We start from the raw sequence: 57,038 nt of genomic DNA, 5'->3' as shown, positions 1-57,038 counted from the left end.
TCGTAGTCGAGCAGTCGCAGGTCGCGCATCGGCCGGCGCAGGTGGCCCTTGTGCACGATCCGGACGAAGGCCGGCTCCCCGGCCGCGGCCATCCGCCGGATCCCCTCGACGTGGTCGACGATGCGCTTGCGGATGGTCCGGATCAGCCGGTGCCGGTCCCGCGGGATCAGCCCGTACGCGTCGGCGAAGAGCCGCAGCCGGCGCGGCCGGTCCGGGTGCTTCCAGCCGAGCGTGATGGAGTCCCGGTCGGAGAAGATCGGCACCCAGGTCCAGGCCGCGTACGCCACGTCGTAGATCCGGGCGCCGGGCGAGGCCAGGTCGAAGTCGATCAGGCCGAGCGTGCCGTCCGGCCGCCAGATCACGTTGTGCGGGGCGGCGTCGTGGTGGCAGATCACCTCGGTGTCCGGCGGCGGCGGACCGAACGAGCGCCACACGGCGCCGGGCGGCGGGGTGAAGCCGTACTGGGCGTCGTGGAACATCCGCAGCATGGTCGCCACGGTGACCAGGGCCTCGTCGGTGACCCAGTGCGGGGCCAGCGGGTACTCCCCGCACTCCCCCTCCAGGTACGACAGGACCTCACGGTTCCGCTCGTCCATGCCGAGCGCGCGGGGTGCGCCGGTGAAGCCCACGTACTCCAGGTGACGCAGCAGGGCGTGCACGGAGGGCGTCCAGGGGCCGGCGTTGCGCCGGACCGTGTCGCCCACCCGGACCACGGTGCTCACGTTCCCGCCGTGCAGCGGGATCTCCTGCGAAGTCACGTACGGTCTCCCGAGGCGCGGCGACGGGTGGCTGGGGTCGCGCCACCCCGCGTAGGCGCGATCGTCAGTCGTCACGTCGAGGCTACGCGTCCCGGGCGAGCGGCTCGGTGCCGAGCAGCGCGTCGACGAACTGTGCGGGGTCGAACGGGGCCAGGTCGTCCGGGCCCTCGCCGAGGCCGACCAGCTTGACCGGGATGCCGAGCTTGCGCTGCACGGCGATCACGATGCCGCCCTTGGCGGTCCCGTCGAGCTTGGTCAGCACCACGCCGGTCACGTTGACCACCTCGGTGAATACCCGCGCCTGTTCCAGGCCGTTCTGGCCGGTGGTGGCGTCGAGCACGAGCAGGGTCTCGTCGATCGGGCCGTGCTTCTCCACCACCCGTTTGACCTTGCCCAGCTCGTCCATCAGACCGATCTTGTTCTGCAGCCGGCCGGCGGTGTCGACGAGCACGGCGTCGACCCCGGTGTCGATGCCCCGCTTGACCGCGTCGAAGGCGACGCTGGCCGGGTCGGCGGCCTCCGGGCCACGGACGGTCTCCGCGCCGACCCGGCCACCCCAGGTCTCCAGCTGGTCGGCGGCGGCGGCCCGGAAGGTGTCGGCGGCGCCGAGCAGCACGGTCCGGCCGTCGGCGATGAGCACCCGGGCGATCTTGCCGCAGGTGGTGGTCTTGCCGGCGCCGTTGACCCCGACGACCAGCACGACCGCCGGCACGCCCTCCTTCGGGACGGTCCGCAGCGACCGGTCCAGGGTGGGGTCGAGGGCGTTGACCAGTTCGGCGGCGAGCAGGGCGCGCAGCTCACCGACGGACCGGGTGCCGAGCACCCGGGTCTGCTCGCGGAGCCGGTCGACGATCTCCCGGGTCGAGTCGATGCCGACGTCCGCGGTGATCAGGCTGTCCTCGATCTCCTCCCAGGTGTCCTCGTCCAGGTGGTCCCGGCTGAGCAGGCCGAGCAGGCCCTTGCCGAAGACGCTCTGCGAGCGGGACAGCCGGGAGCGCAGCCGGACCAGCCGGCCGGCGGTGGGCTCGGGGACCTCGATGGTGGGTGGCGGCGCTTCGACCACCGGCGGCGGCTCGACCAGCACTCCGGTGGCGAGGTCCGACTCCGGGGCCGTCACCGGCGGGCCGGCCAGGTCCTCCTCGGCCCGGGTGTCGACCTCCGTCCTCGGCAGCGGCGGCTCCGGGCGTCGGCGCAGCCGGGGCACCACGAGGCTGAGGCCGCCGACGATCAGCGCCACGAGCAGGGCGAGGGCGACGAGGAGGTATTCCTTCATGCCCGAAATCCTGTCAGATGCCGGCGACGGCGTCCCAATCACCGCCGCCGGACGCGAGCGAGCTGCGGGTACGCTCGCCGCTGGAAGGCGTACCGCAACCGCCGGCCGGGTAGGGAAAGGTTCAAACGATCTTGTCGGAGGTGCGTCGTGCCCAGCTCCCGCCTGCTCATCGGCCCACTCCTGCGCCGGGTCGTCGGCACGCGGGCCACCGTCTGGGTGGAGACCAGCGGGCCGGCCGTGGTGACGGTCCGCACAGCCGACGGGGCCCGGGGCAGCGCGGCGACCTTCACGGCGTACGACCACCACTACGCGCTCGTGGTGGTGGAGGGGCTGACCCCGGCGAGCACCACCAGCTATGAGGTGCTGATCGACGACGAGCTCGCCTGGCCGGTGCCGGAGAGCGGCTTCCCGGCCAGCGTGATCCGGACCCGGGCGGCGGACGACCGGGAGCAGCCGGTCCGGCTGCTGTTCGGTTCGTGCCGGGAGACCACCCAGCACTCGACGGCCCGCCGGCTGCCGCCGGACGCGCTCGACGCGTACGCCCGGCGGATGATGGCCGACCCGGACCCGGCCACCTGGCCCGACCTGCTGGTGCTCCTCGGCGACCAGGTCTACGCCGACGTCACCTCGCCGACGGTGCGCAAGCTGCTCCGGCGGCGCCGGCGCCGGCCGAAGGACGCCCCGGCGACCCAGGTGGTGAGCTTCGACGAGTACACGAAGCTCTACCTGGAGTCGTGGCGCGATCCGGAGATCCGCTGGCTGCTCTCCACCGTGCCCAGCGTGATGATCTTCGACGACCACGAGGTGATCGACGACTGGAACACCTCGGCCTCGTGGCGGGCGGACATGCGCCGGCAGCCGTGGTGGGCCGAGCGGATCCGCAGCGGCCTCGCCTCCTACTGGGTCTACCAGCACCTGGGCAACCTGAGCCCGGACGAGATCGCCGCCGACCCGGTCTACGCCAAGGTGACGGCCGCCGAGGACGCCACGGGCGTGCTGCACGAGTTCGGCGAGCGGGTCGACACCGAGGCCGACGTGGCGCACGACACCGAGCGCTGGCGGGCCGTGCAGTACCAGTGGAGCTACGCCCTCGACCTGGGCCGGACCCGGCTGGTGATGCTGGACAACCGGTCCAGCCGGGTGCTGGAGGCGGGCAACCGGGCGATGCTGCCGGCGGGCGAGTGGTCCTGGTTCCTGGACCGGGCGCACGGCGTCTACGACCACCTCGTGGTCGGCGCCTCCCTGCCCTGGCTGCTGCCGCCCGGCATCCACCACGTGGAGGCGTGGAACGAGAAGCTGGCCGACTCCGGCCGCCCCTGGGTGGCGAGGGTCTCCGAGCGGCTGCGCCGGGGGTGGGACCTGGAGCACTGGGCGTCGTTCCGGCGCTCCTTCGACGCCCTCGGCGAACTCTTCGCCCGGCTGGGCAGCGGCCGGGCCGCCCGCCCCGGGGCGCGGGTGGGCGCCGGCCCGGCGTACCCGGCGCCGGCGTCGATCAGCGTGCTCTCCGGCGACGTGCACCACTCGTACGTGGCCCGGGCCCGCTTCGCCGACCGGGGCGTACGCACCCCGGTGCACCAGCTCACCTGCTCGCCGATCCACAACCAGGTGCCGGCCGCGATGCGCCCGCTGATGCGGCTGGGCTGGAACCCGGGTCCGGCCGCGGCCACCCGGGCCCTGGCCCGCTCGGCGGGGGTACGCAAGCCGAGTGTGCGCTGGAAGAAGCTGGCCGGCCCGTACTTCGGCAACGCGGTGGCCACGCTGACCCACCAGGGCCGGTCGGCCGACGTGGTGATCGAGGGCACCACCAGCGACGGGGACCTGCGCACGGTGGCGCGGCAGCGGCTCGCGGAGGGCTGAGTACGCTCTGCGGCGTGGAGGAGCACCGGCCCGAGACCCTGCGCGCGGTGGAGCACGAGCTGACCGCGCTGTTGCGCCGTGGGCGGGCGCTGTCCTGGGAGATCGCCCGGGAGGTCCACCCGAACCTGGAGCCGAACGCGTACGGCCTGCTGCTCTGGCTGCGCCGGTCGGGTTCGATCCGGCTGACCGACCTGGCCGTGCGGCTCGGCATCGGTAAGGGCACGCTGAGCCGGCAGATCAACGGCCTGGAGTCGCTGGGGCTGGTGCGCCGCGACCCGGACCCGACCGACCGGCGGGCGGCCCAGCTCAGCCTCACCGAGGAGGGCACCCGGCGGTTCGACTCGGCCCGGGCGGCCCGACTCGGACAGATCCGCCGTTCGCTGCAATCGTGGCCGGAACGGGACGTCGAGGACTTCGCCCGGCTGATGCACCGGTTCAACGAGACCTTCTGAGCAGCTCAGCGCCGGAATAAGACGTTCGCCACGCGCGGTTGTTGCTTCAGGCAACCAAGCCATACGGTTGCCCGAGTCAACCATTTGCCGTCTTCTCTCCGGAGGCATTCCACGATGACGCAGGCGACAGCGCCCACCCGGGCGACCGCCGTCGGCATGTCCCACCGGCAGATCCTGGAGGCCCTCTCCGGCCTGCTGCTGGGCATGTTCGTCGCGATCCTCTCCTCCACGGTCGTCTCCAACGCGCTGCCGCGGATCATCACCGACCTGCACGGCAGCCAGTCGGCGTACACCTGGGTGGTCACCTCGACGCTGCTGGCGACCACCGCCACCACCCCGATCTGGGGCAAGCTCGCGGACCTGACCAGCAAGAAGGTCCTGGTCCAGCTCGCCCTGGTGGTCTTCGTGCTGGGCTCGGTGCTCGCCGGGCAGGCCCAGTCCACCGGCGAGCTGATCGCCTGCCGCGTGGTGCAGGGCGTCGGCGCGGGCGGTCTCACCGCGCTGGCCCAGGTGATCATGGCGACGATGATCGCCCCGCGCGAGCGCGGCCGGTACAGCGGCTACCTCGGCGCCGTGATGGCCGTGGGCACCATCGGCGGCCCGCTGATCGGTGGCGTCATCGTCGACACCGACTGGCTCGGCTGGCGCTGGTGCTTCTACGTGGGCGTGCCGTTCGCCGTCCTCGCCCTGATCGTGCTCCAGAAGACCCTGCACCTGCCCGTGGTCAAGCGGGCGGTGAAGATCGACTGGTGGGGGGCCACCCTGATCACCGCGGCCGTCTCGATGCTGCTGATCTGGGTCACCCTGGCCGGTGACCGGTACGCCTGGCTCTCCTGGCAGAGCGGCGTCCTGGTGGTCGGCGCGGTGCTGCTCGGCGCCCTCGCCGTCCGGGTGGAGAGCCGGGCCAGCGAGCCGATGATCCCGCCGCGCCTGTTCCGCAACCGCACCATCACCCTCGCCGTGGTCGCCAGCATCGCGGTCGGCGTGGGCATGTTCGGCGCCTCGGTCTTCCTGGGCCAGTACTTCCAGATCAGCCGCGGCGAGAGCCCCACCATGTCCGGCCTGATGACCCTGCCGATGATCGGCGGCCTGCTGATCGCCTCGACCGTGGTCGGCCGGATCATCACCAACACCGGCCGCTGGAAGCGCTACCTGGTCGCCGGCTCGGCCCTGCTCACGGCCGGCTTCGCGCTGATGGGCACGATGCGCGCGGACACGCCGTACTGGCGGCTCGCCGTGTTCATGGCGCTGATCGGCCTCGGCCTGGGCATGACCATGCAGAACCTGGTCCTCGCGGTGCAGAACACCGTCGGCCCGCACGAGCTCGGCGCGGCCAGCTCGGTAGTGGCGTTCTTCCGCAGCCTCGGCGGCGCGATCGGCGTCAGCGCGCTCGGCGCGATCCTCGGCCACAAGGTCAAGGACTACCTGGCGGACGGGCTGGCCGGTCTCGGCATCCCGGCGTCCAGCTCGGGCAGCGGCGGTACCCTGCCGAACGTGCACACCCTGCCCGCCCCGATCCGCGCGGTCGTCGAGGCCGCGTACGGGCACGGCGCCGGGGACATCTTCCTAGCCGCCGCCCCGTTCGGGCTGATCGCCCTGATCGCGGTGCTGTTCATCAAGGAGGTACCGCTGCGGCGGCACAACGGCGACCCGGCGGCCACCGAGGTCGAGCGGGCGTCCACCGACGCCCCGGTGCTCCCCACGGGCGTACGGGGCTGACCCGATGAACGCACCCGAGCGCGAGAGGTACGGCCCGGAGGCCCGGCTGCTGCCGTTCGAACGCGGCACGGACGGGCCCCGGGTGGTGCTGGTCGGCGTCGACGGCAGCCGCACCTCGCTGCGCGCCGCCGCGTACGCGGCCGGGCTGGCCCGCCGGCAGGGCGCCGCCCTGGTGGTCGTCTTCGTCAGCTCGCCCCCGCCGTACACCGCGATCATCTCCGGGGTGGTGGCCGGGGCGGTCCAGCAGACCCAGGACGAGCTGGCCGCGGAGTTGCGCGAGGAGTGCCGGCGCGGCGCCGAGGAGCTGGGCCTGCCGGTGACCTTCCTGTGCCGGCGCGGGGACGCCTACGCGGAGCTGGCCCGGGCCGCCGACGAGCACCGGGCCGACCTCGTGGTGGTCGGCTCGTCCGAGCAGGCCGGCCACCGGCTGGTCGGCTCGGTGGCCACCCGGCTGGTCCGCACCGGCCGCTGGCCCGTCGTCGTGGTGCCCTGAGACCGGGGCGGGGACCCCGTTAACGCCTCGCGTGGACCAGGTCCCCCTCCTACCATCCCGGGATGACCTGGAGAGCACCCGAGATCGACCGCCGCCACGAGCCGTTCGTCGCCGACGAGCGCACCATACTGCAAGGCTGGCTCGACAACCACCGCGACACCCTGCTGCTCAAGTGCGCCGGCCTGACCGCCGAGCAGCTGCGGACGGCCAGCGTGCCGCCGTCCGGGCTGACCCTGCTCGGCCTGGTCCGGCACATGGCCGACGTCGAGCGGTGGTGGTTCCGGATCCGGTCCGCCGGCGAGGAGATCCCCGGCCTGTACGACGACGACGAGGACCCGGACGCCGATCTGAACGCCGTCGCGGACGCCGACCCGGAGGAGACCTTCGCCACCTACCGGGCCGAGGTCGCCGCAGCCGACCGCGCGGCCGCCGACCTGTCGCTGGAGCACACCTTCCGGCACTCCCGCCGCGACGGCAGCACCAACGAGATCAGCCTCCGCTGGGTCTACGTCCACATGATCGAGGAGTACGCCCGGCACAACGGCCACGCCGACCTGATCCGCGAGCGGATCGACGGCGTCACCGGCTCCTGAGGGCCCCTGATCGACCCCGGTTGCGGCAGCTCGCGGTCACCCCTGGACGGGGTACCCCGGTTTGCCGCAACCGGCGAACCAACCGGCAACCGGCGGGCCGGCCGCGACCGCCGAACCAGCCGACAACCGGCGCGACCGGCGAACCATCCGCACCGGGCACGACCGGCGGGCCCGCCTCAGGCGGCCGGGGCCAGCACGGCGCGCAGGTAGCGCAGGTCGCCCGGGCCGCTCCAGCGGTGCGCGGAGAGCCCAGCCACCCGGGCGCCGGCCACGGCCCGGTCCTCGTCGTCGACGAAGAGCACCCGCGCCGGCGGGGTCGCCAGCGCCACGCACGCCGCCTGGAAGTACTCCTTCGCCGGCTTGTGCACCCCGAGGGTCGAGGAGTTGACCACCACGTCCAGCTCGTCGGCGAGGCCCAGCGCGGCGAGGTCGGCGTCGAGCAGGTCGGTGGCGTTGGTGCCCAGCCCGACCCGGACGCCGGCCGCCCGCACCTCGCGGATGAACGCCAGCACCGCCGGGTCGACCTCGCCGCGGTAGCGCTGCCACTGCTGGACCGCCGCCCGGGCCCGTTCCGGGTCGCCGAGCGTCGGGGTCAGCGCGTCGGCCACGCTCGCCATCCACTGGTCGTGGCTGACCTTGCCGGTGAGCACCGGCTGGAGCAGCCCCCAGGACATGGCGATCTCACCGAGGACCCCCTCGGTCAGGCCGTACTCCCGCTCGACCCCGGCCGCGACCGTCGGGTCCCAGCGCCGCAGCACGCCGTCGAAGTCGATGAGGAGCGCCGTCGCGCGTTCCCGACTCACTCGTCGTTCTCCTGCCCGTCGTTCTCGGCCCGGTTGAGCCGCTGACTGATCACCTGGGTCACGCCGCTGCGCATGGTCACGCCGTAGAGCGCGTCGGCGATCTCCATGGTCCGCTTCTGGTGCGTGATCACGATGAGCTGGCTCTTCTCCCGCAGCTGGGCCAGCAGCGTGATCAGGCGTCCCAGGTTGACGTCGTCGAGGGCCGCCTCCACCTCGTCCATGATGTAGAACGGGCTGGGCCGGGCGCGGAAGATCGCCACCAGCATGGCCACCGCGGTCAGCGACCGCTCGCCGCCGGAGAGCAGCGACAGCCGCTTGATCTTCTTGCCCGGGGGTCGGGCCTCGACCTCGACGCCGGTGGTGAGCAGGTCCTCCGGGTCGGTGAGCACCAGCCGCCCCTCACCCCCGGGGAAGAGCACGGTGAAGACCTGCTCGAACTCGCGGGCGGTGTCTTCGAACGCGCTGGCGAAGACCTCCAGGATCCGGTCGTCGACGTCCTTGACGACGGTGAGCAGGTCCCGCCGGGTGGCCTTCAGGTCCTCCAACTGCTCGGAGAGGAACTTGTAGCGCTCCTCCAGGGCGGCGAACTCCTCCAGCGCGAGCGGGTTGACCTTGCCCAGCAGGGCCAGCTCCCGTTCCGCCTTGGCGGCCCGCTTCTCCTGCACCGGCCGCTCGTAGCGGACCGGTTCGGGCGCCGGCGCGCCCTCCTTCTCGGCCAGCGCCAGCTCGGCCTGGGTGGGCGGGACGAGCTGGTCCGGGCCGTACTCGGCGACCAGCGTCTCCACGTCCAGGCCGAAGTCCTCGGCGGCCTTGGCCTCCAGCTGCTCGATGCGCAGCCACTGCTCGGCGCGGGCCACCTCGTCCCGGTGCACCTGGCTGGTCAGCCGCTCCAGTTCGGCGCCGAGCCGCTTGGCCGCGCCGCGTACCTCGGAGAGCTCGGCCTCACGGGCGGCGCGCTCGCGGGCCACGGCGTCCCGGTGCTCCTCGGCCCGGGCCAGCGAGACGGTGAGCCGGGCCAGCGCCTCGCGGGCGCCGCCGACCACCGCCTGGGCGATCTCCGCGCCCCGGGTGCGGGCGGCGCGCCGGGCGGCCGCGCGCTCCCGCGCGGCCCGCTCGGCGTTCGCCTGCCGCGCGAGGGAGTCGGCCCGGCCGGCGATCGAGGAGACCCGCTCCTCGGCGGTACGCACGGCGAGCCGGACCTCCATCTCGTTCTGCCGGGCCTGCGGCACCATGGCGGCGAGCTGGTCGCGTTCCTCGGTGGACGGCTCGGCGTCGAGCGGGGTGGCCTCGGCCAGCCGAAGCCGCTCCTCCAGCTCGGCGAGGGCCTGAAGGTCGCGTTCCCGGGCCGCCTCGGCGCGGGCCCGGGACTCACCGAGCCGGTCGGTCTCCGCCTTGGCCGACCGGGCGGCCGCGCCCAGCTCGGCGAGCCGGCGGGCGGCGGCGTTGCGGTGGCTCTCCGCCTCCCGTTTGGCGGCGGCGGCGTGCTGCACGGCCTCCTTCGCGACGGCCACCTCGGCGCGCGCCTCGACCAGCTGTTCGCGCAGCTCCGCGCTGCTCCGCTCGGCGGCGGCCCGGTTCGTCCGTGCCTCCTCGACGGCCGCCTGCACCTCGATGAAGCTGGGTGCCTTGGCCGACCCGCCGGCCGCCGCGTACGCGCCGACCACGTCGCCGTCCGGGGTGACCGCGCGCAGCTCCGGATTGCCGGCGACCAGCTCGGCCGCGGCGGCCAGGTCGGGCACCAGCACCACGTCGCGCAGCGCCCGGTGCACCGCCGGACGGATCGGCGCCGCGCACTCCACCAGGTCCGGCGCCCACTGGGCGCCGTCGGGCAGCTTCGGGCGCAGCGCGTCGGCCGGACCCGCCATGCCGGGCCCGGCAGGGCTGCCGACCAGCAGTCCGGCCCGGCCGGCGTCAGAGATCTTGAGCAGCCGCATCGCCTCGACGGCCTCGTCGACCCCGGAGACCGCGACCGCGTCGGCGAGCCCGCCGAGCGCTGCGGCCAGCGCCGGCTCGTGGCCGGGCGCGACGGTGAGCAGCCCGGCGAGGCTGCCCAGCAGGCCCGGGACCTGGTCGGCCTTCGCCAGCAGGGCTCCGGCGCCGTCCTTGCGGCGCAGGCCGAGCGCGAGCGCCTCCTCGCGGGCCTTCCAGGTGGCCGCGTCCTTCTCGGCGGCCCGCTCGGCGTCGGAGAGGCTACGGACGGCGGCCTGCGCCTGCTCGTGCACGGCGACGGCCTCGGCGTGCCGGGCGTCCAGGTCGGCGTTGTCCCGGTCCGCCTCGGTGGACTGCTCGGCGACCGCATCCAGGTCGGCCTGCGCCCGCTCGGACCGGGCCAGCGCGTCGGCGTGCGCGGCGGCGAGCCGCTCGATCTCCTCACCGGCGCTGGTGGTCCGGGCCCGGGCCGAGTTGACCTGGCCGGTCAGCCGGGCCAGCCCTTCCCGCCGGTCGGCGATGGCCTTGGCGGCGGCGACCAGTTCCCGCTCGGCGGCGGCGAGCTGCCGTTCCAGCTCCTGGCGGTGCTCGACCGCCTCGGCCAGCCGGATCTGGTCCTCGGTGAGCGCCGCGCGCAGCTCCTCCTCCTGCTCGCGGACCCGCCGGGACTCGGCCTCCAGCTGCTCCGGGTCGCGGCCGGGGCGCTCGTCGTCCCCGCTGGCGCTGAGGTGACGCAGCCGTTCCCGGGCGAGCTGCTCGATCGAGCGGAACCGCTCCTGGAGCGCGGAGAGCTTGTACCAGGTGTCCTGCGCGGCGGCGAGCAGCGGCGCGTCCTCGGCTAGGGCGGCCTCCAGCTCGCCGAGGCGGCCCTGCACCTCGCCGTGCTCCGCCTCGATCTGCTCCCGCCGCTCGCGCAACGCCGTCTCGTCGGCGATCTCCTTGTCCAGCGTGGTACGCAGCGTGTGCAGGTCGTCGGCGAGCAGCCGCAGCCGGGCGTCGCGCAGGTTGGCCTGGATGGCGGCGGCGCGGCGGGCCACCTCGGCCTGCCGGCCCAGCGGCTTGAGCTGCCGGCGCAGCTCGGCGGTGAGGTCGGTGAGCCGGTTGAGGTTGGTCTGCATCGCGTCGAGCTTCCGCAGCGCCTTCTCCTTGCGCTTGCGGTGCTTGAGGACGCCGGCCGCCTCCTCGATGAACGCCCGCCGGTCCTCCGGCTTGGCGTGCAGCATGCCGTCGAGCCGGCCCTGCCCGACGATGATGTGCATCTCCCGGCCGATGCCGGAGTCCGAGAGCAGCTCCTGGATGTCCAGCAGCCGGCAGGAGTCGCCGTTGATCTCATACTCGCTCTCGCCGGAGCGGAACATCCGGCGGGTGATGGAGACCTCGGTGTACTCGATCGGCAGCGCGCCGTCGGTGTTGTCGATGGTGAGGGTGACCTCGGCCCGGCCCAACGGCGCCCGTCCGGCGGTGCCGGCGAAGATGACGTCCTCCATCTTGCCGCCGCGCAGCGCCTTGGCGCCCTGCTCGCCGAGCACCCAGGCGATCGCGTCGACGACGTTGGACTTGCCGGAGCCGTTCGGGCCCACCACGCAGGTGATCCCGGGCTCCAGCTTCAACGTCGTGGCGGAGGCGAAGGACTTGAAGCCCTTCACCGTCAGGCTCTTGAGATGCACCTTCTCGATCCTCGTCCGGTGGCCGCCGAACCGTCGCCGGCTGCGCGGACCTGGTGAACCCGCAGACTAACCCGTGGTCGGGGACACCTCGCTACGCGACCCACCCCACGCCGGGAGTGTCCGGATTCCGGCCGGCCGGCGGGGTGGCCGCCGGAAACTGCATGATCATAATTGCCGGGGCGCAATTCCAGGGCGTCCGCGGGATCGGGGAAGACGGCTCACAAAACAAAAAGCCGCGCACAAAGCTGCGCGCCGGCACTGGGTGTCGGCGCGCGTTTTCGCAGTGGTGCTATTCAGTTTTTCCGACGTTCGGAGATCAGGTCAGCGCCGGCTCGGCCAGTCGGAGGAGGTCGTCCGCCTCCGCCGCCGCCGCCGCGAGCCGATCGTTGTCGGCACGCAGACGCGTGATCTCGAACTCCAGTGCCTGAACCCTGGCACGCAGTCGGGTGACCTCGTCGAGCAGGCGCCGGTCGGGCGCTGCACCTACGTGGCCGTAGAGGGCCTTCGCCATGCTGACTCCTTGATATGCGCTGCCGGAATGGCCGGCCAACGCGCGCCCATGGTGTTCGCGGCTGCCATCCCGGCTATATCCGGGCATGGCTGGGCGCGACTGGCGACACCTCTATATTGGGCCGCACCCCCCTCTCTCGTCAAGTTCGCGAACGCCGTAGATCATCTCCACGTCGGCCGGTTCACTCCCGGGAGGGCTGCCAGAAGGCGCGGACACGCTCTGTCCGGACGACTTAACTGTACGCGCGGAAATGTGGGAACGCTTCAGCCTTGCGGTCCGCTTCCCCTTAACTCTCTCTTAGCCAGGTTGCCGCAGCTCATGGCGCGCCCGTAGCGTCGGCCGGGCCCGCAAGCTACCCGTGGAGGGGACAGGCGTGTACCGCAGGACCGACCCGACCGAACCGGATGGCGTCTCCCGACGCCCCGAGCCGCCGACCCCGGACGGGCCGGCGTGGCTCACGGACCGGCCCGAGCCACGGTCGTCCTACCTCTTCGGCGACGAGCCGGAGCAGCCCGGCCCGTACCCGTCCGACGCACCGACCGGGGACTGGCCCGCCGGCGCGTGGCACGCGCGAGCCGACCGGCGTCCGGCCGAACCGGCCGCCGACACCGAGTGGACCGGGTACGCCCCGACCTCCGACCGGACCGGCTTCACCGCGCCGGTCACCCGCGGCGGCTTCGACCCGGCCACCGAGCCCACCGCCCGCCAACCGGTCGTCGAGCCCGCCGATCACCACTGGACCGCCGAGCCCGACGGCTACCACCCGGACGGTTCACGGACGGGCGAGCACCCCGCCGCGCCCGTCGACCGGGCCTGGCGCGCCGACCAGGAGCCGGCCGCCGGCTGGCGGCCGGTGACGGACCCGCCGCCGGAGGAGGGCGGCCGGCACCGGCAGCGCCGGGGCCTGCCCCGCCCCCTGATCATCGGCGGGGCCGCCGCGGCGGCCACCCTCGTGGTGAGCCTCGGGGTGAGCGCCCTGCTGCTGCCCGGCGGCGGCGAGCGGACCGCCCCGACCGCCCAGGACGTGCCGGCCATCGCCCCGGCCGACCCGGGCGCACCGGAGAACACCGACGTCGCGCCCACCGATCCGGCCTCCCCCGCCGCCGCCCCGAGCAGCGCGCAGCCGAGCCCGACCCGGACCGCCACCCCGACGCCCAGCCGGACCACGGCCGCGTCCCGGCAGCTGGCGCGTACGCCCGCGGCGCGTACCACCGCTCCGCGGGCCGCCGTGGCGCCCGGAATCAGCGCCGAACTGCGGGAGGTCGTCGACCTGGTCAACCAGGAGCGGGCCAAGGCCGGTTGCAAGGCGCTGAGCATCGACGACAAGCTGATGCTGGCCGCCCAGCGGCACAGCCAGGACCAGGCCGACCACAAGACGATGACGCACGACGGCAGCGACGGCAGCGACCTGCGCGTCCGACTCAAGCGGGTCGGCTACGTCTACAGCCAGGCGGCGGAGAACGTGGCGTGGAACCAGCAGAGTCCCGCAGCGGTGATGACCGCCTGGATGAACAGCACCGACCACCGGAAGAACATCCTGAACTGCGCGTACACCGAGATCGGCGTGGGCGTGGCGCGCAGCAACGGGCCGTACTGGACGCAGGACTTCGGCACCCCGGCCTGAGCGGCGCGACGTGACCGGGTCCGCGCTCGTTGACCGGGTGAGGTACGCCAGGGTCGGCTGACCGTTCCGCCGGGCCCGGCACCACCGGGTCGGCCGGCGTACCGGCAGGGGCGGCGGGGTGCCGCCCCGGACCCGGGAGCTGTCGATGCGGATCCGGCCGGCCTGGCCCACAGCGCGTGTCCACGCGCTACCCGGCGGGCTGCGCCGTGGGCTGGCGGCGGCATTCGCAATGCTGCTGCTCGGCCCCCTGCCCGGCTGCCGCGAGCCGGTGGTGCCGCCCGGCGCGCCCACCCCGTGGCCGGCCGCGCTGGCCCGGACCTGGCAGTGGCAGTGGCAGCTCAGCGGCCCGCTGGACGTCACCGTCGAGGCGGACGTCTTCCTGCTCGACCCGGTGCGTACCACCTCCGCCGAGACGGCCGCGTTGCGCGCGCGGGACCGCCGGCTGGTCTGCCAGGTGCGGGTGGGCTCGTCCGCGGCCACCGACCCGGACGCCAGCCGCCTCCCGGCCGGGGTGCGCGGCGCCGAGGTGCCGGGCCGGCCGGGCACCCGCTGGCTGGACGTACGCCGGTGGGACACGGTGAGCCCGGTGCTGGCCGACCGGTTCCGGCTGTGCCGGGGCAAGGGCTTCGGCGCGGTCGCGTTCGACGACGCCGACGGGTACCTGCACCGGACCGGCTTCCCGCTCGCCTTCGACGACCAGTTGCTGTTCAACCGGCGGCTGGCCCGGCTGGCCCGCTCGCTCGACCTCTCCCCCGGGCTGGTGGACGACGTGCCGCAGGTCGCCGCGCTCGCCCCCGACTTCGACTTCGCCGTCAACCAGGAGTGCGTACGGCGGCGGGAGTGCGCGAAGCTGTTGCCCTTCGTCGACACCCGGAAACCGGTCTTCCACGTCGAGTACGCCGGCGACCCGGCGACGTTCTGCGTCACCACGGTCGGCTACGGCTTCGCCTCCATCCGCAAGGACCGCGCCCTCGACGCCTGGCGCGACCCGTGCCCGCTCCCCTGAGCCGGCTCGGACCGCGTACCCCGGGAGGGCGCGACCCCTGCCGCTCCGCTGAGCCGGCTCGGGCCGCGTACCCCCGGGAAAGGGTGACCCGTGCCGTTCCCCTGAGCCGGCTCGGGCCGCGTACCCCCGAAAAGGGTGACGCCGCCCCGGCCCGGGCGGGCGGGGGCGGCGTGGGTGGTGCGGTCAGCCGGCGGCGCCGGTGGCCGGGGCCGGCGTCCCGGCGCCGCCGTCGCGCTGCGCCGGGACGCCGGCGTGTTCGGCGCTGAGCGGGGTGGCCAGGTCCTCCAGCGACTTCCCCTCGGCCCGGACGCCGAGCACCAGCTCGACCAGACCGCCGATGATCATCACCGAGGCGCCGATGGCGAACGCGAGCACCGTGTCGCCGACCTGTCCGCTGCCGACCAGCTTGGCGAAGAGCAGCGGGCCGGTGATGCCACCGGCGGCGGTGCCGATCGCGTAGAAGAACGCGATGGCCATGGCCCGGGTCTCCATCGGGAAGATCTCGCTCACCGTCAGGTACGCGGCGCTGGCGCCGGCCGAGGCGAAGAAGAGCACCGCGCACCAGCAGGCGGTCATGGTCACCGCGTTGAGCACGCCGGCGTGGAACAGCCAGGCGGTGCCGAGCAGCAGCACGCCCGAGCCGAGGTACGAGCCGGCGATCATCGGCACCCGGCCGACCGAGTCGAAGAGCCGGCCCAGCAGCAGTGGGCCGAGCAGGTTACCGACCGCGATCACCGCGAAGTAGTAGCCGGCGTTGCCGGTCGGCACGTCGAAGAAGGTCTGCAGGATCTGGGCGAAACCGAAGGTGATCGCGTTGTAGAGGAACGCCTGCCCGATGAAGAGCGAGAAGCCCAGCACGGCGCGCTTGGGGTAGCGGGCGAAGAGGGTCCGGGCGATCTCCACGAAGTTGGTGCTCCGGCGCTGGCGGACCTCGATCCAGCTGTCCGCCTCGGTGAGCTCCGCGCCGGTCTCCCGCTTCACCTCGGCCTCGACCGAGTCGACGAGCTGGTTCGCCTCGTCGGCGCGCCCGTGGATGAACAACCACCGGGGACTCTCCGGGACGTGCCGGCGAACCAGCAGGATCACCACGCCCAGCACCGCGCCCACGCCGAACGCCACCCGCCAGCCGAGGTTGCTCGGCAGGCCGTTGAGCAGCGGTACGGTCAGCAGCGCGCCGACCGCCGCGCCGAGCCAGAAGGTGCCGTTGATGATGATGTCGATCCGGCCGCGGTGCCGGGCCGGGATCAGCTCGTCGATGGCCGAGTTGATCGCCGCGTACTCGCCGCCGATGCCCATGCCGGTCAGGAACCGGAACAGGAAGAACCACCAGGTGTCGAAGGAGAGCGCGGTCAGCGCGGTGGCCACCAGATAGAGCCCGAGGGTCAGCAGGAACAGCTTCTTGCGCCCGAACCGGTCGGTCAGCCAGCCGAAGAAGAGCGCACCGGTGCAGGCGCCGGCCACGTAGAGCGCGGCGGCCAGGCCGGTGACCTGGCTCTGGGTGATGTCCAGGCCGCTGCCCGGCTCGGCCAGCTTGCCGGAGAGGTTGCCGACGATGGTCACCTCGAGGCCGTCGAGGATCCACACCGTGCCGAGGCCGATCACGATCATCCAGTGCCAGCGGGACCACGGCAGCCGGTCGAGGCGGGCCGGGACGTTGGTGCGTACGGTGCCGGCGCGCACGTCGGTGCTCATGACGCGCTCCCGGGGGCTGCGGAGGCCGGGGCGCGACGAGGGGCCGCCGGCGTGAGCTGTTCGTCCATGGCGGCCCAGATGCCCCGCTCCCGTGCCGGTTAATCCTGCCCGTGACGCCCCGGTCACCGGGCCGGCGGGGCGGGCCCGGCGACGCCCGGCGCGGGGCGGCCTGATCGACACCGGTGGCGGAGAATCTGGCCTCCGGCGCCGCGGCCACCGCGACCCGTCGCGGACCGGGCCGGGGCCCGGTGGGCCGGGCCGCGAACGCGGCCCGGCCCACCGGCGGCTCAGTGCGCGCCGACCAGTTCCGGGGCCGGAGTCGGCGGGTCGGCCGGCGGGGTGAGCGCCGCCCGCCGGCGCAGGAAGCGCGGCGCCCACCAGTTCGCCTCGCCCAGCAGGGTCATCAGCGAGGGCAGCACCACCGCCCGGATGATCGTGGCGTCCAGCAGGATCGCCGCCGCCAGGCCGATGCCGAGCTGCTTGAAGTCGATCATGCTGAGCGTGGCGAAGATCGAGAAGACCCCGACCATCACGACCGCCGCGCTGGTCACCACCCCGGCCGAGGAGGTGATCCCGTACGCGACCGCCTCCCGGTTGGGCATGCCCCGGTCGACCGCCTCACGGATCCGGCTGACCACGAAGACGTGGTAATCCATCGACAACCCGAACAGCACCACGAACAGGAACAGCGGCAGCCAGGTGACGATCGCGTCCATCGAGGTGAAGCCGAGCAGGCCCGCCGCCCAGTCGCCCTGGAAGACCAGCACCAGCAGCCCGTACGCGGCGCCGGCGGAGAGCAGGTTCAGCAGGATCGAGGTGGCCGCGACCACCACCGACCGGAACGTCCAGGCCATCACGAGGAACGTGAGCGCCAGCACGAACGCCGCCACGATGGGCAGCTTCGCCCAGATGTGGTCCGCGTAGTCCTCGCTGGCCGCGACGCCGCCGCCGACCGCGTACTCGACGCCGGGGATGCCGCGCAGCGCGGCCGGCACCAGGTCCTGGCGCAGTTCGTGCAGCGACCGGGACGCCTCCTCGCTGCGGCTGGCGTACGGGGTGGCCACGTCCAGCACCGACACCCGGCGGTCGGCCGACACCTTGATCTTCGCGCCGTCCCCCTCGGCCGGCGCGAAGAGCGGGTCGGTGGCGGTCCGGCCGGCCAGGCCGGTCAGTGCGGCGTGCACCCGGTCGGCCTGGTCGGCGGGCGCCCGCACGGCCACCGTGTGGCTGGTGCCGTTGCTGGGGTACGCGGCGGTGAGCCGGTCGTACGCCTGCATGGCGGCGGTGCTGCGCGGCACGTCCTCGGCGCCGGGGAACTTGAGCTTCATGCCGAGCGCCGGCGCGGCCAGCGCGAGCAGCAGGGTGACCGAGATCAGCAGGGTGGCCACCGGCGCGCGCAGCGCGGGCCGGAGCACGGCCGGCCAGAACCGGGGCCTGGCCGGCTGGCCGTGCCGCCCGGTACGCGGGGCGGTGAGCCGCCACAGCAGCGGCACCCGGGGCCGGTCCACCCAGCGGCCCAGCTTGGCCAGCAGCGCCGGCAGCACGGTCAGCGAGCCGATCACCGCGACCGCCACCACCAGGATCGATCCGACCGCCAGCGACGAGAAGATGGCGTCCTGGGCCAGCAGCAGGCCGCCCATCGAGATGATCACTGCGGTGCCGGAGACCACCACGGCGTGCCCGGAGGTCTCCGCGGCGATCTCCACGGCATCCAGGCCGGACCGGCCCTTGGCCCGTTCCTCCCGCTCCCGCCGCACGTAGAACAGCGAGTAGTCCACCCCGACCGCCATGCCGATCAGCAGGATCACGCTGGCGGTGGTGTCGGTGGCGGGTACCAGGTGCGAGGCGAGCGTGGAGAGCCCCATCGCCGCGGCCACCGAGGAGAGCGCCAGCAGCACCGGCACGCCGGCCGCGATCAGCGCGCCGAACGCGATGATCAGGATGGCCAGGGTGACCGGCAGGCTGAGCAGCTCGGCCCGCTTGAAGTCCTTGCCGAGGGTGTCGTCGAGCGCCTTGTCGATCGACGGGCCGCCGACCTCCTCGACGCGCAGCGCCGGGTGCGCCTGCTGCACCTCGGCGGTCGCGTCGCGCAGCGGCTGCACCCGGTCGGACGCGGTCTCCGGGTCGCCGGCCATGGTGATCGGCAACAGCAGCGCGCTGCCGTCCCGGGACGGCAGCGGCGCGCCGACCGAGGCGACCCCCGTGACCTGCCGCAGCCGCGCGGTCGCGTCGTCGGCGGCCGCCTTCGCCGCCGCCGGGTCGAGCGCACCCGAGCGGGGCGTGATGAGGACGTTCTCCACGGCCGGCTCGTGGAAGCCCCCGCTGTCCACGATCAGCTCGGCCCGGCCGAACTCGCCGATGGCCTGGTCGGAGTCGGTCGCCTCGCTCAGCCCCGCGGCGTTGCCGCCGACGAAGCACACCGCCACGAAGACCACCCACAGCGCGATGGCCCGCCACGGGTGCTCCGCGCTCCACCGTGCCAACCGCACGGTCATCGGTCGCCTGCCCATATCCGGGTTCCCCCTCCAGATGCCGGCCCAGTGCCGACGCCTGCTGACGCTAGGCAGTGGGCGGCACCCGGACATCGGGGAACGGCCCCGGCTCGTCCCCCATCCGGCGCGACCCCGCCCGGCCGCCCGGAACCGGCTCGCCCACCCGGACAGAACGGGACTTTCCGGGTACGACCGGGGAACCTGCCGGGCATCGGCGGGTGCGGCACACCGGCGCAACCCCGAGCCGGCTCGGGGTCATCCCCGGAGGGCACCCCGGGGTCGGGGCTGGCAGCGCGGGCAGCTGTAGGACGACCGGTTCATGAACGCCTCGCGGCGGATCGGCGTCCCGCACCGCGGGCACGGCTCCCCCTCGCGGCCGTACGCGTTGAGCGACCGGTCGAAGTAGCCGCTCTCGCCGTTGACGTTGACGTACAGCTCGTCGAAGCTGGTGCCGCCCTGCTTGACCGCCTCGTCGAGCACGTCCCGGATGTGCCCGAGCAGCCGTGCGGCCGCCGGGCCGGTGAGCGCGTCGGTCGGCCGGACGCCGTGCAGCCGGGCCCGCCAGAGTGCCTCGTCGGCGTAGATGTTGCCGACGCCGGAGATCAACGTCTGGTCGAGCAGCGCCCGCTTCACCTCCGTCCGCCGCTTGCGCAGCGCCGCCACGAAACCGGCGTCGGAGAACTCCGGGTCCCTGGGGTCTCGGGCGATGTGCGCGATCTCGGCCGGCAGTTCCGCCCCGCCCTCGGAGACGGACAGCCCACCGAACGTGCGCTGGTCGACGAAGCGGAGCTCCGGGCCGTCGTCGGCGAACCGGAACCGGACCCGCAGGTGCAGCTCGTCGGCCGCGCCGACCGGCCGGAGCAGCAGCTGGCCGGACATGCCGAGGTGCCCGATGATGGCGTCACCGCTGTCCAGCGGCAGCCACAGGTACTTGCCCCGGCGCCGGACGTCGGTGACCGTCCGGCCGGTCAGCACGTCGGCGAAGTGCTGACCGCCCGGCTCGTGCCGGCGGACCGCCCGGGGGTGGCGCACCTCGACGGCGGTGATCCGCCGGCCGACGACCCACTGGGCCAGCCCCTGCCGGATGGTCTCGACCTCGGGCAGCTCAGGCACGGCCGGCGCCCGCCTCGGCCGCGTCACCGGCCGGCTCGGCGGCCGCCGCCTCGGCCTGCTCGGTCAGCGTCCGCCAGGCCGACTCGGCGGCCCGCTGCTCGGCCTCCTTCTTGCTGCGCCCCTCGGCGCCGCCGTACCGGTTGCCGGCCACCACCACCCAGGCCGTGAAGGTCTTCAGGTGATCCGGGCCGGTGCCCTCGATCCGGTACTCCGGCACGCCCAGCCCGAGCGCCGCGGTCAGCTCCTGGAGGCTGGTCTTCCAGTCCAGCGCGGCGCCCCGCCCGGCGGACTCGGCCATCAACGGATCGAAGAGCCGGTGGATCACCAGCGCCGCGGTGTCCAGCCCGTACTGGAGGTAGATCGCGCCCAGCAACGCCTCCAGGGTGTCCGCCAGGATGCTGGCCTTGTCCCGGCCGCCGGTGGCCTCCTCGCCCTTGCCCAGCAGCAGGTACGCGCCCAGCCCGTCCGGGCCGAGGCCGCGGGCCACGTCGGCGAGCGCCCGCATGTTGACCACGCTGGCGCGCAGCTTGGCCAGCTGCCCCTCGGGCAGGTCCGGATGGTTGTGGAAGAGCGCCGTGGTGATCACCACGCCGAGGACCGAGTCGCCCAGGAACTCCAACCGCTCGTTGGTGGGCAGGCCGCCGTTCTCGTACGCGTAGGAGCGGTGGGTCAGCGCCCGCTCCAGCAGCTCCGGGTCGAGCGACACGCCGAAGGCCGCCTCCAGGTGGCCGACGGGTGCGCGTCGCCGCTTGTCGTTGGTCATGGTGCTACCTCGGTGTCGTTGCGGTCAGGTGCGGGATCGTGCGGAACAGCGTCGAGCAGGCCGGCGACCGTGCCGGCGGCGCCGCGCCGCCACAGGTGGGCGGCGAGGGCGATGCCGGACGCGACGTCGTCGGGGCGGGCCGCCCCGTGGCAGACGACCACGGTGCCGGCGACCCCGAGCAGGGCCGCCGCGCGGGGGGCGCCACCGCTCGCCGGGGGCCCGCCCGCCATCGCGTACGCGCCCTCGATGGCCTTGAGCAGGACGTTGCCGGTGAAGCCGTCGGTGACGACGACGTCGGCGCGGGTGCCGACGGAGATGTCGTACCCCTCGACGAGGCCGACGTAGCGGGCGCCGCAGGGCAGCGCGACGGCCGCGAGCGCGTGATCGGCGGAGCGGCGCAGCCGGTCGCCCTTGCCCGCCTCGGTGCCGACGGAGAGCAGCCCGATCCGGGGCGCGGCCACGGCGTGCGCCACGGCGGCGTACGCGGCGCCGAGCACGGCGTGCCGGGCGAGCGTGGCGGGACCGGGTTCCAGGGTGCCGCCCACGTCCAGCAGCACCACCGGGCCGGCGACGGCGGGCAGGGTGGCGACCAGGGCCGGCCGGCGTACCCCGCTCCAGCGACCGAGACCGAGCGCGGCGGCGGTGACGGTCGCGCCGGTCGCGCCGGCGGAGACGAGCGCGTCGGCGACGCCGTCGCGGACGGCGGTGACCGCCGCGCGGACGGTGCTCTCCGCGCGGGCGGCGGTGGGGTGGTCGGCCATGCCGACCACGGTCCGCACCGGGCGGACGCTGACCCGGGCCCGCTGCTCCGGGGTGAGCGCACCGATCAGCCCGTCGGCGACCTCGGTCGGTCCGACGAGCAGCAGCTGCAGGTCAGGGTCGGTGCGCACTGCTCGCAGAGCGCCGTCAACCACGACGGCGGGAGCCTCGTCCCCGCCGAGGAGGTCAACGGCGATCCGCGCGGTGCCCGGCTCCACCGGTACGCCGGCCGAGGGCCGACCGGCGGTGGAGGGAGCCGGGACACCGGGCGAGAGCCGTGGTGCGCGCGCCACCCGACCGGTGGTCGGGGACGTCACTCGTCGTCAGACCTCGAGGACCTGACGGCCGTTGTAGGTGCCGCAGACCGAGCAGGCGGCGTGCGGGAGCTTCGCCGACTTGCACTGCGGGCAGGCCACGGTCGCGACCGCCGTGGCCTTCCAGTTCGCCCGGCGGGCGCGGGTGTTGCTGCGCGACATCTTGCGCTTGGGGACGGCCACGGTTCTTACTCCTCTGTACGGGTCAGTTGCGACAGGCCCGCCCAACGCGGGTCGATCTGCTGATGGCTGTGGTCGGCCGGCAGATCGTCCCAGTGCACCCCACACTCGGGGCACAACCCTGGGCAGTCCTCCCGGCAGAGCGGGTTCGTCGGCAGCGCGAGCACCACCGCGTCCCGCAGCGCCGGCTCCAGGTCGATCAGATCGCCCTGCATCCGGCCCACCTCGTCCTCGTCGGTCGTGTCGTCCGTGGTGCTGTTCTCGTACGCGTACAGCTCCTGGATCGTCACGGCCACCGAGTCGTCGATCTCGCGCAGGCAGCGGCCGCACTCGCCCTTGACGGGACCGGTCACGGTCCCGGAGACGAGCACGCCCTCGGACACCGACTCCATCCTCAGGTCGAGGTCGAGGTCCGCGCCCTCCGGCACGCTGATCAACTCCACGCCGAGGTCCGCCGGTGCCGGCACGACCCGCTTGTGCGTACGCAACGCACCAGGCCGGCGCGGCAGCTCCCTCGTGTCGAGGACCAGCGGCGACCTGGGGTTGAGTGGGCTTGGCGAGTGTTTGGGCATAGTCAGACTCCGGCCGGTGAGAGGCCGACAAAGAAGGTTACCTGGACGACCGGCGGACCGTCGAACCGGGGCGTCGCCCCTGGCCCGTCGGCTGCCGGCTGTCGGCCACCGGCCCGCGTCGCGCTGGCAAGGGTAGCTCGGTCGCGGGCCGCCGGCCCGGCTCACGAGGCGCGCCACCGGCCGCCGGCCGGCTCACCGGGCGCGGCCATAGGCCGCCGGCCCGGCGTTCAGAAAGGCAGCGGGCGGTCCGCCTCGTCGCCGGCGAAGGTGCCGATCTCGCGCAGCGCGTGCATCTTGTCCCGGCCCCGCTCTATCGAGGCGAGCGCCCGGGTGAGGAACTGCTCGAAGTTGGCCAGGGCGGTGTCGACGTAGTCGTCCACCTCCTCGCGGAGGCGCTGCGCCTCGGCGCGGGCCTCGGCGATGATCCGGGCGCCCTCGTGCTCGGCGGAGACCGTGATCTCGTTCACCGAGACCAGCCGGGCGTGTTCCGCCTCGCCCTCGCTGATGATCCGGTCGGCCTCGCGCTTGCCGGCCTCCATGATCTTGTCGCGCTCCTCGAGCAGCGCGGCGGCCCGGCGCAGGTCGGCGGGGAGCTCCGCGCGCAGCTCGTCGAGGGCGGCGATCATCTCGCCGCGGTCGACCATGCAGTTGTTGCGCGACATCGGCACGGAGCGGGCCTGCTCCACCATGGCGATGAGTTCGTCGATGCGATCGAGCGGGTCCACCGGTACCTCACTCCTGTCATTCGTCGGCCGACCTACATGATGCGGCCTGCGCCCGGTTTCGGCGCTGCACACATCATGTCGCGCCCGCTCCACCGTGCCCGGCTGCACCCCCGACCGGCGCGTCGCCCCGCGCGCCCGGCCGGCACGTCGCCTCCCACGCCCGACCGGCACGTCGCCCTCGCGCGTCCGACCGGCGCATTGCCCCGCGCGTCCGGCCGGCACGTCGCCTCCCGCGCCCGACCGGCGCGTCGCCCCGCTCGCCCGGCCGGCGTGCCTGCCCGCTCCCGCCCACCGGGGGCGGGGCGGGTCAGCGGTGCAGGCGGGCGACCAGCTGCTCGCGGACCACGTCGGGGACGTGCGCGGAGATGTCGCCGCCCCACTTGGCCACGTCCTTGACCAGGCTGGAGGAGAGGAAGGAGTAGAGCGGGTTGGTGGGCATGAAGAGCGTCTCCACGCCGGCCAGGCCGATGTTCATCTGGGCCATCTGCAGCTCGTAGTCGAAGTCGCTGACCGCCCGCAGGCCCTTGATCAGGACGCTCGCCTGCTGGGCCCGGCAGAAGTCCACCAGCAGGCCGCGGAACGACTCGACCCGGACGTTGTCGTACGAGCCGGTCACCTCGCGGAGCATGTCGATCCGCTCCTCGACGGTGAACAGCCCCTGCTTCGACTGGTTGACCAGCACGCCGACGATCACCTCGTCGAACAGCCGGCTGGCCCGGCCGATGATGTCGAGGTGTCCGTTGGTGACCGGGTCGAAGGAGCCCGGGCAGACCGCACGTCTCATGATCGGCGACCGTACCAAAGGGTGGTCTCGCCGTACCGGCGGCTGCGCTCGCCAGTGACGCCCTGCACCCAGCCGACCGGCCCGGTCCGGCTGGACCGCTCGACGACCACCAGGGCGTCCGGGGCCAGCCAGCCGCCGTCGACCAGCGCGGCCAGCAGCGCGCTGATCTCCTCGTCGGGTACGGCGTACGGCGGGTCGGCGAAGACCACGTCGTACGGGTCGCCGTCGGGGCCGGCGGCGAGCACCGTGGCCACCTTGCCGGTAACCAGACGCGCAGCCGGCGCGGCCCGCAGCGCGGCGATGTTCTCCCGGATCACCCGGGCCGCCCGGGCGTCGGACTCGACCAGCAGCACATGCGCGGCACCCCGGGACAGCGCCTCCAGCCCGACCGCCCCGGAGCCGGCGTAGAGGTCGGCGAAGCGGGCCCCGTCGAGGTCCAGCTCGGCCTGCACGGCGCTGAACAGCGCCTCGCGCACCCGGTCCGAGGTGGGCCGGGTGCCGGCGCCGGGGGGCGCGGCGATCCGCCGCCCGCCGTACGTGCCGGCCACGATCCGGGTCACCGGGTGCTCCTGCGCATGCCCAGACGCTAACCCACAACAAGACCGGCGAACGCGACACGGTGGGTACCGCGGCACACATCGATCGGTGACCGAGGGTGCATCAATGATCTCAGATTCATAACAGACTCTCACCGGACCGCCCATCGACGTAACGCCTTACGTACAGACCTCGCTAGGGTCTGCCCGGTGTCGGCCAGGGCGCGAGTCTCCGATCCGCCTGCCGTACCCTCCGATCCCCCTCATCAGGAGTAGACGTGAACCGTCTGAACCTCCGGCGCGCCGCGGCCCTCGCCGCCGGCGCGCTGATCGGCCTCGCCGGCGTAGCCATCGCCGCCAGCCCGGCCAGCGCCCACCACAGCGAGATCAAGGTCACCGCCGAATGTGACACCGCCAAGGGCGAGTGGGTCACCACGTGGACCGTGCGCACCTACGCGCCCGCCGGCGTGTCCTCCTACCGGCTCATCAAGGCGGAGGCCTCGGCCCTGACCGGCGAGGCAGCCGCACCGCTCGCCGTCGCCGGCATCGCGACCACCCCGGACGGCGCCGACCCGCAGTACCCGCACAAGGTGTCGGACGCCCTGGTCGGCACCGCCCGCCTCGCGGGCACCGCCACGGCGGCGTCGCTCACCGTGCAGGCCGAGTGGGACAACACCTTCCGGGAGCGGGACGCCAAGAGCGCCTCGATCAAGTTCAGCGAAAGCTGCGACAAGGTGGTCACCCCGCCGCCGGCCCAGGCCAACCCGACCGCCACCGTGACCTCCGACTGCGCCGGTGAGGTGACGGTCAAGCTGGACAACTCGGCCGAGGCCACCAAGGACGCCGCCTTCACCCTCACCGGCACCGATGGTTTCCGCGAGACCGCGGAGGTCGCGCCGGGCAAGTCCGCCACGGTGAAGGTTCCCGCCAAGAACGCCGGCAAGATCAAGGTCACCGAGGCCGGGCAGGAGCAGCCGCTCTTCGACGACAAGCCCGCCGAGGCCAAGGACTGCGTCGAGCCGGGCGAGCCGTCGGGCAGCTACCAGTCCACCTGTGACGAGCTGATCTTCCAGATCGAGAACCCGAAGGACGGCAAGACCGTCGAGATCACCTTCACGCCGAACAAGGGTGAGGCGAAGAAGCTGGTCGTGCAGCCAGGCGAGACCAAGACCGTCACGTTCAAGGCCTTCGAAGGTCTGAAGGTGACCCCGACGGCCGACGGCCTGGACGACTCCGAGCCGATCGCCTGGGAGAAGCCGAAGGACTGCACCCCGGGTGGGGGCGGCGGCCAGACCGACGGCCCGACCCTGCCGGTCACCGGTCCGCAGGCCGGTGCCATCGCGGGCGGGGCGCTCCTGCTCCTCGCCGCCGGTGCGGTGCTCTTCGTGATGGCCCGCCGTCGTCGGGTCCGCTTCACCGCCTGATCCACTCCGGATCGCCCGAGGGCGCGTCGACCAGCCGGTCGGCGCGCCCTCGCCGTTCGTGACGCACCCCAGCGGCCACAGGTACGGATCAGGCGGCCGGATCGGAGCCGAGCACCGACATGACCGCGACCGGGTCCACCTCGGCCTGGTTGGTCAGCAGCACCAGCCGCTGGTCGGAGTCGGGCAGCCAGGCGGCGAACGCCTTGTAGCCGCCGTTGTCCCCGGAGTGGTGGACCGCCCGCCGACCGGTCAGCGACCCCACGAAGAACCCGTATCCGTACGCGTCGCCGGCCCGACCCGTGGACACCTGCGGCGCGACCATCGCCGCCACCGAGCCCGGGGAGAGCAACCGTCCCCGACGCGGCACGTCGAGCCAGGTGAGCAGGTCCGCGCCGGTGCACCAGACGTCACCGGCGCCCATGCTCACGGTCGCCAGGTCCCACGACGGCACCGGCCGGCCGCGCTCGTGCCCGATCGCCACATCCGGTCGGCCGTCGCCCGGGCCGGCGAAGCTGCCCGCCATCCCCAACGGCGCGAACACCTCCTCGGCGAGGAACTCCGGGTACGACCGGCCGGTGGCCCGCTCGACGGCCCGGGCCAGCAGCACGTAGCCAGGGCTGCTGTAGTGCCACCCCGCTCCGGGCCGGAACAGTGGCGGCACGGCGGCGAACGCAGCGAGCAGGGCGTCCGGCTCGGCCGGCCCGAGCAGGTCGACCGCCGGGTACTCGGGCCAGTGGCCCAGACCCGAGCTGTGGGTGAGCAGGTGGTGCAGCGTGATGCTGGACCACGCCGGCGGCGGGTCGGGCAGCCACCGCACCACCGGGTCGGTCAGGCGCAGCACGCCCCGCTCGGCGAGCAGCAGCACCGCCACGGCCGCCATCTGCTTGCTGATCGAGGCGATCTGGAAACGGGTGGCCCGGGCGCAGGGCAGGCCGGTGGCCTCGTCCGCCATCCCGGTGACCTCGTCCACCAGCGACTCATCGCCCCGAGCCCGCAGGAGCACACCACGTTCGAGGGAAAACGTCGACATCCGCCGAAGCCTAGGCGCTGGTGACCGCCGGCGAGGGCCGGTGATCTCGTCGACCCGCGTCACTGCCTCCGGGGTACGGCCCGGAGCAGGGCGCCCACCGTCACGTCCTCCGGGTCAGCGCCCTCCAGGGTCACCCGGGCGGTCTCCCCGTCCGGCAGATGGGACAGCTCCTCGGCACGCCGGGTGATCCCGGCCACCCTCCATCTCCGCACGCCGGCACCGGTCCACAGGTCCTGTCCCCGATCCACCGGACCGCCAACCGCCCGGGCCGTGCAAAGGACCGCGCCCTGCTGCCGGACACGCAGGTCGAGAATCATCAGTGCCGGCTCGACCTCGAAGCCGGAACTGTCCGCGTCCGCACTCACCTTCAGGGACCCTCCGGCTGCACTGAAGACCTGCCGTACCTCCTCCTCGGAGAGCCGAGGAGGAACGAAATCCACGGTAGTCATCCGATCACGGAAGGACTCGGGCACCGCGATGTCGTACATGTCCACCAATTCGGCGGCAATTAGCGGCCAGGCCCACACACCATCGGTCAGCACACTGCCGCCGCCCGGGACGAGGATCCCGGACCCACCGATCGGGTCCCCGACCGTGCCCGGCACGACCACCAGTGGCGTCCCGGCCCGCAGGTACGCCACGACGGAATCCTTGTCCGCGCCGCGAAATCGTTCCAGGTCACGTGCCCAAGTCGACCTCCCGGCCTGGAAACCGAGTTGGTCATAGAAGGCGAAGTACTTCAGTCCAGCAACCATGAATCACTCTTCCACGGGTCTCCCTGCCACGGGCCGCCTCCGGCGAAGATGCCACTTCGCCGACGTCTGCACGAGGCGCTGTCCATCGAGCCGTACCGGCGCCTGGCACAGCATTCACTAACCGTTGCGGCGCGACGAACTCGCCGGCGCGCGGCCCGCGCTGCCCTGAACGGGTTGGCCGGTGGTCAGCCCTTCTCCAGGTATTCGGCGCGTTCCTCGTCGACCAGCGCGGCCACCGAGGCGGCCAGCGCCGGATGCCGCTCCAACTCCGGGTCCTCCTCGACCAGGGCGATCGCCTCGGCGCGGGCGTCCCGGATCAGCTCGGTGTCGCGCAGCAGGGACAGCAGCCGCAGGTGGGAGCGGCGTCCCGACTGGGTGGCGCCGAGCACGTCGCCCTCGCGGCGCTGCTCCAGGTCCAGTTCGGCGAGCTTGAAACCGTCCGTGGTGGACGCCACCGCGTCGAGGCGTTCCCGGGCGGATGAGCCCTCCATCGCCTCGGTGACCAGCAGGCACAGCCCGGCGGCGGAGCCCCGGCCCACCCGGCCGCGCAGCTGGTGCAGCTGGGAGACGCCGAACCGGTCGGCGTCCAGCACGACCATCATGGTGGCGTTGGGCACGTTGACGCCCACCTCGACCACCGTGGTGGCCACCAGCACGTCCAGGTCCCCGGCGGCGAAGGCGCGCATCACCGCGTCCTTCTCGTCAGCCGGCAGCCGCCCGTGCAGCACCCCGATCCGCAGCCCGTGCAGCGGTCCCTCGGCGAGCAGCGGCGCCACCTCGGTCACCGCCAGCGGCGGCCGGCGGCCGTTGTCGTCCTCGCGCGGGGGCTCCTCGTCCGAGACCGGCCCTGGTCCGGAGTCCGGCGCCTCCGCGCTGGCCGCTCCGGCCCCGGACCCCGGATCCCCGATCCGCGGGCAGACCACGTACCCCTGGTGGCCCTTGCCGACCTCCTCGCGCAGCCGCCGCCAGGCCCGGTCCAGGAAGGCCGGCTTCTCCGCCGCCGGCACCACGTGCGAGGCGATCGGCGAGCGCCCCTGCGGCAGCTGGGACAGGGTGGAGATCTCCAGGTCGCCGTAGACGGTCATGGCGACCGTACGCGGGATCGGGGTGGCGGTCATCACCAGCACGTGCGGCGGCTGGTCGGCCTTGGCGCGCAGCGCGTCGCGCTGCTCGACGCCGAAGCGGTGCTGCTCGTCGACCACCACCAGGCCCAGGTCGTGGAAGTCGACGCCCTCGTAGAGCAGGGCGTGGGTGCCGAGCACGATGCCGGCCCGCCCCTCGGCCACCTCGGCGAGGGCCCGCCGCCGGGCCGCCGCGCCGAGCGAGCCGGTGACCAGCTCCACCCGGGTGGCGTCGTCGGCCGCGCCCAGCTCGCCGGCCTGCGCCAGCGGACCCAGCAGCTCGACGATGCCCCGGTGATGCTGGGCGGCGAGCACCTCGGTCGGGGCGAGCAGGGCCGCCTGCCCGCCGGCGTCGACCACCTGGAGCATGGCCCGCAGCGCCACCAGGGTCTTGCCGGAGCCGACCTCGCCCTGGAGGAGCCGGTGCATGGGGTGCGCGGTGGCCAGGTCGGCGGCGATCTCCCGGCCGACGACCTGCTGCCCGGAGGTCAGCTCGTACGGCAGCCGGGCGTCGAAGGCGTCCAGCAGGCCACCGGGCCGCGCCGGCCGGGCCTTCGCCGGCCAGGCCGCCGCCCGGTGCTTGCGCTGCACCAGGGTGAGCTGCACGGCGAACGCCTCGTCCCACTTGAGCCGCCGCCGGGCCCGGTACAGCGCCTCCTTGCTGGACGGCCGGTGGATCTCGCGCAGCGCGGCGCCGATGTCGGCCAGGTTGCGGGTGGCCCGCACGGTCGCCGGCAGCGGATCCGCCGGCGGGGTGAAGGTGTCCAGCACCACCCGCACGCAGCGGGCGATCACCCAGGTCGGCACGGCCGCCGCGGCCGGGTAGACCGGGATCAGCGCGCCGGCGAACTCCTCGACCTCCTCGTTGGCGGCCGCCTCGCCGTCGCCGCCCTCGCCCAGCAACACGTACTCCGGGCCGTTGAGCTGCCGCTTGCCCCGGAACTCGGTGACCTTGCCGGCGAACAGCCCCCACCGGCCGGGGCGCAGCTCCCGCTCCCGCCAGGCCTGGTTGCCGAAGAAGGTGAGGGTGAGCACCCCGCCGGACCCGTCGCCGACGGTCACCTCCAGCAGGTTGCCCCGGCGCTGGCGCATCGGCCGGACCGCGGTGCGCTGCACCTGGGCCAGCACGGTCACCTGCTCCCCCACGTCCAGCGAGCGGATGTCGGTGTGCTCGCCGCGCTCGTCGTACCGGCGCGGGAAGTGGTAGATCAGGTCGCCGGCGGTGTGCAGGTCGAGGTGGCTGGCCAGGGCCTTGGCCGTACGCTCGCCGACCAGCTTCTTCAGCGGCGTGTCCACCGTGCTCGGTTCGCTCGTCATTCGACCCCCAGCAGGAGCGGGTAGTGCGGCTGGCCGCCCTCGTACGCCTGCACCTCGACGAACGGCCAGGACCGTTCGACGTGCTCGCGCACCCGCTCGGCCAGCCCCGTCGGGGCATCCGCCCCGCAGAGCAGGGTGACCAGCTCGCCGCCGCCGCCGAGCATCCGGTCGACCACGGCGGTGCAGGTGTCCAGCAGATCCTGCCCGATCAGGTGCACCTCCCCCTCGACCAGGGCCAGCACGTCGCCGGGGCGGCACGGGCCGGCCACGGTGAGGGCCTCCTTGCTGGCGTGGCAGACCTCGGCGTACCGGCAGGCACCGGCCGCCTCGGCCATGGCGATCACGTCGTCCTCGAAGCGCCGCTGCGGGTCGCGGACGGCCAGCGCCGCCAGGGCCTGCACGGGCGAGCGGGTCGGCACCACGCTCACCTTCACCCCGAGCCCGTGCGCCTCCCGCGCGGCCGCGCTCGCCACCGACTGGGTGTTCGGGTCGTTCGGCAGCACCACCACCCGGGCCGCCCCGGTGGCCCGTACCGCGTCGAGCAGCTCGCCGGTGGACGGGTTGGCCGGCACCACGACGGCCCCCTCCCCGGCGAAGAGCTCGGCGATGCCGGCACCGGTGGCCACCACCACGGCCGCCCGGCCGTCGGGCCGCCACGCCGCCTGGGCGGCGGCCGGCGCCGGCTGGTCGGCGAAGCGGGTCACGGTGATCCGGTGCGGCCGGCCGGCCACCACCCCCGCCTCGATCGCCGCGCCGACGTCGTTGACGTGCACGTGCACGTTCCAGGTGCCGCCGCCCGGGCCGCCGTCCCCGACGATCACCAGGGAGTCGCCGAGCGCGTCCAGCTGGGCGCGGAGCCGGCCCACCGCCTCGTCCGTGGCGTCGAGCAGGTACTGCACCTCGTAGGCGTACTCCGGGGAGCCGGACTCGCGCACGGCGGCGGCCGGCGGGCGGACCGCCGGCGACGGCACGGCCGGCGGCCGCGGGCTCTCCCCCGTGACCACCTCCACCAGCGCGTCCAGCAGCACGCAGAGACCCCGCCCGCCCGCGTCCACCACGCCGGCGCGGGCCAGCGCGGGCAACTGCTCAGGGGTACGCGCCAGCGCGGTCGCCGCCGCCGCCGACGCGGCCCGGCACACCGCGCGCAGGTCGTCGCTGTCCGCCTGTTCGGCGGCGCGCGCCGCGGCGGCCACCACGCTGAGCAGGGTGCCCTCGACCGGCTGGGCGACCGCGGCGTACGCGGCGGCGGCCGCGCCGGACAGCGCGGCGGCGAGCTGCCGGCCGCGGACCGCGGGCGCGGCGGCCAGGGTGTCGGCCAGGCCGCGCAGGATCTGCGACAGGATCACCCCGGAGTTGCCGCGGGCGCCGAGCAGCGCGCCCCGGGCCATCAGCCGCAGCGCGTGCCCGTGCGGGGTGTGCCCGTCCTCCGGGAGGGTGCCCAGGTCCATGGCGAGGGCCTGCTGGGCGGAGGTGAGGGTGAGCACCAGGTTGGTGCCCGTGTCGCCGTCCGGGACCGGGTAGACGTTCAGGTCGTCGATCTCGCCCTGGTGGCGCTGGAGGGCGGCCAGCCCGCTCGCGCACCACCGGCGCACCGCGGCCGCGTCCAGGGTGTCCAGCACGTCGGGAAGCCTACTGGCGCGGACCGACACCCGCCGGGGTCGCCCGGCGTGTCCGGCCGCCGGGCCGGATCAGCGTCGCCCGCCCGCACCGGTACGCTTGCCGCCTTCCCGCCCGCCACCGCCCGCTCGGCGGGTCCGACGCCTCGTGCACGCGGGTCTGGGCGGCTCCCTCCCGGTGCCGCTGGCGTCTGGAGCCCGAGCCGCCGGTCGGGCCGGTTGGGCGGACGGGGCGGTCATCGGGTAACCTGGCCAGGTTGCCCGGGCTGCGCCTGGCGGCGACCTCATGAACGTATCAATCCCAGGAGTATCCCGTGGCTAGCGTGTGCGACGTCTGTGGCAAGGGGCCGGGCTTCGGCCACAACGTGCCCTGGTCCAAGAAGAAGACCAACCGCCGCTGGAACCCGAACATCCAGTCGGTGCGTACCCCGGCTGGTGGCGGCACCACCAAGAAGCTGCAGGTCTGCACCTCGTGCATCAAGGCCGGCAAGGTCACCCGCGCCTGACGCGGTAGCCCCCGCCACCCACACTCGTCGGATGCCGGCGGCCCTTCCAGGGCCCGCCGGCTTTCGTCGTCCCCGCCACCCGGCTCACATCGACCCACCCGGCTCGCGTCGGGCCCACCCACCCCACGGATTGCGGCAAACCGGGGCCTGCGCGGGCCGGGAGACCACAACCTGCCGCATCCCGGGTGGATCACCGCCGACACGGGACGGGGATCACCGCCGATACGAGACGGCGGGGTCCGCCGACACGGGACGGGGATCACCGCCGACCCGAGACGGCGGGGTCCGCCGACTCAAGACGGCGGGGTCCGCCGACCCGAGACGGCGGGGTCCGCCGACACGGGACGGGGGGTCCGCCGGCACGGGACGGGGGGATCACCGCCCGACGGGCGGGGCGGGGCGCGGTCAGAGGGGGCGGGCGAAGGAGAGGCAGCCGGGTTCGTTCCGGTAGAAGCCGAAGTTCGGGATCGGCTCGTAGCCGGCCGCCGTGTACAGGGCGAGGGCCTCGGGCTGCCGGTCGCCGCATTCCAGGATGATCCGCTTGCGGCCCTGCTCCCGCGCCGACCGCTCGACCGCGGCCAGCACCGAACGGGCCACGCCCCGGCCGCGGGCCGCCGGCGCGGTGTACATCCGCTTCAGTTCGGCGGTCTCGCCGTCGTCGCCGTGGCTGCGCCAGCCGCCGCACCCCACCGGCCGCCCGTCGAGGTAGGCCACCAGGAAGGTGCCCGCCGGGGGCTCGAACTCCGCCGCGTCGACCGGCGTCTCGTCGCCGCTGCCGCCGTACCGCTGGCCCAGGTCGGCCAGGGCGGCCCGGATCAGCGCCTGCGACTCGGCGGCGTCGAAGCGCCGCACCTGGATCTCGATCTCGCTCACGAGTGCAGGGTACGACCGGGTCCGGCCCGGCCCGGGGCCCGCCGGCCCCAGGTCGGACGCAGATCACTCCGCCCGGCGGAAGTGGTCCCAGCCGCCCGGTCCGGAGGGGGTGACCCCGTCCACGGTCATCCCGGCGCCCTCGGCGACCCGCCCGATCGGCCGCCAGCCCGCCGGCAGGGTCGCCGTCGCCGGGAAGGTCGCCGCCAGGGCGTGGTCGTCGCCGCCGGCCAGGATCCAGGAGTACGGGTCGACGCCGAGCGCCTGCGCGGCGTCCCGCATCTGCCGGGGCACCTCGAAGGCGTCCCGGGTCAGGTCGATCGCCACCCCGCTGGCGGTGGCGACGTGTCCCAGGTCGGCCAGCAGCCCGTCCGAGACGTCGATCATGGCGGTGGCGCCGGCGCGGGCGGCCTCCGGACCGGCCGGGTAGGGCACCTCGGGGCGGCGGAACGCCTCGACCAGCAGCCGGGGCGTCCGGAACCCCCGGGACAGCACGGTGAAGCCGGCCGCCGCCCAGCCGGTCCGCCCGGCCAGCGCCACCACGTCGCCCGGGCGGGCGCCGGAACGGACCACCGGTGGCCGGCCGCCCAGGTCGCCCAGGGCGGTCACCGCGATGGTCAGGGTGGGGCTGGCGGACATGTCGCCGCCGACCACGCTCGCGCCGACCAGGGCCGCCTCGGCGGCGAGCCCGTCGGCCAGTTCCTCCGCCCAGGCGGGGTCCAGCTCGGCCGGCATGCAGAGCGCCACCAGCAGGGCGGTCGGGGTGGCACCCATGGCCGCGATGTCGGCCAGGTTGGCGGCGGCCGCCCGGTGCCCGACGTCCCGCGCGCCGGACCAGTCCCGCCGGAAATGCCGCCCCTCGACCAGCACGTCGGTGGAGGCCGCCACCCGCCCGTCCGGGGCGGCGACCACCGCGGCGTCGTCCCCGGGGCCGAGCAGGCAGCTCTCCCCGTACGTCAGCCGGGCGGTGACCCGGTCGATCAGCCCGAACTCTCCGACACCCGCGACTGTCATGCCGTCCTCTCGTCGCGCTCGCACGATCCGCAGTACCCCCACCATCACCCGGCGTGTGCTCGCTCACCGCGTCCGGACGGCGACCGATAGGGATCACGCCTGTTCCGTACGGTAGTTTCACCCTTCGGGCCGCCCCAGGCGGCGACGGACGGAGGTCGAGTCGTGGTACAGGCGTACATCCTCATCCAGACGGAGGTCGGTCGGGCGCGTGACGTGGCCGGACTGATCGCGGACCTTGCCGGCGTGGTGCGGGTCGACGCCGTCACCGGGCCGTACGACGTGGTGGTGCTCACCGAGGCGAACACCGTCGACGAGCTCGGCAAACTCATCGTCAGCAAGGTGCAGATGGTGCCCGGCATCACCCGCACCCTCACGTGTTCGGTGGTGCGCCTGTAAGTGGACGAGATCGGTAACTCCCCCACCCGCGACAGTTCCCCGGCATCCGAGGAGCCGCGCCGCGCCGCGACGCAGGAGGCGCCGCGCCGCGACCGCGCCACCCGCGGTGCCGCCCTCTGGGCCACGCTGGTCGCCGTGCCGGTCACCCTGGCGGTGGCCGGGTTCACCTTCGCCAAGCTCGCCCCGGACGAGCCGGCCGCCCCGACGGCCTCGCCGAGTGCCGTCCGCTCGCAGTCGAGCGCCCCGGTCCAGCTGCCGGCGCCGGACCTGGCCGAACGGCCCGCGACGGTCTGCCGTGCCCTGGTGTCCCAGCTTCCGCCGACGGTCCGGGACCTGAACCAGCGGCCGGTCACCGCCGGGGCCGAGCAGAACGCCGCGTACGGCGATCCGGCGCTGACCGTGGCCTGCGGCGGCACCCCGCCGGCCAAGCCCTGCCCGTCGCCCACCGCCGGCGGCGCCCTGCCCGCCGGTTGTTTCCCGAACACCGACGAGGTGTGGGGGGTCAACCGGGTCTGCTGGCATCCGATCGAGCAGGCCGACGGGACCGTGCTGACCACCGTCGACCGGGAGGTCCCGGTCCAGGTCCGGGTCCCGAAGGAGTACGGCCCGGCGTTGCAGTGGGTGGGGGCCATCTCGGACGTGATCGTGGCCACGGTGCCGTCGGCGAAGACCGCGCCCGCCGGCTGTACGGGCTGACGCCCGCCCGCCGTGACCCGGCGGGCGGTCAGCGGCCCACGCGGCGCGGCTCAGCGGCCCGCGCGGCAGCTCAGCGGCCCGCGGCGCAGCTCAGCGGCCCACCCGGCGCGGCTCAGCGGCCCGCGGCGCAGCTCAGCGGCCCACCCGGCGCGGCTCAGCCGTCGGCCCGGCGCAGCTCACCGACCCCGTGCGGCAGCTCAGCGGCCCGCGCGGCGCAGGGCGGTACGGATCAGGCGGTTCACCAGCTTCGGGTACTCCAACCCGCTCGCCGCCCACATCCGCGGGAACATCGAGGTCGGGGTGAAGCCCGGCATGGTGTTGATCTCGTTGAGGTAGACGTCCAGCTCCGGGGTGACGAAGAAGTCGACCCGGGCCAGGCCGGAGCAGTCCAGCGCGGTGAAGGCCCGGGTGGCGTACTCCTGCACCTGGCGGGTGACCCGCTCCGGCAGGTTCGCCGGCACGTCGTACTCGCAGACCTCGTCGGCGAAGATGTACTTGGCCTCGAAGTCGTACCAGTCGCGGTCGCCGATCATCCGCACCTCGGCGAGCACCGACGCCTCGGGCGCGCCGCCGGCCTCGCCCTCCAGCACGCCGCACTCGATCTCGCGGCCGACGACCGCGCCCTCGACGAGCACCTTGGTGTCGATCTCACGAGCCGTGGCCACCGCCGCGTCGAGCTGGGACCAGTCGTCGACCTTGGTGATGCCGAAGGAGGAGCCGGCGCGGGAGGGCTTGACGAAGACCGGCAGGCCGAGGCGCCGCTTGTCCTCCTCGGGCATGGTCATCCCGTTGCGCAGCACCACGTACGGGCCGACCGGGATGCCCTCGGCGGCACAGAGCTTCTTGGTGAACTCCTTGTCCATGGCGGCGGCCGAGGCGAAGACGTTCGCCCCCACGTACGGGATGTCGGCCATCTCCAGCATTCCCTGGATGGTGCCGTCCTCGCCGTACGCGCCGTGCAGCACCGGGAAGACGACGTCGACGTCGGCCAGCGCCCGGGGGCCCTGCGCCGGGTCGAGCACCAGCAGCCCACCGACCGCCGGGTCGGCGCGCAGCACCAGCTCGGCGCCGGAGCCGGCGGTGATCTCCGGCAGCTTCCGGTCGTTGATCGCGAGCTGCGTCGGGTCCGAGCTGGCCAGCACCCACTGCCCCTGTCGGGTGATGCCGACCGGCACCACCTCGAACTCGTCGGGGTCGAGGGCACCCAGCACGCTGCCCGCGCTGACGCAGGAGATGCCGTGCTCGGGGCTGCGCCCGCCGAAGACGATCGCCACGCGGGTCTTGCCTGGGGTGGTCACTGAAGGTCACCTCATCGTTCGCGACTGCGGCTGGCCGTGCTCGCCGGTGGCGCTCACCGGGTTGACCCTACTGTGCGTGGCGAACGCGGGCAGCCGATACCCGGCAGCCGCCACGGCGAAGCGCAATCGGTCAGTCGGGTATATACGGACAGTAACAGTACGACGGGATCGAGTGGCTTTCGCGTAGGCTGCCGCCCGGATCACGGGAGGTGCGGCACGAACCCGAACACCGGACAGCAGGGCCGTGAACGGGCCCGCGTCCTGCTCGAGGTCGGCCGGTGGCGGGAGGCGATCGGTCACCTCGCGGAGGTGCTGCGGTCGCACCCCGACGACGTGGCGGCGCTCTGTCTGCTGGCCCGCTGCCACGAGCTGGCCGGCGACCCGGCGCAGGCGCTGGCCACCGCCCGCCGGGCGCTAGCGGTGGCGCCCGACAACGAGTGGGCACTGCGGCTGGAGGCGCTGGCCCTGATCGGCCTGAAGCGCCGCCGGGCGGCCCTGCGCTCGGCCCGGGCCGCGGTCGCCGCCGCCCCGGGCGAGTGGCGGACACACGCCGCTCTGGTGGCGGTGCTGGTTCACCAGCCGGGCATCCGGTCCCTGGTCGCCGCCCGGCTCGCCGCGGACACGGTGCTGCGGCTCGCCCCGGAGGAACCCGACGCGCACCTGGTGGACGCGCAGGTGTGCCTGCGTACCGGCGAGTTGGCCGCGGCGCGGCGCGGCTGCGAACGGGCGTTGCAGCGGGACCCGGGCCACCAGGCGGCCCGGCACACCCTGGCGCTAGTGGAGTTGACCGGCGACCGGGTGGCCAGCGCGGCCCGCGGTTTCAGCGCCGCGCTCGCCCTGGCGCCCGACGACGGTGTCACCGGGCGGGCCCACTCGGCCGGTGCCCGGGCGCTGCTGTGGCGGCTCTTCGATGTCCTCGCGGTGGCCACCGCGCTGCACCTGGCGGTGTTCGCCGCGGCGGCCGGGCCGCTCGGGGCGGGGCGCCGTCCGCTCGGCCTGGCGGTGGCCGGGTCGATCCTGGTCGGCTTCGGCGTGCTCTGCGTCCGGTCCTGGCGCCGGCAGCCGGCGGCGGTGCGGTGGCGACTGCGCGCGGAGCGGCGGGACGCCGCAGTGGCGCTGTGGCCGGTGGCCGTGGCCGCCGCCGCGACGGCCCTGGTCCTCGGCGCCTGGCAGCCGCCCGACGGCACCGCCGCCGCCGACCTGGCCGGCGTCTGCCTGACGGCGACCGTGCTGGTCGGCGGGCTGCGCCTCGGCCGGCTGCTGGCTCGATGGGCCCTGGTCGTGGTGTCGCGCCTGGCCTACCGGGCGGCTCTCGGGCTGCACCGCGCCGGCGCCCGACTGCGCCGGCGGGCCGCGGACCCGGGGATCGGCGCCGGCGGGTGAGCGGAGTCCGCGGGGCGGGCACTACGCTGCTCGTTCTATGAGCGCCGATCCCGTCATCGACAGCCTGCTCGTCGCCCTCGACGCCCGCCCCGACGACCTGCCGCTACGGCTGCACCTGGCCGGGCTGCTGCTCGACGCCGGCCGGGGCGGGGAGGCGATCGCCCAGGCCGGGCAGGCGCTGGCCCGGGACCCGGGCAACGTCCAGGCGCAGGCGCTCATGCAGCGCGCGCTCGGCGTACCCGAGGCGCAGCCGTCGCCCCCGGCGCAGTGCCCGGCCCCGGCGGCGCCCGCCGGCGACGACCCGCTGGCGGCGTACGAGCAGGAGCTGGCCGACGTGGTGCCGCCGCGCTTCGCCCGGGCCGGCGACGAGCCGGAGCCGGTCCAGGGCGACAGCGACCGGGTGTACGACGTGGAGTCCCCGCCGGTGCGGCTGGCCGACGTGGGCGGCATGGCGGCGGTGAAGGAGCGCCTGGAGCTGGCCTTCCTGGGCCCGCTGCGCAACCCCGAACTGCGCCGGATGTACGGCAAGAGCCTGCGCGGCGGGCTGATGCTCTACGGCCCGCCCGGCTGCGGCAAGACCTTCCTGGCCCGGGCGGTGGCCGGCGAGATGGGGGCGAAGTTCGTCTCGCTGTCGATCGTGGACGTGCTGGACATGTGGATCGGCAACTCGGAACGGAACCTGCACGAACTCTTCGAGGCGGCCCGGCGCAGCGCGCCCTGCGTGCTCTTCCTGGACGAGATCGACGCGCTGGGGCACAAGCGCTCGCAGGTTTCGTCGAGTTCGATGCGGACCCTGGGCAACCAGTTGCTGGCCGAGCTGGACGGCATGGAGGGCGACAACGAGGGCGTCTTCGTGCTGGCCGCGACGAACACGCCGTGGGACGTCGACCCGGCGCTGCGCCGGCCGGGGCGGCTCGACCGGGTGGTGCTGGTGTTGCCGCCGGACGCCGAGGCCCGCGCCGCGATCCTCGAGTACCACCTGCGGGAGCGGCCGATCGCCAACATCGACCTGCGCCGGCTGGTCGCCGCGACGGAGGACTACTCCGGCGCCGACCTGGCCCACCTCTGCGAGACGGCGGCCGAGTTCGCGATGGCCGACTCGGTACGCACCGGCACGGTCCGGATGATCGAGCAGCGGGACCTGGAGCGGGCGCTGTCCGAGGTCCGCCCGTCGACCCGTCCGTGGCTGTCGACCGCCCGCAACGTGGCGATGTTCGCCAACGAGGGCGGCGTCTACGACGATCTGGTCGCCTACCTGAAGCGGCGCAAGCTGCTGTAGGGCCGGGCGGCCGGTGGCGGGACCTGCCACCGGCCGCCCGGTTCCGCCACCGGGTACCGGGTCCGGCGGCGGGCGGGTTCAGTCCAGTTGTCCCAGCCGTGGGCGGCGTCCCACGGCGATCACCTTCACGCGCTGCCGGCCCGCCCGGACCATGCCCAGCGCCATGAACGCGCCGGCGATCCGTTCCGCCGCCTCCCGGCTGCTCGCGCCGACCACCTGACGGCGGCGCTCGGGGCTGGTCCGCTCGTTGCGGCCCATCCCTTCCAGGGGCCGGACGTCGGTGAGGACCACGAGGAAGCGGGTCATCGCCGTCCACCCCCGCCCGCCGGGCGCCGTCCGGTCGCCGTCATGCGCTTCCCTCTCCGTCTGCTGGCCGGTGCGGGGGCACGCGGCGATCGGGTCGTGGGGGAGAAAAACCCGATCACCGCGCGCCCCATCCCCTCCGGTCACCCACCACCACCGTCGCCACGACAACCGGCGGTGAGGACTCCGTCACAGATTGACAGTTGGACACCCGTGAATGCAACTCTCATCGACGTTCTCTCATGCCATTTTTCCCGTTGATGTGCGACCATCGATGCATGGCGCCGAAGACCGCCCGGGCCCGACGGCTCGGCATCGCCCTGCGTACCCACCGGGAAGCCGCCGGGCTGACCCTCGAGGCCGCAGCCGACGAGATCAACAGCACCCGCAGCACGCTGTCCCGGTACGAGAACGCGCAGACCCTGATCAGCCCGGCCACCGTGCGCGCCCTGCTCACCCTGTACGGGGTCGGCACCGACGAGATCGCCGCGGCGGTGCAGTTGGCCAAGGACGCCCGCAAGCCCGGCTGGTGGGTCTCCTACTCGTACCTGCTGGACCGGCGGACGATCGACTTCATCGCGCTGGAGGCCGAGGCCACCGGCATCGCCAACTTCGAGCCCTCGGTGGTGCCCGGCCTGCTCCAGACCGCCGACTACATCCGCGGCGTGATGCGCGGCGGCCCGCACACCCTCACCGACGAGCAGGTCGAACAGCGGGTGCACCTGCGGTTGGACCGGCAGCAGCGGCTCACCAGCGACGAACCGCCCATCTTCGACGCCATCATCGACGAGGGCGCGCTGCTGCGCCCGGTCGGCAACCGGTCGGTGATGGAGGCCCAGCTGCGGCACCTGCTCAAGGTGGGTGAGCTGCCCAACATCACCGTCCAGGTCATCCCGCTCGCGGCGGGCTACCACCGGGGGACGCGCGGGTCACTGCACATCCTCGAGTTCGCCGACCCGGAGGACCCGATGATCGCGTCGGTGGAGACGGTCGCCGGGCAGATGGTCCTGGACCGGCCGGGCGACCTGCGTACCTGCACCAAGATCATGGAGCACCTGCGGACCGTGGCGCTCAGCCCGGCAGCCAGCCGGGACCAGCTCCTCCGCCTGCTGAACGAGAGGTAGAACCTATGAACGGCACGAACGGCCACCGCCCGAGGGTCAGCCACTGGCGCAAGAGCAGCCACAGCGGCGACGAGGGGGCGTGCGTCGAGATGTCCCGGCTGCCGCGGGTGGTGGCGGTCCGCGACTCCAAGGACCCGGCCGGACCGGTGCTGGTCTTCCCCCCGGCCGCCTGGGCGGCCTTCACCGCCGCCCCACCGCGCCGCTGACCCCGGCCGCGATCCGGGGGCGCCGAGGCGGGCGACCCGGCGGGCCAGGCAGGCACCCGGCGGGCCAGGCGGACGACCCGGCCGGCCAGGCGGGCGACCCGACCCGTCGGGCCTGCGTGCGGTGCCGGTTCGGCCGGCTCAGCGTGCGACCAGCGGCCCGCCGCCGACCCGGATCGCCTCCAGGGCGGCGATCGCCGCTCCCCGGGCACCGGCCATGTCCCGCTCCGGCACCAGGGCGAAGGTGGCCACCGCAGCCTGCTCTTCCCGGAGCACGGTGTGCTCCCGGACCGCGGCCAGGAACCAGTCGCGGAACTCCGGCGCCGCCTCCACCACGCCGCCACCGACGAAGTACGCGTGCGGGTCGGTGAAGTTGGCCGCGATGGTGAACAGCCGCCCCAGGGCCATGGCCTGCTGGGCGAAGACCTGCCGGGCCAGCGCGTCGCCCCGCTCGCCGTAGCCGCGGACCAGCTTCGCTGCCCGGCTGGGCTCCTCCGCCGCCAGGGGATGCCCCGGGTACCGCGCCAACCAGTACGGCAGCAGGTTGCGCTCGATCCCGGTCAGTGAGGCGACGCTCTCCGCGTCCCCGGTGAAGCCACAGGCGCAGACCGGGGACTGTTGGCCGGGCGCGAGCAACCCGTCGAGCGGGATGTGCACATGCCCGAACTCCCCCGCCATCCCGGCCGCCCCACCGACCACCCGGCCAGCCTCGACCACACCGCCGCCCAGACCGGTACCGACGATGGCGGCTACCGACGAGCGGCTCATCGCGTCCGCGCCGAAGTGGACGTGGTGGGCGTAGAGCGCCGCCGCGTTGCCGTCGTTGGCGTAGCTCACCGGCAGGCCGAGCCGGCGCTCCAGCGCGCCACGGACGTCGTAGCCGCGCCAGGCCGGCTGCGAGAAATTGGTCGAGCCGCGCGAGGAGATGACCCCGGTGGCACTGGCCGGCCCGGGCGTGTCCAGCCCGACGGCGCGGACCAGCTCGCGCGGCACGCCGGTCAGCGCCAGGACCCCGTCGAACGCCCGCGCGAGCGCCTCGATGGCCGCCTCCGGGCCGGCCCGGACCTCGCTCGGGATCTCCACCAGCCCGTCGACCAGGAACCGGCCGTCCATGGTCAGGACGGTGGCGTTGTTGCTGTTGCCGCCGTTGTCCAGGCCCACCACAACCGGCACACCCGCACCGCCCACGGCCACCCCCTCCCGCCGAGCCTGACCTGAGGCTAGTTCGGTGGACACCGGCCCGCCATGCTTCGCAGCCCACCCGCCACCCGCCACCGGCCACCGGCCCTCACCCGACGATCTCCGCCCTCGCCCGGTGGCCGCCCCCTCGCCCAGCGACCTCAGCCCTCGCCCAGCGCCCGGTGGCCGGTGGCCCGGAGGCCCGGGGCCCGGAGGCCCGGGGCCCGGAGGCCCGGGGCCCGGGGACCCGGTGGCCCGGAGGCCCGGGGGCCCGGGGGCCCGGGGCCCGGGGGCCCGGGGGCTACGTCTGTGCTGCCCGCATGTCCCGGCCCCGGCGGGTCGTGGCCGGGAAGACACCTCACAGATGAGCGATATGCCGCTGCGGCATAAAGATGCCGCAGCGGCATATCGCTGATGAGGGACTCATCCGTCGGTGGGCGACGCCGAGGCGCGGCGCGGACCAAGCGCGGTGCGGACCAGGCGCGGGCGAGGCGCGCCGCAGACCAGGCGCGACCAGGCGCGGCGCGGACCAGGCGCGGGCGAGGCGCGGCGCGGACCAGGCGCGGGCGAGGCGCGCCGCGGACCAGGCGTGGGCGAGGCGCGGCGCGGACCTGGCGAGCCACAGACCAGCGCTGGCGAGGCGCGGCGCGGACCAGGCGAGCCACAGATTAGGCGCGGGCGAGGCCAGCCACGGACCAGGCGCGGCCGGGGCGGGGCGGGCTCAGCCTGGGCGGCGGGCGGTGACCGCGGTCGCCTCCCGGTCGTCGTCCCGTACCACCGTCGGGACCAGGCCGACGCCGGCCAGCGCGTCGCAGAGCGCCGCCACCTGCCGGGCGCTGGCCTCCACGATCAGGTGCCCGCCGGGGACCAGCCACTCGGCCGCGCCGGCCGCCACCCGGCGCAGCACCGCCAGCCCGTCGGCCCCGCCGTCCAGCGCCACCGGCGCCTCGTGCAGCCGGGCCTCGGGCGGGAGCAGCGCGACCGCGGCGGTGGGCACGTACGGGGCGTTCGCCACCACCAGGTCGAGCCGGCCCCGCCACCGAGCCGGCAGCGGCGCGAACAGGTCGCCCTGGTAGACGGGCACGCCCAGCGGGTCGAGGTTCCGCCGGGCGCAGGCCACCGCGGCCGGCTCGATGTCGGCGGCGGCCAGCCACCGCGGGGCGAGCCGGCCGTGCAGCACCAGCGCGACGGCGCCGGACCCGCAGCAGAGGTCGAGCACGGCCGGGGCCGGCCCGGCCACCGCCACGGCGGCGTCGACCAGCAGGGCGGTACGTCCCCGGGGGACGAAGACGCCGGGGGTGACGGCGACCCGGAGGCCGCAGAACTCGGCCCAGCCGAGCAGGTGTTCGAGGGGCCGGCCGGCGACCCGGCTGTCCACCATGTCGCTGAGGGCCGTGGCCGAGCCGCCGGCGGCGGCGATCAGCAGCTCCGCCTCGTCTTCGGCGTAGACGCAGCCGGCGGCGCGCAGCCGCTGGACGAGGGCGGGACGGTCGAGGGAGGGCGTTGCCATCGGATTGCCTTTCGGAAGCGCTGGTCGGCGCTCCCGAGCGTCGCCTACTCCCGCGGCGACGCGGACTCGGAGGGAGCGCCGGTCCTGGTCTGGTGGATCGGTCTCACCTCCTCCGGTCGGGGGCCCGCGCGGGCCGCGGCACGCCCGTCACCTTAGCGGAGCCGGTGCCGCCCACCCCGGGCAACCCGGCACGACCCACCACCGCCACCCCGGGCAACCCGGCGCCCGGCGTCAGGCCGCGCTGGCGTCCAGGGCGGCGGTCATGTCGGCCACCAGGTCGGCCGGATCCTCGATGCCGCAGGAGAGCCGGACGAAGCCGGGCGTGGTGTCGTCGCCCCACTGGGCCCGCCGGTCCGCGCTGGTGTGCAGCCCGCCGAACGAGGTGGCGGCGGCGACCAGGCGGGACGCGTCGAGGAACCGGGCCACCCGGTCCGGGTCGCCCAGGTCGAATCCGAGCACCCCGGGCAGCCGGCGCATCTGCGCCGCGGCGACCGGGTACGAAGGGTCGTCGGGCAGCCCCGGCCAGCGCACCCCGGTGACGTCGGGCCGGCCGGCGAGCAGCCGGGCGACCGCCTCGGCGTTGGCGGTCTGCCGGGCCAGCCGCAGGTCCACGGTGGCCAGCGAGCGGTGCGCCAGCCAGCAGTCGAACGCACCGGGCACCCCACCGGTCATGGTCCGCCACGAGGTGACCGGATCGAGCAGCCCGGCGGCGCGGGTCGCCACGTAGCCGAGCAGCAGGTCGGAGTGGCCGGTGAGGGCCTTGGTGCCGGAGGCGACCACCGCGTCCGCGCCGAGGTCCAGCGGACGTTGCCCCAGTGGGGTGGCGGTGGTGTTGTCCACCGCGACGAGCGCCCCGGCGGCGTGCGCCGCGGCGGCCAGCGCCGGCACGTCGGCCACGTCCAGGCCGGGGTTCGACGGGGTCTCCAGCAGCACCAGCCGGACCCCGTCGAACGACGGGTACGGCCCGGCGGTCGGCACGAAGGTGACGTGTACCCCGAAGCCCTTCAGGGTCTCGGTGGCGAAGGCGCGCACCGGGTAGTAGCCGTCGGCGGGGAGCAGCACGGTGTCGCCGGGGCGCAGCACCGCCAGCAGCAACGCCGTGATGGCCGCCTGCCCGCTGGCGAAGACCCGGCAGTCGCCGCCCTCCAACTCCCCGATGGCCGCCTCGAGCAGCCGCCGGGTCGGGTTGTCCGGCCGGCCGTACCCGTTGGGGGCGGCCCCCGGCCCCTGCCGCGGGTCGAGGTGGTAGGGCGCGGCGAACACCGGCCCTGGCAGGAAGGGCTGCCCGGGTTGCGCCGGTGGCAGCCCGGCGTGTGCGCTACGGGTGCCGTCACCCCACTGGCTCATCGCCACCTCACTCGTACGACTCGGGCTTCGCGGTCCGGCTCATCAGGGCGTCCACGGCCAGCCGCGGGTCCATCCCCTCATGGCAGATCCGCTCGATCTGTTCGGTAATGGGCATCTCCACCCCGTGCGCCCGGGCCAGGTCCCGGATCGCCAGGCAGCTCTTCACGCCCTCGGCGGTCTGCCGGGTGGCCGTCTGGGCCTGCTCCAGGCTCTCCCCGCGGCCCAGGTGCTCGCCGAAGGTGCGGTTGCGGGCCAGCGGGGAGGAGCAGGAGGCGACCAGGTCGCCCATGCCGGCCAGGCCGGCGAAGGTGATCGGGTCGGCGCCGAGCGCCACGCCGAGCCGGGCGGTCTCGGCCAGGCCCCGGGTCATCAGCATGGCCCGGGTGTTGTCGCCGAAGCCCATCGCCGTGGCGATGCCGTACGCCAGCGCGATCACGTTCTTCACCGCGCCGCCCAGTTCGCAGCCGATCACGTCGTCGTTGGTGTACGGGCGGAAGTACGGGGTGCGGATCGAGGTCTGCACCAGCGCGGTGCGGCGGCTGTCGGTGCCGGCCACCACGGTCGCGGCCGGCTGCTCGGCGGCGATCTCGGGGGCCAGGTTGGGGCCGGAGACCACCACCACCCGGTCGGCGGGCACCCCGGCAGTCTCCATGATCACCTGGCTCATCCGTTTGGTGGTGCCCAGCTCGATGCCCTTCATCAGAGAGACCAGCGTGGCGTCGGCGGCCAGGTACGGGGTCCAGTCGGCGAGGTTGCCGCGCAGCGTCTGCGACGGGACGGAGAGCACCACCACCTCGGCCCCGGCGATCGCCTCCTCGGCGTCCCCGGTCGCGGTGACCCGGTCCGGCAGCCGAACGTCCGGCAGGTAGTCCGGGTTGTGGCGCCCGGTCCGGATCGCCTCGGCCACCGAGGGGCGGCGGGCCAGGATCGTCACGTCCCGGCCGGCGTCGGCCAGGATCTTGGCGAACGCGGTACCCCACGAGCCGGCCCCGAGCACGGCCACGTGGCCGCTCACTCGGTCACCCCGGGCGTACGGGTGCGGGCCGGGCGCGCCCAGAGCGGCGGTGGCGTGCCGCCACGGATCTCGGCGACCATGTCCCGCAACCGCAGCATGATCGTGTCGGTCATCTCCTCCAGCACGGCCCGGGACGGCGGGGTCCCCGCCCAGCGGCTCAGGTCCACCGGCGGCCCGGCGACCACCGTCACCGGCGTACGCGGGCGCAGCCCGAACCGGGCGGTCCGCGGGTCGAACATCCGCTCCGGCCCCACCATCACGACGGGGATGACCGGCGCGCCGGTGGCCAGGGCCAGCCGGGCGGCCCCGGTCTTGCCCTTCATCGGCCACAGGTCCGGTTCGCGGGTGGTCGTCCCCTCCGGGTAGATCACCACGGCGCCGCCCTCGTGCAGCGCGGCGATCAGCTTGTCCAGCGACTTGACCGCCTCGACGCTGCCGCGCTCCACCGGGATCTGCCGGCACCGGTGCAGGATCCAGCCGATCACCGGGACCTTGAACACGCTGGCCTTGCCGAGGAACTGCGGCCAGCGCCCGGAGTCGTAGATGAAGTGCGCGGCGACCAGCGGGTCGGCGTGCGAGATGTGGTTGGGCACGATGATGATCCCGCCGTCCCCGCCGAGGTGTTCCATGCCCCGCCAGGTGCGCCGCGTCCAGACCGTCAACACCGGCTTGACCAGCACCACGGCTAACCGTGGCCAGAACCCCACCTTCCGCCGCGCCACCTGCGTCTCCTCCCCATGCCCCGAGCCGCGCACCCACGCCCGCGACGGAAATCATGCCTGCTCGCCCTCGGTCCGGCCAGTGAGGGGTCCCGTGACCCGGCTGGCAGGATGGTCGGCGTGCCTGAGCCGAGCTGGACCGTGGTGGTGCCGGTGAAGCATCTCGGGGCGGCGAAGAGCCGTCTGCGGGGCGCGCTGCCCGGCGTACCCCACGAGGAGCTGGCGCTGGCCCTGGCGGCCGACACGGTCCGCGCGGTGCGGGCCTGCCCGGCGGTGGCCGAGGTCCTGGTGGTCACCGCGGACCCCCGGGTGGCCGCGGCGGTCGGCGCGGCCGGCGCGCGGGTCGTGCCGGATCCGGCGGCCGGGCTGAACGCGGCGTTCCGGCACGGCGCGGCGGCCGCCGGCCCGCACGCCGCGGTCGCCGGCCTCACCGCCGACCTGCCGGCGCTGCGCCCGGCGGAGCTGGCCGCGGCGCTGCGGGCCGTGACCACCGGCCCGCCGGGGGTACGCGGGTTCGTGGCGGACACCCCGGGCAGCGGCACCGTGCTGCTCGCCGCGCCGGCCGGGGTGCCGCTGGATCCCCGCTTCGGGGTCGGCTCGGCGGCGGCGCACGCGGCCAGCGGGGCCCGACCGCTCTCCGGCGACTGGCCCACCCTGCGCCGCGACGTGGACACCGCCGCCGACCTGGCCGCGGCGGCCCGGCTCGGTCCGGGTCCGCGCACCGCCGCGCTGCTCGCCGCCACCCCGGCCGGCCGGCTCGGGTACGGTGCTGGCATGCAGGGCACGGTGGCCACCTACGACCCGTCCACCCGCAGCGGCGTGCTGCTCCTCGACGACGGCACCGAGCTGCCCTTCCCGGCCCGTGCGTTCGACGCCTCCGGGCTGCGGCTGCTCCGGCTCGGCCAGCGGGTCCGCATCGAGCGGGACGCCGCCGGCGAGGTCGTCCGGGTGACCTTGCCGACGATGGCCTGAACAACCTGCCCGGAGTTCATTTTCCGTTCACCCTCGGCGGGGAATCATGGGGTGGTGAGCACCCCTCGCGAGCACGCCGACAGCCCGCCGCCCGCCCTCGAGCCGACCGCGCCCCGCAACGGCGCCCGATCCCGCAGCGCCGACGGCCGCTTCCAGGGGCTCCGTCCGCCCGAGGAGAGCGTCTCCGGCGAGCCGGGCGCCCCCGCCTCGGCCGGCTTGGAGGAGGCACTGGACCCGGTCGAGGGGCCGGGCCCGGACGCCGGCCCGCCGGCCGCGTCGCCGCTGCCGGAGGACCGGTTCCTCAACCGGGAGCTGTCCTGGCTCGACTTCAACGCCCGGGTGCTGGCGCTCGCCGAGGACCCGCGCACGCCGCTGCTGGAGCGGGCGAAGTTCCTGGCCATCTTCGCCAGCAACCTGGACGAGTTCTACATGGTCCGGGTGGCCGGGCTGAAGCGCCGCCTCTCCGCCGGGCTGCCGGTCCGCGGCGGCGACCGGATGCCGCTGCGCACCCAGCTGGAGCTGATCGCGGAGAAGAGCGCCGACCTGGTCGCCCGGCACGCCGCCTGCTTCGTCGACGACGTGCTGCCCAAGCTGGCCGCCGAGGACATCCGGATCCTGCGCTGGAGCGACCTGGACGACGCCGAGCGGGAGCGGCTGCGCACCTGGTTCCGGGAGCACATCTTCCCGGTGCTCACCCCGCTCGCGGTGGATCCGGCGCACCCGTTCCCGTACATCTCCGGCCGGTCGCTGAACCTGGCCGTCTCGGTGCGCGACCCGGACGGCGGCTCGGAGCTGTTCGCCCGGGTGAAGGTGCCGAACAACGTGCCCCGGTTCGTCCGGGTGGCCCGCGATCAGCCGGGGGTGCGGTTCCTGCCCGTCGAGGACCTCATCTCGGTGCACCTCGGGCAGCTCTTCTCCGGCATGCAGGTGGTGGAGTGCCACCTGTTCCGGGTCACCCGCAACGCCGAGGTCGAGGTGGACGAGGACCGCGACGAGGACCTGCTCCAGGCCCTGGAGCGGGAGCTGGCCCGGCGCCGGTTCGGCCCGCCGGTCCGGCTGGAGGTGGCCGCCTCCATCTCCGACCACGTGCTGGAGCTGCTGGTCCGCGAGCTCGACATGGACAGCCAGGACGTGCTGCGGGTACGCGGCCTGCTCGACCTGTCGGCGCTGTGGCAGGTGTACGGCGAGGCGGACCGGCCCGACCTCAAGGACCCGCCGTTCGTGCCGGCCACCCATCCCCGGCTGGCCGAGGGGGAGGTGCCGCGCAGCGTCTTCGCCACCCTGCGCGACGGGGACGTGCTGGTGCACCACCCGTACCACTCGTTCGCGACCAGCGTGCAGCGCTTCGTCGAGCAGGCCGCCGCCGACCCGAACGTGCTGGCCATCAAGCAGACCCTCTACCGCACCAGCGGCGACTCCCCCATCGTGGACGCGCTGGTCGACGCGGCCGCCGCCGGCAAGCAGGTGGTGGTGCTGGTGGAGCTGAAGGCGCGCTTCGACGAGGTGGCCAACATCGGCTGGGCCCGCACCCTGGAACGCGCCGGCTGCCACGTGGTGTACGGGCTGGTGGGGCTCAAGACGCACTGCAAGACCGCGCTGGTGGTCCGGCAGGAGGGCAACCAGATCCGCCGCTACTGCCACATCGGCACCGGCAACTACCACCCGAAGACGGCCCGGCTCTACGAGGACTTCGGCATGCTCACCGCCGACCCGGAGATCGGCGCCGACCTGACCGACCTGTTCAACGTGCTCACCGGCTACAGCCGGCAGACCGCGTACCGGCGGTTGCTGGTGGCCCCGCAGGGCATCCGCAGCGGCCTGATCGAACGGATCGAGCGGGAGATCGAGCAGGTCCGGCTCGGCATGCCGGGGCTGGTGCAGTTCAAGGTGAACGCGCTCGTCGACGAGGAGATCACCGACGCGCTCTACCGGGCGTCCCGGGCCGGCGTCCACGTCGACCTGCTGATCCGGGGCATGTGCACGCTGCGGCCCGGGGTGCCGGGGCTGTCGGAGAACATCCGGGTGCGCTCGATCCTCGGCCGGTTCCTGGAGCACTCCCGGGTCTTCCGGTTCGGCAACGACGGCGACGCCGAGTTCTGGATGGGTTCGGCGGACCTGATGCACCGCAACCTGGATCGCCGGGTGGAGGCGCTGGTGCAGGTCAGCGACCCGGTGGCCCGGGCCGAGCTGGACCAGGTGCTGACCGCCGCGTTCAGCCCGGACGTGGACGCCTTCGAGCTGGCCGGCGACGGCACCTGGCAGCGGCGTACCGGGACCGACGAGGCGCCCCTGGCCGACCTGCAGGAGTTGCTGCTGCACCGGGTCGGCGGGCGGGCCGGCTGAGCGGCCCCGGTGCGCGCCGGGCGGGCTTACGGTGAGCGGATGACGCAGGACGAGCCGGTACGGATCCGGGCGGCGGGCGGGGTCGTCTGGCGCCCCGGCGCGGCCGGCGTCGACATCTGCCTCGTGCACCGCCCCCGGTACGGCGACTGGTCGCTGCCGAAGGGCAAGCTGGACGCGGGCGAGCACCCGCTGCGGGCCGCCGTCCGGGAGGTCGCCGAGGAAGCCGACGTACGGGCGGTGCCGCAGCTGCGCCTGCCCACGGTCCGCTACCGCAGCGAAGGGCGGGCCAAGGCGGTCGACTACTGGTCGATGCGGGCCGCGGCCGACGGCGGCTTCCAGCCGGACACCGAGGTGGACGACGTCCGTTGGCTGCCCGTCGACGACGCGATACGCCTGGTCAGCTACCCGCACGACACCGAGGTGATCGCCGCGTTCGCGGCGCTGCCGCCGGTGACCAACACCGTCCTGCTGGTCCGGCACGCGCACGCCGGCCGGCGCGGCACCTGGACCGGCCCGGATCACGGCCGGCCGCTGGACGCCGAAGGCTGGGCGCAGGCGCAGGCACTGGCCGGCCTGGTGGCCCTGGTCCGCCCGGTACGCCTGCTCTCCGTCTCGGCCCGCCGCTGCGTGCAGACCCTCGACCCGGCCGCCGCCCTGCTGGACCTGCCGATCGAGGTGAGCGGCGACCTGGACGAGCCGGGGCCGGGCCAGTCACCGGACGAGTGCGCGCTGGCCGGGGCGGCCCGGCTCACCGCCCTGGCCGTCGCCGGCGACCCGGTGGCGGTATGCAGCCAGGGCAAGGTGATCCCGGGCATGCTGGAACGGCTGACCGGGCGGGCCGACGACTTCACCACCCCGAAGGGCGGCGGCTGGCTGCTCGCCTTCACCGGCGACCGCCTCGCCGGCGCCGACCGGCTCTGAGCGGGACCCGCCGCACCACCGTGTCGGCGACCCGGACGGGCAGCCGGCCCTGGTGCCGGCCCACCTCGGTGTCGTCGAAGCCCACGGAGCCCACCGGCGCCGACGGCCGGGCGGCACCAACGGTCAGGCGGCAGCGGCGGCCGGGCGGCACCGACGGCCGGGCGGCACCGACGGCCTCAGGGCGGGCGGCACGCGCCGGTCCCCCCGGGCGGGAGGTCCACCTCCGGCAGCGCGGCCGGTCAGGGCAGCGTCAGGGTCACCGCGACCGGAAGGTGGTCGCTGGCCGTGGTGCGCGGCGCCGCCACCGCGCCGGCGGTGAAGCCGGGGGTGACGAAGACGTGGTCGATCTGCCCGCGCGGATCGTCGGCCGGGCTGGTCGGCAGCGGGCGGGCCGCGGCAAGGGCGTCCACCAGGCCGGCCGCCGTGAACGCGGCGAACGCCGGCTCGCCCGGCTCGGTGTTCAGGTCGCCGGCGAGCACCAGCGGGCGGCCGGCCGCGTAGCCGCTGGCGAAGGCGGCCACCTCGCGGGCCTGGGCCACCGGCCCCTGCCCGGGCGGCGGTTGCAGGTGGGTGGCGACCACCGCCAGTTCCCGGCCGCCCAGGTCGAGGGTGACGCCGAGGGCCTGCGCCCCGGTCGGCGCGCCGTGCGCGGGCAGCGGGTGACTGCGGCCGGATCGCACCGGGAAGCGGCTCAACACCGCGTCGCCCCACAGCGGATCGGCGGCGGGCGCGAACACGTACGGCATCCGCAGCCGGTTGGCCAGCAGGGCGAGCGTGTCGTGGCCGCCGTTGAGCAGCCAGCCGCGGTCCACCTCGCTCAGCAGCACCACGTCCGGGCGGTTGTCCCGGGCCACCCGGGCCACCTCGTCGAGGTCGAGCCGCCCGTCCAGCCCGAACCCCATCCGGATGTTGTACGCGACGACCCGTACCGCCGGCGGTGGAGTCGCGGGCGGCTGCGGGGCCGGCGCCGGCCGGTGGAGGCCGCCCCCGACGGCGGTCAGCAGCATCGCCACGATGGCCGTCCCCACCGGTGCCGATGGCCGCGCCGCCGGGCTCGGGACGGGCGGCGGTGCGGCCACCGCCACGGCGGCGACCGCGAGCGCCGCCAGCACCGGCACCCAACCGTTCGGGTACCCGAGGTCGTAGGCGGCGTAGTAGCCCACGGCGCCGACCGCGAAGCCCAGCATCCCGCCTACCACGGCGAACCCGCGCCGCCCACCCCGCGCCGCAGCCACGGTCGGTGCCAGCGCAGCCGTTGTGGGCACCGTCGTTGCCGACACGGCCGACGCTGACGCCGCCGAGGCCAACGCTGTCGGTGCCGGTGCTCGGCCGTCGGCCGGGCCGGTGGTCGAGGGTTCCGGTGCGGTGCCGTTCCCGGGACCGGACGGCGCTGGTCCGCCGTCGGCGACGGTGTCGACGAGGGCGAGGCAGCCGCCGAGGCCGGCCGCGGTGAGCAGGACCGCCGCGGCGAGCCAGTCGGGGCGGTCGGTGGCGAAGAGCCCGGCGCCGGCCACCAGCGCCGCCGGCCAGAGCAGGCGGGCCACCGGCCGGGGCGGACGGACGACCACCGCCAGCAGGAACAGCCCGATCGCCAGCTCCGGCAGCGGCGCGAGCCGGGCGGGGGGCAGGCCGAGCCCGGCCAGCTCCGCCGATCCGTGCCGGTAGGAGACCGCCGCGCTCCAGACCGCCGGCGCCAACGCCACCTGACCGGCCAGCAACAGCACCGGACCGAGCAACGGCCAGGCCAGCCGCCCGGCTGACCCGGCCGACCCGGACCGGCTGCCGCCGCCACCGGTCGACCAGAGGGCTCCCTGCGCGGCGAGGAAGGCGCCGACCAGCAGCACGCTCACCGTCCACCCGAGCGGGCCCCCGCGCCAGACCAGGTCCTCGGTGCCGAGCAGGGCGTGGCCGACCGCCGCTCCACCCAGGCCGAACGCCAGGCCCGGCACCGGCCGGACGGCCGTCGCGGCGGTGGCGGCGAGCCAGACCAGGCCGGCGAGCAGGCCCGCACAGGCCAGCCAGAGCTGGAGCCGGCCGCCCGGGGCGGCGGTCAGGGCGAGTCGGGTGGCGGCCAGTACGCCGGCGGCGGCCAGGCCCACCGGGCGGGAGCCGAGCCGGCGGACCAGGACGGGCGCGGCGAGGGCGAGCACGAACCAGCCCAGGGCGAAGGCACCCAGGAGTTCGGCGGGGGTCGCGGCGGCCTGGCCGAAGATGGTGATGATCGACGGCAGCCACACCCGCAGCACATCCAGCAGGACGGCGACGCCCAGGGCCAGCGCGGCGGTGGGGAGATGACGGTGGCGCACGGGCGCCCTTCTGCTCATGACCGGCGGGGGTGTTCGGCACGAGGATTGTGTCCGCCGCCCGGCACACCGGTCAACGCCCGGCGTACACGCGAAAGGGCGCCCGCCGTGAACGGCGGGCGCCCTCAGGCCGGTGCGGTCAGCGCCGGGTGGCGGCCTTCTTGGCCGGCGCCTTCTTCGCGGGCGCCTTCTTCGCGGCGGTGGTCTTCTTCGCGGTGGTGCTCTTGGCGGCCGCCGTCTTCTTGGCGGGCGCCCTCTTGGCGGCGGTGGTCTTCTTCGCCGTGGTGCTCTTGGCGGCCGCGGTCTTCTTGGCCGGGGCCGCCTTCTTGGTCGCGGTGGTCTTCTTCGCCGTGGTGCTCTTGGCGGCCGCGGTCTTCTTGGCGGCGCCGGCCGCGGTGGTCTTCTTCGCGGCGGTCGCCTTGGCACCGGTCGCCTTCGCGCCGGTGGTCTTGGCCGCGGCCGTGGTGGTCTTCTTGGCGGCGGCCGTGGCCTTCGGCACCTTGCCGCTGGCCACCATCTCCTTGAAGCCCGCGCCCGGGCGGAACGTCGGGACGGAGGTCTTCTTGACCTTCACCGCCTCGCCGGTCCGTGGGTTGCGCGCTGTTCGAGCGCCCCGGACGCGCTTTTCGAACGCTCCGAAACCGGTGATCGCCACCTTGTCGCCCTTGGTGACCGCCGCCTGGACCTCGGCGAGGACCGCGTCGAGCGCGGCCGTCGCCGTCTTCCGGTCCCCCAGGCGAACGGCGAGCGCCTCGATGAGCTCGGCCTTGTTCACGACTTCCTCCCGAATGTGCAACTGACTCGACGCGAGCCATTCTGCGCGCACGGTATGCCCTGTGCTGCCTGGACACAAACATTCGGTGGAAAAAAGCCCTTGTGTCGTAACGGATTCGCCCCCACCGGCCCGGCCGGTGGGGGCGAAAAGCCATCTGCGGTCAGGCTACCGACGGCAGGAACGGCGGTCGGGACGCCTCGAAGGCACTGATCTGGGCCTCGTGCCGGAGGGTGAGTCCAATGTCATCCAAGCCCTCCATCAGCCGCCAGCGGCTGTGGTCGTCCAGCGGGAAGGCCCAGGTGCCGTCCCCGGCGTGGACCTCCCGGGCGGTGAGGTCGACCGTGATCGGAGTGGTCGGCTCGGATTCCACCAGATCCCAGAGTTCCTCCACGGCTTTCAATTCCAGCTCGACCGGAAGCAGACCTTCCTTGAGCGCGTTGCCGCGGAAGATGTCGCCGAAGCGCGGGGCGATCACGGCGCGGAAGCCCCAGTCCCGCAACGCCCAGACGGCATGCTCCCGAGAGGAGCCGGTACCGAACTCGGGGCCGGCGATGAGAATCGACGATCCCGAATAAGCGGGATCGTTGAGGACGAATGACGAGTCCTCCCGCCACGCGTTGAACAGCCCGTCGGCAAAACCGGTCCGGGTCACCCGCTTGAGGTACACGGCGGGGATGATCTGGTCGGTATCCACGTTGGACCGGCGCAGCGGCACGGCGGTGCCGGTGTGGGTGGTGAACTTGTCCATCTCTCGGCAGCCCTTCTACAGGTCGGCGGGGGCGGCCAGCCGGCCGACCACGGCGGTGGCGGCGGCGACCGGCGGGGACACCAGGTGGGTACGCCCGCCCCGGCCCTGGCGGCCCTCGAAGTTGCGGTTGGAGGTCGAGGCCGAGCGCTCGCCCGGCTTCAGGGTGTCGGGGTTCATGCCCAGACACATGGAGCAGCCGGCGAAGCGCCACTCGGCGCCGGCGTCGGCGAAGACCTTGTCCAGCCCTTCGGCCTCGGCCGCCTCGCGCACCGCGGCGGAGCCGGGCACCACCAGCATGCGTACGCCGTCGGCGACCTGGTGCCCGCGCAGCACCTCGGCCGCGGCGCGCAGGTCCTCCAGCCGCCCGTTGGTGCAGGAGCCGACGAAGACCACGTCGACGGCGACGTCGCGCAGCGGGGTACCGGGCGTGAGGTCCATGTACTCCAGGGCACGGCGGGCGGCGAGCCGCTCCGGCTCGGTGAGGAACTCCTCCGGGTCCGGCACGGCCGCGCCCAGCGGCGCGCCCTGGCCGGGGTTGGTGCCCCAGGTCACGAACGGGGTGATCCGCCCCGCGTCCAGGGTCACCTCGGTGTCGAAGCTGGCCCCCTCGTCGGTGGGCAGCGTCCGCCAGTACTCCAGCGCCGCGTCCCAGTCGGCGCCCCGCGGGGCGTTCGGCCGCCCCTTCAGGTACGCGAACGTGGTCTCGTCCGGCGCGATCATGCCGGCCTTGGCGCCCCACTCGATGGACATGTTGGCGATGGTCATCCGCCCCTCCATGGAGAGGTTGCGGATGGTCTCGCCCCGGTACTCCACGATGTGGCCGCGCCCGCCGCCGGTGCCGACCTGCGCGATCAGCGCGAGGACCAGGTCCTTGGCGGTGACGCCGGGGCCGAGCTGGCCGGTGACGTTGACCGCCATGGTCTTCGGGCGGGCCTGCGGCAGGGTCTGGGTGGCCAGCACGTGCTCCACCTCGCTGGTGCCGATGCCGAAGGCGAGCGCGCCGAAGGCGCCGTGGGTGGCGGTGTGCGAGTCGCCGCAGACGATCGTCATGCCGGGCTGGGTGAGGCCCAGCTGCGGCCCGATGACGTGCACGATGCCCTGGTTCTCGTCGCCCAGCGGGTGCAGCCGTACGCCGAACTCGGCGCAGTTGCGGCGCAGCGTCTCGATCTGGGTACGCGAGGTCGGGTCCGCGATGGTGAGCAGGTCGCCACGGCGGGAACGGAAGGCCGGGTCGTCGTACCCGGTCGGGGTGTTGTGGTCCTCGGTCGCGACCGTCAGGTCGGTCCGGCGGACCCGGCGGCCGGCCAGGCGCAGCCCGTCGAAGGCCTGCGGGCTGGTCACCTCGTGGAGCAGGTGCAGGTCGATGAAGAGCAGGTCCGGCTCGCCGTCGACGGAGCGGACCACGTGTGCGTCCCAGACCTTCTCGGCCAGGGTCCTCGGTTGAGTGACTCCCACCATCTGGACATCCTAAATTCTGGGAGGTAAATTTCGGCTTGTGGGACACAGTATGAGCGGTGTCGGCGTTCTCGACAAGGCGGTGGTCATCCTGGCCGCCTGTGTCGACGGCGCCAGCCTGGCCGAACTCGTTGAACGCACCAAGCTGCCCCGGGCAACGGCGCACCGGCTGGCACAGGCACTGGAGATCCACCGAATGCTGGTACGCGACACCCAGGGACGCTGGCGGCCGGGCCCCCGGCTCGGCGAACTGGCCAACGCCGCGCCGGACGTGCTGCTGACAGCGGCCGAGCCACTGCTCGCCGCGCTGCGCGACGCCACCGGGGAAAGCGCCCAGCTCTACCTACGCCGCGCGGACGAACGGATCTGCGTGGCCGCCGCCGAGCGGGCCAGCGGCCTGCGGGACACCGTCCCGGTCGGCTCGGTGCTGCCCATGACGGCCGGCTCCGCGGCACAGATCCTGCTCGCCTGGGAGCCACCGGAGGCGGTCATGCCGCTGCTGCCACGCTCGAAGTTCACCGGACGCACCCTGGCCGAGGTACGCCGCCGCGGCTGGGCGCAGAGCGTCGCCGAGCGGGAGGCCGGTGTGGCCAGCGTCTCCGCCCCGATCCGCGACCGTACCGGCCGGGTCATCGCCGCGATCAGCATCTCCGGCCCGATCGAACGCCTCGGCCGCCGCCCCGGTGAACGGCACGCCATGGCCGTCGTCCGCGCCGGCCAACGCCTCTCCGGCCTCTGACCCCTGCCCTGCCCTGCCCTGCCCTGCCCCGCCCCGCCCTGCCCCGCCCCGCCCCGCCCCGC

At 74.4% G+C, this 57,038-nt stretch carries 51 protein-coding genes and 1 pseudogene (1 of these 52 running past the window's edge); 20 read left to right on the top strand and 32 right to left on the bottom strand.

All coding sequences use genetic code 11. The features are described from left to right. Together LQ51_RS24545 and ftsY are read right to left on the bottom strand one after the other, a co-directional pair. Window positions 1-833 carry the 5' portion of a phosphotransferase gene (locus tag LQ51_RS24545; protein WP_197087901.1) on the bottom strand. 31 nt of this gene lie to the left of the window's left edge, so the window shows 833 of its 864 coding nt (coding positions 1-833); it begins with the start codon at window positions 831-833; its stop codon lies beyond the left edge, outside the window. Window positions 834-840: 7 nt separating this feature from the next. After that, entirely contained in the window at window positions 841-2,031 is a 1,191-nt protein-coding gene (gene ftsY, locus LQ51_RS24540; protein WP_046569573.1) for a signal recognition particle-docking protein FtsY, read from the bottom strand. 147 nt (window positions 2,032-2,178) lie between these two features. On the opposite strand from ftsY, the gene LQ51_RS24535 reads away from it, so the two are divergent. The 5 genes from LQ51_RS24535 (at window position 2,179) to LQ51_RS24515 (ending at window position 7,145) form a co-directional block, all read left to right on the top strand. Next, window positions 2,179-3,888, top strand: coding sequence for an alkaline phosphatase D family protein (locus LQ51_RS24535; RefSeq protein ID WP_046569569.1), 1,710 nt, complete (start codon window positions 2,179-2,181; stop codon window positions 3,886-3,888). A 14-nt stretch (window positions 3,889-3,902) separates the two neighbouring features. Beyond that, window positions 3,903-4,340, top strand: a complete 438-nt coding sequence (locus tag LQ51_RS24530; RefSeq protein ID WP_046569566.1) for a MarR family winged helix-turn-helix transcriptional regulator — start codon at window positions 3,903-3,905, stop codon at window positions 4,338-4,340. Window positions 4,341-4,454: 114 nt separating this feature from the next. Next, the gene (locus tag LQ51_RS24525; RefSeq protein ID WP_046569564.1) at window positions 4,455-6,059 is read left to right on the top strand and encodes an MDR family MFS transporter; all 1,605 of its coding nucleotides are present in this window, start codon (window positions 4,455-4,457) and stop codon (window positions 6,057-6,059) included. A gap of 4 nt (window positions 6,060-6,063) precedes the next feature. Continuing rightward, complete coding sequence (locus LQ51_RS24520) at window positions 6,064-6,552, top strand: universal stress protein (RefSeq protein WP_046569562.1); 489 nt, start codon at window positions 6,064-6,066, stop codon at window positions 6,550-6,552. A 62-nt stretch (window positions 6,553-6,614) separates the two neighbouring features. Further along, a complete protein-coding gene (locus LQ51_RS24515; RefSeq protein WP_046569561.1) occupies window positions 6,615-7,145 on the top strand; it encodes a DinB family protein in 531 nt (176 codons plus the stop codon). 176 nt (window positions 7,146-7,321) lie between these two features. Here the strand turns inward: LQ51_RS24515 and LQ51_RS24510 are convergent, their stop codons facing one another. From LQ51_RS24510 to LQ51_RS24500, 3 genes are all read right to left on the bottom strand, one after another. Next, entirely contained in the window at window positions 7,322-7,948 is a 627-nt protein-coding gene (locus LQ51_RS24510; RefSeq protein WP_046569559.1) for an HAD-IA family hydrolase, read from the bottom strand. Continuing rightward, on the bottom strand, window positions 7,945-11,544 hold the full coding sequence (smc, locus tag LQ51_RS24505) for a chromosome segregation protein SMC (protein ID WP_046569557.1): 3,600 nt from the start codon (window positions 11,542-11,544) through the stop codon (window positions 7,945-7,947). Before smc ends, LQ51_RS24510 begins: the two co-directional genes overlap by 4 nt. Window positions 11,545-11,860: 316 nt before the next feature. Next, a complete protein-coding gene (locus tag LQ51_RS24500) occupies window positions 11,861-12,055 on the bottom strand; it encodes a hypothetical protein (RefSeq protein WP_007456482.1) in 195 nt (64 codons plus the stop codon). A 373-nt stretch (window positions 12,056-12,428) separates the two neighbouring features. On the opposite strand from LQ51_RS24500, the gene LQ51_RS24495 reads away from it, so the two are divergent. Both LQ51_RS24495 and LQ51_RS24490 read left to right on the top strand, forming a co-directional pair. Then, window positions 12,429-13,679, top strand: coding sequence for a CAP domain-containing protein (locus LQ51_RS24495; protein WP_046569554.1), 1,251 nt, complete (start codon window positions 12,429-12,431; stop codon window positions 13,677-13,679). A gap of 145 nt (window positions 13,680-13,824) precedes the next feature. Then, window positions 13,825-14,685, top strand: a complete 861-nt coding sequence (locus LQ51_RS24490; RefSeq protein ID WP_046569610.1) for an endo alpha-1,4 polygalactosaminidase — start codon at window positions 13,825-13,827, stop codon at window positions 14,683-14,685. Window positions 14,686-14,868: 183 nt separating this feature from the next. Here LQ51_RS24490 and LQ51_RS24485 read toward each other — a convergent pair whose 3' ends face one another. From LQ51_RS24485 to rsmD, 10 genes are all read right to left on the bottom strand, one after another. Then, the gene (locus tag LQ51_RS24485; RefSeq protein ID WP_046569552.1) at window positions 14,869-16,377 is read right to left on the bottom strand and encodes an MFS transporter; all 1,509 of its coding nucleotides are present in this window, start codon (window positions 16,375-16,377) and stop codon (window positions 14,869-14,871) included. Between the two features lie 287 nt (window positions 16,378-16,664). Further along, the gene (locus LQ51_RS24480) at window positions 16,665-18,887 is read right to left on the bottom strand and encodes an MMPL family transporter (protein ID WP_046569550.1); all 2,223 of its coding nucleotides are present in this window, start codon (window positions 18,885-18,887) and stop codon (window positions 16,665-16,667) included. A gap of 237 nt (window positions 18,888-19,124) precedes the next feature. Beyond that, complete coding sequence (gene mutM / locus LQ51_RS24475; RefSeq protein WP_046569608.1) at window positions 19,125-19,982, bottom strand: bifunctional DNA-formamidopyrimidine glycosylase/DNA-(apurinic or apyrimidinic site) lyase; 858 nt, start codon at window positions 19,980-19,982, stop codon at window positions 19,125-19,127. Further along, window positions 19,975-20,745, bottom strand: a complete 771-nt coding sequence (gene rnc, locus LQ51_RS24470; RefSeq protein ID WP_046569548.1) for a ribonuclease III — start codon at window positions 20,743-20,745, stop codon at window positions 19,975-19,977. Before rnc ends, mutM begins: the two co-directional genes overlap by 8 nt. After that, window positions 20,742-21,722 (bottom strand): fatty acid synthesis plsX protein, encoded by a 981-nt coding sequence (locus tag LQ51_RS24465; protein ID WP_046569546.1) that lies wholly within the window; start codon window positions 21,720-21,722, stop codon window positions 20,742-20,744. Before LQ51_RS24465 ends, rnc begins: the two co-directional genes overlap by 4 nt. Before the next feature lie 105 nt (window positions 21,723-21,827). After that, window positions 21,828-22,001: a 50S ribosomal protein L32 gene (gene rpmF / locus LQ51_RS24460; protein WP_046569543.1), complete on the bottom strand. Its 174-nt coding sequence runs from the start codon at window positions 21,999-22,001 to the stop codon at window positions 21,828-21,830. A 5-nt stretch (window positions 22,002-22,006) separates the two neighbouring features. Next, a complete protein-coding gene (locus tag LQ51_RS24455; RefSeq protein ID WP_046569541.1) occupies window positions 22,007-22,570 on the bottom strand; it encodes a YceD family protein in 564 nt (187 codons plus the stop codon). Window positions 22,571-22,797: 227 nt separating this feature from the next. Further along, complete coding sequence (locus tag LQ51_RS24450) at window positions 22,798-23,295, bottom strand: SPFH domain-containing protein (RefSeq protein ID WP_018786307.1); 498 nt, start codon at window positions 23,293-23,295, stop codon at window positions 22,798-22,800. 307 nt (window positions 23,296-23,602) lie between these two features. Beyond that, entirely contained in the window at window positions 23,603-24,079 is a 477-nt protein-coding gene (gene coaD, locus LQ51_RS24445) for a pantetheine-phosphate adenylyltransferase (protein WP_046569524.1), read from the bottom strand. Beyond that, window positions 24,076-24,639 (bottom strand): 16S rRNA (guanine(966)-N(2))-methyltransferase RsmD, encoded by a 564-nt coding sequence (gene rsmD, locus LQ51_RS24440; protein ID WP_046569522.1) that lies wholly within the window; start codon window positions 24,637-24,639, stop codon window positions 24,076-24,078. Before rsmD ends, coaD begins: the two co-directional genes overlap by 4 nt. 254 nt (window positions 24,640-24,893) lie before the next feature. On the opposite strand from rsmD, the gene LQ51_RS24435 reads away from it, so the two are divergent. Continuing rightward, window positions 24,894-26,039, top strand: a complete 1,146-nt coding sequence (locus LQ51_RS24435; protein ID WP_046569520.1) for a hypothetical protein — start codon at window positions 24,894-24,896, stop codon at window positions 26,037-26,039. Window positions 26,040-26,127: 88 nt separating this feature from the next. Here LQ51_RS24435 and LQ51_RS24430 read toward each other — a convergent pair whose 3' ends face one another. The 4 genes from LQ51_RS24430 to LQ51_RS24415 all read right to left on the bottom strand — a co-directional run bounded on the left by LQ51_RS24430 (window position 26,128) and on the right by LQ51_RS24415 (window position 31,881). Continuing rightward, a complete protein-coding gene (locus LQ51_RS24430) occupies window positions 26,128-27,069 on the bottom strand; it encodes a serine hydrolase domain-containing protein (RefSeq protein ID WP_046569519.1) in 942 nt (313 codons plus the stop codon). A 59-nt stretch (window positions 27,070-27,128) separates the two neighbouring features. After that, the gene (locus LQ51_RS24425; protein WP_156313214.1) at window positions 27,129-27,824 is read right to left on the bottom strand and encodes a hypothetical protein; all 696 of its coding nucleotides are present in this window, start codon (window positions 27,822-27,824) and stop codon (window positions 27,129-27,131) included. Window positions 27,825-28,009: 185 nt separating this feature from the next. After that, complete coding sequence (gene recG, locus LQ51_RS24420) at window positions 28,010-30,262, bottom strand: ATP-dependent DNA helicase RecG (RefSeq protein WP_046569515.1); 2,253 nt, start codon at window positions 30,260-30,262, stop codon at window positions 28,010-28,012. Continuing rightward, on the bottom strand, window positions 30,259-31,881 hold the full coding sequence (locus LQ51_RS24415) for a DAK2 domain-containing protein (RefSeq protein ID WP_046569514.1): 1,623 nt from the start codon (window positions 31,879-31,881) through the stop codon (window positions 30,259-30,261). Before LQ51_RS24415 ends, recG begins: the two co-directional genes overlap by 4 nt. Window positions 31,882-32,192: 311 nt before the next feature. Here LQ51_RS24415 and rpmB point away from each other — a divergent pair, with 311 nt between their 5' ends. Further along, window positions 32,193-32,384 (top strand): 50S ribosomal protein L28, encoded by a 192-nt coding sequence (gene rpmB / locus LQ51_RS24410; RefSeq protein ID WP_046569512.1) that lies wholly within the window; start codon window positions 32,193-32,195, stop codon window positions 32,382-32,384. 405 nt (window positions 32,385-32,789) lie between these two features. Here rpmB and LQ51_RS24405 read toward each other — a convergent pair whose 3' ends face one another. Together LQ51_RS24405 and LQ51_RS24400 are read right to left on the bottom strand one after the other, a co-directional pair. Continuing rightward, on the bottom strand, window positions 32,790-33,257 hold the full coding sequence (locus LQ51_RS24405) for a GNAT family N-acetyltransferase (protein WP_046569509.1): 468 nt from the start codon (window positions 33,255-33,257) through the stop codon (window positions 32,790-32,792). 63 nt (window positions 33,258-33,320) lie between these two features. After that, the gene (locus LQ51_RS24400) at window positions 33,321-34,268 is read right to left on the bottom strand and encodes a thiamine-phosphate kinase (protein WP_082159622.1); all 948 of its coding nucleotides are present in this window, start codon (window positions 34,266-34,268) and stop codon (window positions 33,321-33,323) included. 162 nt (window positions 34,269-34,430) lie between these two features. Between LQ51_RS24400 and LQ51_RS24395 the strand changes: the two genes are divergently transcribed. Together LQ51_RS24395 and LQ51_RS24390 are read left to right on the top strand one after the other, a co-directional pair. Then, window positions 34,431-34,664 (top strand): Lrp/AsnC ligand binding domain-containing protein, encoded by a 234-nt coding sequence (locus tag LQ51_RS24395; protein ID WP_013284547.1) that lies wholly within the window; start codon window positions 34,431-34,433, stop codon window positions 34,662-34,664. After that, window positions 34,665-35,360: a DUF3515 family protein gene (locus tag LQ51_RS24390; protein WP_046569508.1), complete on the top strand. Its 696-nt coding sequence runs from the start codon at window positions 34,665-34,667 to the stop codon at window positions 35,358-35,360. It abuts the gene before it with no gap. A 197-nt stretch (window positions 35,361-35,557) separates the two neighbouring features. On the opposite strand, the gene LQ51_RS24385 is transcribed toward LQ51_RS24390, so the two are convergent. Then, window positions 35,558-36,658, bottom strand: coding sequence for a D-alanine--D-alanine ligase family protein (locus LQ51_RS24385; RefSeq protein WP_046569507.1), 1,101 nt, complete (start codon window positions 36,656-36,658; stop codon window positions 35,558-35,560). 36 nt (window positions 36,659-36,694) lie between these two features. Between LQ51_RS24385 and LQ51_RS24380 the strand changes: the two genes are divergently transcribed. Together LQ51_RS24380 and LQ51_RS24375 are read left to right on the top strand one after the other, a co-directional pair. After that, window positions 36,695-38,041 (top strand): tetratricopeptide repeat protein, encoded by a 1,347-nt coding sequence (locus LQ51_RS24380; protein ID WP_369799890.1) that lies wholly within the window; start codon window positions 36,695-36,697, stop codon window positions 38,039-38,041. Window positions 38,042-38,078: 37 nt separating this feature from the next. Beyond that, a complete protein-coding gene (locus LQ51_RS24375) occupies window positions 38,079-39,320 on the top strand; it encodes an ATP-binding protein (RefSeq protein WP_046569503.1) in 1,242 nt (413 codons plus the stop codon). Between the two features lie 78 nt (window positions 39,321-39,398). Here the strand turns inward: LQ51_RS24375 and LQ51_RS24370 are convergent, their stop codons facing one another. Further along, window positions 39,399-39,626, bottom strand: coding sequence for a hypothetical protein (locus LQ51_RS24370; protein WP_046569501.1), 228 nt, complete (start codon window positions 39,624-39,626; stop codon window positions 39,399-39,401). 275 nt (window positions 39,627-39,901) lie between these two features. Here LQ51_RS24370 and LQ51_RS24365 point away from each other — a divergent pair, with 275 nt between their 5' ends. Further along, the gene (locus LQ51_RS24365; RefSeq protein WP_046569500.1) at window positions 39,902-40,747 is read left to right on the top strand and encodes a helix-turn-helix domain-containing protein; all 846 of its coding nucleotides are present in this window, start codon (window positions 39,902-39,904) and stop codon (window positions 40,745-40,747) included. Window positions 40,748-40,752: 5 nt separating this feature from the next. Then, a complete protein-coding gene (locus LQ51_RS24360) occupies window positions 40,753-40,953 on the top strand; it encodes a DUF397 domain-containing protein (protein WP_046569498.1) in 201 nt (66 codons plus the stop codon). 138 nt (window positions 40,954-41,091) lie between these two features. On the opposite strand, the gene LQ51_RS24355 is transcribed toward LQ51_RS24360, so the two are convergent. The 5 genes from LQ51_RS24355 to LQ51_RS24335 all read right to left on the bottom strand — a co-directional run bounded on the left by LQ51_RS24355 (window position 41,092) and on the right by LQ51_RS24335 (window position 46,723). Further along, window positions 41,092-42,138 (bottom strand): ROK family protein, encoded by a 1,047-nt coding sequence (locus LQ51_RS24355; protein ID WP_046569605.1) that lies wholly within the window; start codon window positions 42,136-42,138, stop codon window positions 41,092-41,094. Window positions 42,139-42,850: 712 nt separating this feature from the next. Further along, window positions 42,851-43,639, bottom strand: a complete 789-nt coding sequence (locus tag LQ51_RS24350; RefSeq protein WP_046569496.1) for a putative protein N(5)-glutamine methyltransferase — start codon at window positions 43,637-43,639, stop codon at window positions 42,851-42,853. Window positions 43,640-43,870: 231 nt separating this feature from the next. After that, complete coding sequence (locus tag LQ51_RS24345; protein WP_046569603.1) at window positions 43,871-44,986, bottom strand: cystathionine gamma-lyase; 1,116 nt, start codon at window positions 44,984-44,986, stop codon at window positions 43,871-43,873. A gap of 7 nt (window positions 44,987-44,993) precedes the next feature. After that, complete coding sequence (locus tag LQ51_RS24340; protein ID WP_046569494.1) at window positions 44,994-46,001, bottom strand: NAD(P)H-dependent glycerol-3-phosphate dehydrogenase; 1,008 nt, start codon at window positions 45,999-46,001, stop codon at window positions 44,994-44,996. Continuing rightward, window positions 45,998-46,723, bottom strand: a complete 726-nt coding sequence (locus tag LQ51_RS24335) for a lysophospholipid acyltransferase family protein (RefSeq protein ID WP_046569492.1) — start codon at window positions 46,721-46,723, stop codon at window positions 45,998-46,000. Before LQ51_RS24335 ends, LQ51_RS24340 begins: the two co-directional genes overlap by 4 nt. A 108-nt stretch (window positions 46,724-46,831) precedes the next feature. Between LQ51_RS24335 and cofC the strand changes: the two are divergent. From cofC to LQ51_RS24320, 4 genes and pseudogenes are all read left to right on the top strand, one after another. After that, window positions 46,832-47,476: pseudogene (gene cofC, locus LQ51_RS24330) on the top strand (2-phospho-L-lactate guanylyltransferase); the annotation flags it as partial. 18 nt (window positions 47,477-47,494) lie between these two features. Then, the gene (locus tag LQ51_RS34105) at window positions 47,495-47,692 is read left to right on the top strand and encodes a cold-shock protein (protein WP_231605864.1); all 198 of its coding nucleotides are present in this window, start codon (window positions 47,495-47,497) and stop codon (window positions 47,690-47,692) included. A gap of 54 nt (window positions 47,693-47,746) precedes the next feature. Further along, window positions 47,747-50,035, top strand: coding sequence for an RNA degradosome polyphosphate kinase (locus LQ51_RS24325; protein ID WP_046569600.1), 2,289 nt, complete (start codon window positions 47,747-47,749; stop codon window positions 50,033-50,035). A 39-nt stretch (window positions 50,036-50,074) separates the two neighbouring features. Beyond that, window positions 50,075-50,956 (top strand): NUDIX hydrolase, encoded by an 882-nt coding sequence (locus LQ51_RS24320; protein WP_046569490.1) that lies wholly within the window; start codon window positions 50,075-50,077, stop codon window positions 50,954-50,956. 239 nt (window positions 50,957-51,195) lie between these two features. Here the strand turns inward: LQ51_RS24320 and LQ51_RS24315 are convergent, their stop codons facing one another. From LQ51_RS24315 to leuC, 4 genes are all read right to left on the bottom strand, one after another. Beyond that, window positions 51,196-53,262, bottom strand: a complete 2,067-nt coding sequence (locus LQ51_RS24315) for an endonuclease/exonuclease/phosphatase family protein (protein ID WP_046569489.1) — start codon at window positions 53,260-53,262, stop codon at window positions 51,196-51,198. A 136-nt stretch (window positions 53,263-53,398) separates the two neighbouring features. Further along, window positions 53,399-54,034, bottom strand: coding sequence for an HU family DNA-binding protein (locus tag LQ51_RS24310; protein ID WP_046569488.1), 636 nt, complete (start codon window positions 54,032-54,034; stop codon window positions 53,399-53,401). Between the two features lie 160 nt (window positions 54,035-54,194). Beyond that, window positions 54,195-54,782, bottom strand: a complete 588-nt coding sequence (leuD, locus tag LQ51_RS24305; RefSeq protein ID WP_046569486.1) for a 3-isopropylmalate dehydratase small subunit — start codon at window positions 54,780-54,782, stop codon at window positions 54,195-54,197. A gap of 15 nt (window positions 54,783-54,797) precedes the next feature. Continuing rightward, a complete protein-coding gene (leuC, locus tag LQ51_RS24300; RefSeq protein WP_046569484.1) occupies window positions 54,798-56,240 on the bottom strand; it encodes a 3-isopropylmalate dehydratase large subunit in 1,443 nt (480 codons plus the stop codon). Window positions 56,241-56,289: 49 nt separating this feature from the next. Here leuC and LQ51_RS24295 point away from each other — a divergent pair, with 49 nt between their 5' ends. Then, window positions 56,290-56,976, top strand: a complete 687-nt coding sequence (locus LQ51_RS24295; RefSeq protein WP_013284529.1) for an IclR family transcriptional regulator — start codon at window positions 56,290-56,292, stop codon at window positions 56,974-56,976. The last annotated feature ends 62 nt before the right edge of the window (window positions 56,977-57,038 follow it).

Source organism: Micromonospora sp. HK10 (genome assembly GCF_000982955.1).
GTDB lineage: Bacteria > Actinomycetota > Actinomycetes > Mycobacteriales > Micromonosporaceae > Micromonospora.
This window is presented reverse-complemented; position numbering and strand designations above follow the sequence as displayed.

Coding starts and splice junctions, on each gene's coding strand:
- ftsY (WP_046569573.1), bottom strand. CDS start 2,031: ATGAAGGAATACCTCCTCGTCGCCCTCGCCCTGCTCGTGGCGCTGATC.
- LQ51_RS24525 (WP_046569564.1), top strand. CDS start 4,455: ATGACGCAGGCGACAGCGCCCACCCGGGCGACCGCCGTCGGCATGTCC.
- LQ51_RS24520 (WP_046569562.1), top strand. CDS start 6,064: ATGAACGCACCCGAGCGCGAGAGGTACGGCCCGGAGGCCCGGCTGCTG.
- LQ51_RS24515 (WP_046569561.1), top strand. CDS start 6,615: ATGACCTGGAGAGCACCCGAGATCGACCGCCGCCACGAGCCGTTCGTC.
- LQ51_RS24500 (WP_007456482.1), bottom strand. CDS start 12,055: ATGGCGAAGGCCCTCTACGGCCACGTAGGTGCAGCGCCCGACCGGCGC.
- LQ51_RS24490 (WP_046569610.1), top strand. CDS start 13,825: ATGCGGATCCGGCCGGCCTGGCCCACAGCGCGTGTCCACGCGCTACCC.
- LQ51_RS24485 (WP_046569552.1), bottom strand. CDS start 16,377: ATGAGCACCGACGTGCGCGCCGGCACCGTACGCACCAACGTCCCGGCC.
- LQ51_RS24480 (WP_046569550.1), bottom strand. CDS start 18,887: ATGGGCAGGCGACCGATGACCGTGCGGTTGGCACGGTGGAGCGCGGAG.
- rnc (WP_046569548.1), bottom strand. CDS start 20,745: ATGACCAACGACAAGCGGCGACGCGCACCCGTCGGCCACCTGGAGGCG.
- LQ51_RS24455 (WP_046569541.1), bottom strand. CDS start 22,570: ATGCCCAAACACTCGCCAAGCCCACTCAACCCCAGGTCGCCGCTGGTC.
- coaD (WP_046569524.1), bottom strand. CDS start 24,079: ATGAGACGTGCGGTCTGCCCGGGCTCCTTCGACCCGGTCACCAACGGA.
- LQ51_RS24430 (WP_046569519.1), bottom strand. CDS start 27,069: ATGTCGACGTTTTCCCTCGAACGTGGTGTGCTCCTGCGGGCTCGGGGC.
- LQ51_RS24425 (WP_156313214.1), bottom strand. CDS start 27,824: ATGGTTGCTGGACTGAAGTACTTCGCCTTCTATGACCAACTCGGTTTC.
- recG (WP_046569515.1), bottom strand. CDS start 30,262: ATGACGAGCGAACCGAGCACGGTGGACACGCCGCTGAAGAAGCTGGTC.
- LQ51_RS24400 (WP_082159622.1), bottom strand. CDS start 34,268: ATGACAGTCGCGGGTGTCGGAGAGTTCGGGCTGATCGACCGGGTCACC.
- LQ51_RS24375 (WP_046569503.1), top strand. CDS start 38,079: ATGAGCGCCGATCCCGTCATCGACAGCCTGCTCGTCGCCCTCGACGCC.
- LQ51_RS24370 (WP_046569501.1), bottom strand. CDS start 39,626: ATGACCCGCTTCCTCGTGGTCCTCACCGACGTCCGGCCCCTGGAAGGG.
- LQ51_RS24365 (WP_046569500.1), top strand. CDS start 39,902: ATGGCGCCGAAGACCGCCCGGGCCCGACGGCTCGGCATCGCCCTGCGT.
- LQ51_RS24360 (WP_046569498.1), top strand. CDS start 40,753: ATGAACGGCACGAACGGCCACCGCCCGAGGGTCAGCCACTGGCGCAAG.
- LQ51_RS24350 (WP_046569496.1), bottom strand. CDS start 43,639: ATGGCAACGCCCTCCCTCGACCGTCCCGCCCTCGTCCAGCGGCTGCGC.
- LQ51_RS24345 (WP_046569603.1), bottom strand. CDS start 44,986: ATGAGCCAGTGGGGTGACGGCACCCGTAGCGCACACGCCGGGCTGCCA.
- LQ51_RS34105 (WP_231605864.1), top strand. CDS start 47,495: ATGCAGGGCACGGTGGCCACCTACGACCCGTCCACCCGCAGCGGCGTG.
- LQ51_RS24320 (WP_046569490.1), top strand. CDS start 50,075: ATGACGCAGGACGAGCCGGTACGGATCCGGGCGGCGGGCGGGGTCGTC.
- leuD (WP_046569486.1), bottom strand. CDS start 54,782: ATGGACAAGTTCACCACCCACACCGGCACCGCCGTGCCGCTGCGCCGG.
- leuC (WP_046569484.1), bottom strand. CDS start 56,240: ATGGTGGGAGTCACTCAACCGAGGACCCTGGCCGAGAAGGTCTGGGAC.
- LQ51_RS24295 (WP_013284529.1), top strand. CDS start 56,290: ATGAGCGGTGTCGGCGTTCTCGACAAGGCGGTGGTCATCCTGGCCGCC.